Annotated in this window: 40 protein-coding genes; 22 read left to right on the forward strand and 18 right to left on the reverse strand. The window is 74.8% G+C overall.

What is annotated here, in order from left to right:
* Positions 1 to 135: 135 nt before the first annotated feature.
* Positions 136 to 798: an NTP transferase domain-containing protein gene (locus tag ACFC0B_RS00005; RefSeq protein WP_376079875.1), complete on the reverse strand. Its 663-nt coding sequence runs from the start codon at positions 796 to 798 to the stop codon at positions 136 to 138.
* Between the two features lie 95 nt (positions 799 to 893).
* The gene (locus tag ACFC0B_RS00010; RefSeq protein WP_376079877.1) at positions 894 to 1,883 is read right to left on the reverse strand and encodes an acyltransferase domain-containing protein; all 990 of its coding nucleotides are present in this window, start codon (positions 1,881 to 1,883) and stop codon (positions 894 to 896) included.
* A gap of 125 nt (positions 1,884 to 2,008) precedes the next feature.
* Between ACFC0B_RS00010 and ACFC0B_RS00015 the strand changes: the two genes are divergently transcribed.
* The 3 genes from ACFC0B_RS00015 (at position 2,009) to ACFC0B_RS00025 (ending at position 5,036) form a co-directional block, all read left to right on the forward strand.
* Positions 2,009 to 2,953 (forward strand): DUF6081 family protein, encoded by a 945-nt coding sequence (locus ACFC0B_RS00015; protein WP_376079879.1) that lies wholly within the window; start codon positions 2,009 to 2,011, stop codon positions 2,951 to 2,953.
* Between the two features lie 80 nt (positions 2,954 to 3,033).
* Positions 3,034 to 3,921 (forward strand): nitroreductase/quinone reductase family protein, encoded by an 888-nt coding sequence (locus ACFC0B_RS00020; protein WP_376079881.1) that lies wholly within the window; start codon positions 3,034 to 3,036, stop codon positions 3,919 to 3,921.
* A gap of 47 nt (positions 3,922 to 3,968) precedes the next feature.
* Positions 3,969 to 5,036 carry an aldo/keto reductase gene (locus tag ACFC0B_RS00025; RefSeq protein WP_376079884.1) on the forward strand — a complete coding sequence of 356 codons (1,068 nt, stop codon included), beginning with the start codon at positions 3,969 to 3,971 and terminating at the stop codon, positions 5,034 to 5,036.
* A gap of 168 nt (positions 5,037 to 5,204) precedes the next feature.
* Here ACFC0B_RS00025 and ACFC0B_RS00030 read toward each other — a convergent pair whose 3' ends face one another.
* A complete protein-coding gene (locus ACFC0B_RS00030) occupies positions 5,205 to 6,284 on the reverse strand; it encodes a DUF6081 family protein (protein WP_376079887.1) in 1,080 nt (359 codons plus the stop codon).
* A gap of 196 nt (positions 6,285 to 6,480) precedes the next feature.
* Here ACFC0B_RS00030 and ACFC0B_RS00035 point away from each other — a divergent pair, with 196 nt between their 5' ends.
* From ACFC0B_RS00035 to ACFC0B_RS00045, 3 genes are read left to right on the forward strand one after another with little or no spacing between them, the layout of a single operon-like run.
* Positions 6,481 to 7,434 carry a pseudouridine-5'-phosphate glycosidase gene (locus ACFC0B_RS00035; protein ID WP_376079889.1) on the forward strand — a complete coding sequence of 318 codons (954 nt, stop codon included), beginning with the start codon at positions 6,481 to 6,483 and terminating at the stop codon, positions 7,432 to 7,434.
* Positions 7,431 to 8,132, forward strand: coding sequence for an HAD family hydrolase (locus ACFC0B_RS00040; RefSeq protein ID WP_376079891.1), 702 nt, complete (start codon positions 7,431 to 7,433; stop codon positions 8,130 to 8,132). The genes ACFC0B_RS00035 and ACFC0B_RS00040 overlap by 4 nt, the downstream gene beginning before the upstream one ends.
* Positions 8,129 to 9,133: a DUF6081 family protein gene (locus tag ACFC0B_RS00045; RefSeq protein ID WP_376079894.1), complete on the forward strand. Its 1,005-nt coding sequence runs from the start codon at positions 8,129 to 8,131 to the stop codon at positions 9,131 to 9,133. The genes ACFC0B_RS00040 and ACFC0B_RS00045 overlap by 4 nt, the downstream gene beginning before the upstream one ends.
* Positions 9,134 to 9,205: 72 nt before the next feature.
* Here ACFC0B_RS00045 and ACFC0B_RS00050 read toward each other — a convergent pair whose 3' ends face one another.
* On the reverse strand, positions 9,206 to 10,309 hold the full coding sequence (locus ACFC0B_RS00050; RefSeq protein WP_376079897.1) for a hydrolase: 1,104 nt from the start codon (positions 10,307 to 10,309) through the stop codon (positions 9,206 to 9,208).
* Positions 10,310 to 10,564: 255 nt separating this feature from the next.
* On the reverse strand, positions 10,565 to 12,046 hold the full coding sequence (locus ACFC0B_RS00055; protein ID WP_376079900.1) for an MFS transporter: 1,482 nt from the start codon (positions 12,044 to 12,046) through the stop codon (positions 10,565 to 10,567).
* Positions 12,047 to 12,124: 78 nt separating this feature from the next.
* On the opposite strand from ACFC0B_RS00055, the gene ACFC0B_RS00060 reads away from it, so the two are divergent.
* From ACFC0B_RS00060 to ACFC0B_RS00070, 3 genes are all read left to right on the forward strand, one after another.
* The gene (locus ACFC0B_RS00060) at positions 12,125 to 12,616 is read left to right on the forward strand and encodes a MarR family winged helix-turn-helix transcriptional regulator (RefSeq protein ID WP_376079901.1); all 492 of its coding nucleotides are present in this window, start codon (positions 12,125 to 12,127) and stop codon (positions 12,614 to 12,616) included.
* A gap of 109 nt (positions 12,617 to 12,725) precedes the next feature.
* The gene (locus tag ACFC0B_RS00065) at positions 12,726 to 13,610 is read left to right on the forward strand and encodes an SDR family NAD(P)-dependent oxidoreductase (RefSeq protein ID WP_376079904.1); all 885 of its coding nucleotides are present in this window, start codon (positions 12,726 to 12,728) and stop codon (positions 13,608 to 13,610) included.
* Positions 13,611 to 13,671: 61 nt separating this feature from the next.
* Positions 13,672 to 14,157: a nuclear transport factor 2 family protein gene (locus ACFC0B_RS00070; protein WP_376079906.1), complete on the forward strand. Its 486-nt coding sequence runs from the start codon at positions 13,672 to 13,674 to the stop codon at positions 14,155 to 14,157.
* A 79-nt stretch (positions 14,158 to 14,236) separates the two neighbouring features.
* Here ACFC0B_RS00070 and ACFC0B_RS00075 read toward each other — a convergent pair whose 3' ends face one another.
* The 3 genes from ACFC0B_RS00075 to ACFC0B_RS00085 form a co-directional block, all read right to left on the reverse strand.
* A complete protein-coding gene (locus ACFC0B_RS00075; protein WP_376079909.1) occupies positions 14,237 to 15,181 on the reverse strand; it encodes a 3-hydroxyacyl-CoA dehydrogenase NAD-binding domain-containing protein in 945 nt (314 codons plus the stop codon).
* Positions 15,178 to 15,999 carry a BTAD domain-containing putative transcriptional regulator gene (locus tag ACFC0B_RS00080; RefSeq protein ID WP_376079910.1) on the reverse strand — a complete coding sequence of 274 codons (822 nt, stop codon included), beginning with the start codon at positions 15,997 to 15,999 and terminating at the stop codon, positions 15,178 to 15,180. The genes ACFC0B_RS00075 and ACFC0B_RS00080 overlap by 4 nt, the downstream gene beginning before the upstream one ends.
* 118 nt (positions 16,000 to 16,117) lie before the next feature.
* Positions 16,118 to 16,723 (reverse strand): DNA-binding response regulator, encoded by a 606-nt coding sequence (locus ACFC0B_RS00085; protein ID WP_376079913.1) that lies wholly within the window; start codon positions 16,721 to 16,723, stop codon positions 16,118 to 16,120.
* Positions 16,724 to 16,874: 151 nt separating this feature from the next.
* On the opposite strand from ACFC0B_RS00085, the gene ACFC0B_RS00090 reads away from it, so the two are divergent.
* Complete coding sequence (locus tag ACFC0B_RS00090) at positions 16,875 to 17,867, forward strand: beta-ketoacyl-ACP synthase 3 (protein ID WP_376082290.1); 993 nt, start codon at positions 16,875 to 16,877, stop codon at positions 17,865 to 17,867.
* Positions 17,864 to 18,352, forward strand: a complete 489-nt coding sequence (locus tag ACFC0B_RS00095; RefSeq protein WP_376079916.1) for a flavin reductase family protein — start codon at positions 17,864 to 17,866, stop codon at positions 18,350 to 18,352. Before ACFC0B_RS00090 ends, ACFC0B_RS00095 begins: the two co-directional genes overlap by 4 nt.
* Here the strand turns inward: ACFC0B_RS00095 and carB are convergent.
* The 6 genes from carB to ACFC0B_RS00125 form a co-directional block, all read right to left on the reverse strand.
* On the reverse strand, positions 18,316 to 21,636 hold the full coding sequence (carB, locus tag ACFC0B_RS00100; protein WP_376079918.1) for a carbamoyl-phosphate synthase large subunit: 3,321 nt from the start codon (positions 21,634 to 21,636) through the stop codon (positions 18,316 to 18,318). The genes ACFC0B_RS00095 and carB overlap by 37 nt on opposite strands.
* Positions 21,637 to 21,648: 12 nt before the next feature.
* Positions 21,649 to 21,846, reverse strand: a complete 198-nt coding sequence (locus ACFC0B_RS00105) for a hypothetical protein (protein ID WP_376079921.1) — start codon at positions 21,844 to 21,846, stop codon at positions 21,649 to 21,651.
* 52 nt (positions 21,847 to 21,898) lie between these two features.
* Complete coding sequence (locus ACFC0B_RS00110; protein ID WP_376079924.1) at positions 21,899 to 23,719, reverse strand: carbamoyltransferase; 1,821 nt, start codon at positions 23,717 to 23,719, stop codon at positions 21,899 to 21,901.
* Between the two features lie 11 nt (positions 23,720 to 23,730).
* Positions 23,731 to 25,911: an iron-containing redox enzyme family protein gene (locus ACFC0B_RS00115; protein ID WP_376079927.1), complete on the reverse strand. Its 2,181-nt coding sequence runs from the start codon at positions 25,909 to 25,911 to the stop codon at positions 23,731 to 23,733.
* Positions 25,912 to 26,092: 181 nt separating this feature from the next.
* Positions 26,093 to 27,130, reverse strand: coding sequence for an IopA (locus tag ACFC0B_RS00120; RefSeq protein WP_376079929.1), 1,038 nt, complete (start codon positions 27,128 to 27,130; stop codon positions 26,093 to 26,095).
* Between the two features lie 144 nt (positions 27,131 to 27,274).
* Positions 27,275 to 28,426 (reverse strand): sensor histidine kinase, encoded by a 1,152-nt coding sequence (locus ACFC0B_RS00125; RefSeq protein WP_376079930.1) that lies wholly within the window; start codon positions 28,424 to 28,426, stop codon positions 27,275 to 27,277.
* A gap of 261 nt (positions 28,427 to 28,687) precedes the next feature.
* Between ACFC0B_RS00125 and ACFC0B_RS00130 the strand changes: the two genes are divergently transcribed.
* From ACFC0B_RS00130 to ACFC0B_RS00160, 7 genes are all read left to right on the forward strand, one after another.
* Positions 28,688 to 30,325: a PucR family transcriptional regulator gene (locus ACFC0B_RS00130; protein WP_376079932.1), complete on the forward strand. Its 1,638-nt coding sequence runs from the start codon at positions 28,688 to 28,690 to the stop codon at positions 30,323 to 30,325.
* A 250-nt stretch (positions 30,326 to 30,575) separates the two neighbouring features.
* Complete coding sequence (locus tag ACFC0B_RS00135; RefSeq protein ID WP_376079935.1) at positions 30,576 to 31,880, forward strand: diaminopimelate decarboxylase; 1,305 nt, start codon at positions 30,576 to 30,578, stop codon at positions 31,878 to 31,880.
* A 154-nt stretch (positions 31,881 to 32,034) separates the two neighbouring features.
* Positions 32,035 to 32,742 (forward strand): DUF998 domain-containing protein, encoded by a 708-nt coding sequence (locus ACFC0B_RS00140; RefSeq protein ID WP_376079938.1) that lies wholly within the window; start codon positions 32,035 to 32,037, stop codon positions 32,740 to 32,742.
* A gap of 115 nt (positions 32,743 to 32,857) precedes the next feature.
* Positions 32,858 to 33,817: a GlxA family transcriptional regulator gene (locus tag ACFC0B_RS00145; protein ID WP_376079941.1), complete on the forward strand. Its 960-nt coding sequence runs from the start codon at positions 32,858 to 32,860 to the stop codon at positions 33,815 to 33,817.
* A 210-nt stretch (positions 33,818 to 34,027) separates the two neighbouring features.
* Positions 34,028 to 35,353 carry a DUF6271 family protein gene (locus tag ACFC0B_RS00150; RefSeq protein WP_376079942.1) on the forward strand — a complete coding sequence of 442 codons (1,326 nt, stop codon included), beginning with the start codon at positions 34,028 to 34,030 and terminating at the stop codon, positions 35,351 to 35,353.
* Between the two features lie 256 nt (positions 35,354 to 35,609).
* Positions 35,610 to 36,608 (forward strand): type I glyceraldehyde-3-phosphate dehydrogenase, encoded by a 999-nt coding sequence (gap, locus tag ACFC0B_RS00155; protein WP_376079945.1) that lies wholly within the window; start codon positions 35,610 to 35,612, stop codon positions 36,606 to 36,608.
* Between the two features lie 168 nt (positions 36,609 to 36,776).
* On the forward strand, positions 36,777 to 37,802 hold the full coding sequence (locus ACFC0B_RS00160) for an LLM class flavin-dependent oxidoreductase (RefSeq protein ID WP_376079948.1): 1,026 nt from the start codon (positions 36,777 to 36,779) through the stop codon (positions 37,800 to 37,802).
* Positions 37,803 to 37,806: 4 nt separating this feature from the next.
* On the opposite strand, the gene ACFC0B_RS00165 is transcribed toward ACFC0B_RS00160, so the two are convergent.
* Together ACFC0B_RS00165 and ACFC0B_RS00170 are read right to left on the reverse strand one after the other, a co-directional pair.
* Positions 37,807 to 39,186, reverse strand: coding sequence for an MFS transporter (locus ACFC0B_RS00165; RefSeq protein WP_376079951.1), 1,380 nt, complete (start codon positions 39,184 to 39,186; stop codon positions 37,807 to 37,809).
* Positions 39,183 to 39,986, reverse strand: a complete 804-nt coding sequence (locus tag ACFC0B_RS00170; protein ID WP_376079954.1) for a glycerophosphodiester phosphodiesterase — start codon at positions 39,984 to 39,986, stop codon at positions 39,183 to 39,185. Before ACFC0B_RS00170 ends, ACFC0B_RS00165 begins: the two co-directional genes overlap by 4 nt.
* A 167-nt stretch (positions 39,987 to 40,153) precedes the next feature.
* Between ACFC0B_RS00170 and htpG the strand changes: the two genes are divergently transcribed.
* The gene (gene htpG / locus ACFC0B_RS00175) at positions 40,154 to 42,070 is read left to right on the forward strand and encodes a molecular chaperone HtpG (RefSeq protein ID WP_376079956.1); all 1,917 of its coding nucleotides are present in this window, start codon (positions 40,154 to 40,156) and stop codon (positions 42,068 to 42,070) included.
* Between the two features lie 116 nt (positions 42,071 to 42,186).
* Here the strand turns inward: htpG and ACFC0B_RS00180 are convergent, their stop codons facing one another.
* Entirely contained in the window at positions 42,187 to 42,981 is a 795-nt protein-coding gene (locus ACFC0B_RS00180; RefSeq protein WP_376079958.1) for a shikimate dehydrogenase family protein, read from the reverse strand.
* 60 nt (positions 42,982 to 43,041) lie between these two features.
* Positions 43,042 to 44,523: a DHA2 family efflux MFS transporter permease subunit gene (locus ACFC0B_RS00185; protein ID WP_376079961.1), complete on the reverse strand. Its 1,482-nt coding sequence runs from the start codon at positions 44,521 to 44,523 to the stop codon at positions 43,042 to 43,044.
* Positions 44,524 to 44,646: 123 nt separating this feature from the next.
* Here ACFC0B_RS00185 and ACFC0B_RS00190 point away from each other — a divergent pair, with 123 nt between their 5' ends.
* The 3 genes from ACFC0B_RS00190 (at position 44,647) to ACFC0B_RS00200 (ending at position 48,035) form a co-directional block, all read left to right on the forward strand.
* Positions 44,647 to 45,063: a winged helix-turn-helix transcriptional regulator gene (locus ACFC0B_RS00190; RefSeq protein WP_376079963.1), complete on the forward strand. Its 417-nt coding sequence runs from the start codon at positions 44,647 to 44,649 to the stop codon at positions 45,061 to 45,063.
* A 104-nt stretch (positions 45,064 to 45,167) separates the two neighbouring features.
* Positions 45,168 to 46,847, forward strand: coding sequence for an enoyl-CoA hydratase-related protein (locus ACFC0B_RS00195; RefSeq protein WP_376082292.1), 1,680 nt, complete (start codon positions 45,168 to 45,170; stop codon positions 46,845 to 46,847).
* A gap of 132 nt (positions 46,848 to 46,979) precedes the next feature.
* Complete coding sequence (locus tag ACFC0B_RS00200) at positions 46,980 to 48,035, forward strand: hydrogenase expression protein HypE (RefSeq protein WP_376079964.1); 1,056 nt, start codon at positions 46,980 to 46,982, stop codon at positions 48,033 to 48,035.
* Positions 48,036 to 48,136 lie beyond the last annotated feature (101 nt).

Genomic DNA, 48,136 nt, shown 5'->3' on the forward strand with positions numbered 1-48,136 from the left:
GCCCGCACCCGCACCACCCACTTCGCAGCACTTCGCCCCGCCGAGCACTAGCTCGGCGGGGCAAAATGATCACGACCCCGAATTCGCCAACAGCGGCCTTCCCCGGCCGGGGCCGTTCCGGTGTGCGGCGGCGCGTCAGACGGGAACGCCCGTGCGGCGGGCACGGGCGGCCGGCGGACGGACCCAGGTGTCGAGGACGGCGGCGGAGAACAGCCCCAGCCCCCGGGCGCGGGCCCGGGCCAGGTCGGCCGGGGTGTCCACGTCCAGCCGCAGACCGGACCCGGCGGCCAGCACCGGCTCCCCGGCCCCGGACGCCCGCCCGAACGACGGGACCAGCTCGGCGGCCCGCAGCGCCGTCACCACCGTGGTGCCGGCGCCGGTGTGGTCGGCGACCCGGGCCCGGCGGTGGCGCCGCGCCCGTTCCAGCAGCTCCGCCAGCTCCTCCGGCCGCAGGGTGGGCAGATCGGAGGCGAGCACGGCCACCGGGCTGCCCGGGGCGAGCGCCGCGGCCCCCGCCAGGGCGGCCGCGTCCGGTCCGGCCCGCCGCCCCTCGGGCACGGCCGCCGCACCCAGCGTGTGCGCCTGCCGGGCGGCCAGCGGGTCGTCGGTCACCACCAGCACCAGCCCGACTCCGGGCGCGGCCCGCGCCGCCCGCAGGGTGTCCAGATAGAACGCGTGCGCCAGCTCGGCATGGTGACGCCCGCTGTGCCGGGCCAGCCGCTGCTTGGCCGCCCCGAAGGGCCGCACCGGCAGCACCACCGACCAGAGCACGCTCTCCCGAAACGGCTCAGCTGTCATACCCCCCACCCTGCGCCCCCGCCCTGGAGTGCCCCTGCACCCCCACTGGAGCACCGTCCCGGGCGGCCGTCGCGTTCGGGGCGCGCGGCTCCGGTTCAGGTGCGGTGGGGCAGACGGGCGAGGGCGGCGTGGAAGGCGGTGAGGTCGGCGGGGGTGCCGGCGTGGGCCGGGGCGGCGAGGAGGGGGGCGACGACGGTGGCGCCGGAGCGGACGGCGGGGTGGTGGCGGGCGGGGGTGGAGAGGCTGCGGTCGGGGCTCGCGTCCAGGAGGACCAGGCCGGGGCTGGTGCCGGAGCGGTCGAGCAGGGCCGACAGGGCCGGCCACCAGCGGACCGGGCGGGCGAGTTGGCCGGCCCAGAAGCCCGGGTCGCGGGCCTCCTCGGGGCGGACCTCGGCGGTGGTGCACGCGGAGAGCACGGGGGTGCGCGGCGGCCGTGGGCCGAGTCCGGCGAGCGCGGCGCCGAAGCGGTGGGCGGCGGGTGCCAGGGCGGGGGAGTGGAAGGCGTGGCCGGAGCGCAGGGCGCGGACCGTGTGGCCGGCGGCGCGCAGCCGTTCCGCGGTGGCGCCGAGGGCGGCGGACGGGCCGGCGAGGACGGTCTGCCGGGGGCCGTTGAGGGCCGCGAGGGCGACGCCGGGGCCGAGCCGGGGCGGCAGGTCGGCGGGGGCGGCGGCGACGGCGAGCATGCCGCCGCGGGTGCCCGGGTCGAGGTCGCCGCTGCGGGCGTCGACGAGCACGGCCAGCCGGTCGGCCGGGAAGACGTCGGCGAGCGCCGCGGCGGCCAGCTCGCCGACGCTGTGGCCGAGCAGCAGCGCGGGCGGGCCGGCGGCGGCCTCGACGGCCCGCCCGAGCGCGTGGCCGACGGCCAGCAGCAGCGGCTGGGAGGTCGCGGCGTCGTCCATGGCCGGCTCGGGGGCGGGCCGCAGCCAGGCCTCGCGCAGCTGCTCGCCGCGGGCGCCGAGGGCGGCGAACGACCGGTCCAGCTCCGCGGTGAAGACCGGTTCGCCGCCGTACAGGCCGGCGGCCATGCGTTCGCGCTGGGCGCCCTGGCCGGGCAGCAGCAGGACGGTCCGGCGGTGCTCGGTCATCGTCGTCTCCGGTGGGTCGTGGGCCGTCGGCCGCTGGTCGTCGTCGGGAGCGTGCGGGGAGGGCCTTGACCCGGGGTGGACCGGGGCTCAAGTCAGAATCCTGGCCGCGCCGCGAGGGTGACGGCGTGACGGACGCGCTCTTCCACGACGACTTCCGCGCCGGGTTCGACACCGCGGCGCGCTGGCAGGCGGGCGGCGACGGGATCGCCGCCGCCTCGGCCGACGGCCTGGCGGTGCGCTCCGCGGGCACCGACCCGGCCACCGACGAGCCGGTCTTCACGGCGACCCGCGCCCCGGACGCGCCCGGCGGCGGCCGCGGCGACCACCTGAAGTGGACGGCCGTGGTGCGGCACACCGCCCGCTCCGGGCTGCCGGGGTTCGACGTGCCGGCCGGCGGCGCGCTGACGGTGGACGCGGTGCTGGCCGCGCGCTTCCCGGGCACCGGGCGGCACCCGTTCGGCGCGGCGGTGGCCGATCCGGCGGGCGACCCGCGGCTGGCGGCGGCGGGCCTGGTGCTGCTCGACCCGGTGAGCCGGACGGTCTTCGACTTCCTGCTCACCGACACCCGGGTGTTCGCGCTGTACGAGTGCCTGCCGCCGCCGCCCGGCACCGCCCCGGCCGCCCCGCGCCGGGCCGCGTTCAGCCACGCGGTGCCGGTGGCCGACCGGACGCCCGGCGACTGGCACCGCTGCGCCGTCCGGGTGGACCGCTCCGGCACCCGGGTGACCTGGCTGCTGGACGGTGCCGAGGTGCTGGCGGTGGACCGGATCGGCCACCGGCTGCCGGGGCGCCGGCACCTGCTGCTGGACCACGGCGGCGAGCCGGGGGAGCCGGTGCGGCTGGGTCAACTGGCCGCAGGGCTGGCGGTGCTGACGCTGCTGGACGGCGCGGGCCCGGACGGGCGCGCCCTGGTGCGGCTGGACGCCGAGCCCGGTTTCTACGCCGACGTGCGGGCGGGTGCCCCGGCGCCGCAGGCGTTCGTCGACGAGCGCAGCCGTCCGGAGAGCCGACTGTTCGGCGCGGGGGCGGAGTTGAGGGTGCGTGAGCTGACGGTGCGCGGGGACGCGTGACGGCGCGGCCGGGTGTTGACAGGCATCGGCGGCCCCGTTAGCTTACCTTTGCTTTCAAAGCAAACGATAGGAGTGCCCTCATGAGCTGGAACGAACGGATCATCAAGGAGTTCCGGGAGAACAACGGGAAGGTGGGGGGCATGTTCGAAGGCGCCCCGATGGTGGTGATCACCACCGCCGGCCGCCGTACGGGCAAGCCGCACACCAACCCCGCGATCTACCTGCGCGACGGCGGCCGCTACCTGGTGTTCGCCTCCAACCTCGGCAGCCCGGAACACCCCGACTGGTACCACAACCTGGTGGCCGCGCCCCAGGTCACCATGGAGATCGGCACCGACGAGGGGCACGTGAAGCCCTTCGCCACCCGCGCCGTCGTCCTGGAGGGCGAGGAGCGCGACCGGCTGTACGAGCTGCAGAGCACCATCAGCCCGGCCTTCCGGGAGTACCAGGAGAAGACCACCCGGGTCATCCCCGTGGTCGCCCTGCACCCGCTGGACCTCTCCACCGACAACGAGCGCAACAAGATGATCGGCCGTCAGCTGATCATCCACCACAACGAGCTGCGCACCGAGCTCGCCGAGGTCCGCGCCGCCGTCGAGGCCGCGCTCGACGGCGGGGGCGCCGCCCGTCCGACCGCCGACCTGACCCGGCAGCTGCACCGCCGCTGCCTGACCTTCTGCTACGGACTGCAGATGCACCACACCCGCGAGGACGGCTCCTTCACCGCCTTCGAGCAGCAGTTCCCGCACCTCGTGCCCGCCATCACCCGGCTGCGGGAGGAGCACAAGGTGGTCGAGGAGGCGCTCGCCCGCCTGGAGGAGGTGCTGGAGCGCGGCCTCGCGGCCGAGGGCGGCGACGTCGCCGAGCTCCGGGCGGAGCTCGACCGCGCGATCAACGGCCTGGAGGAGCACTTCGCCTACGAGGAGGAGCACCTGCTCCCGGCGCTGGACGTGCCCCGTCCATCCTGACCGGGCCCCGGGCTGGCCGGGGCCCCCGAACCACGGAGCGTGCTGACATGCGCTACACGCTGCTCGGCAAGTCGGGCCTGAGGGTCTCCGAACTCGCCCTCGGCACCATGACCTTCGGCACCGACTGGAAACTGCCCCCCGAGGTCCCCGGCCGCCTGCTCGACCTGTACGCCGACGCCGGCGGCAACCTGATCGACACCGCCAACGAGTACGGCAACGGCACCGCCGAGTCGCGGCTCGGCGAACTCCTCGCCGGCCGCCGCGACCGGTTCGTGCTGACCACCAAGTACACGATGCAGACCCGGCCGGGGGACCTCAACTCGGCCGGGAACCACCGCAAGAACCTCGTCACCTCCCTGGAGGCGAGCCTGCGCCGGCTGCGCACCGACCACCTGGACCTGCTCTGGGTGCACGCCCGGGACACCCTGACCCCGGTGCCCGAGGTGATGCGCGCCCTGGAGGACGTCGTCCGGGCCGGAAAGGTGCTCCACATCGGCGTCTCCGACTGGCCCGCCTGGGAGGTCGCCCAGGCCAACACCCTCGCCGAGCTGCGCGGCTGGTCCGCCTTCGTCGGCCTCCAGCTGCACTACAACCTCCTCGACCGCACCGCCGAGCGCGAACTCCTGCCGATGGCCCACGCCTTCGACCTCCCGGTGCTCGCCTGGGGGCCGCTGGCCGACGGCCGGCTCACCGGCAAGTACCTGACCGGCGGCACCGGGCGGCTGGACACCGTCGCCTGGGGCCGGGCCCGCGGGGAGGGCGACGACGTCGTCCGCGAGGTCCTCGCCGTCGCCGAGGCGGTCGGCCGCCCGCCCGCGCAGGTCGCGCTGGCCTGGCTGCGCTCGCGGCCCGGCACGGTGGTCCCGCTGGTCGGCGCCACCTCCGAGGAACAGCTGCGGCAGAACCTCGCCTCCGCCGAACTGACCCTGGACGACGATCAGTTGTCCGCGCTGGAGCGGGTCAGCGCGGTGCCGGCCGGGTTCCCGCACGCCTTCCTGCGCTTCCCGGCGATGGTCCGGCTGATCTACGGCGACCAGTGGGAACTCGTCGACGACCGGCGCACCACCGTCCGCCGCGCCGTCGCCGACGACCTCTACGGCAGCGCCGCGCGCTGACGCCGCACACCGGCCGACGGCCGGGACCCGCCGGTACCTCCCCGGCGGGTCCCGGCCGTTCCGCTGCCGCCCTCCGCCGGGGGCACGCGGACGGGGCACGCGGACGGGGCACGCGGACGGGGCCGCGGACCAGGAGGTCCGCGGCCCCGTCCGGCCTTCCGCCGGCGCCTACTTCACGTACCGCATGTCGAACGAGCGCACGTTCAGCGTCACACCCTGGCCCCAGAGCCGGTTCCGCTCCAGGCTGCTGTCGTCCAGGAAGGCCTGCTGGGCCGGCGCGCCCTGCGACGGCTTGTAGTAGAAGTTCTCCTCCTTGCCGAGGCGGACCAGACCGCGCTTGTCCCGGTCCTTCACCCCGCCGCCGCCGTCCAGCAGGTTGCCGGTGCCCAGACCGCACTGCACCGAGCTCGCCCGGACCTGCTCCGGCGTACCGCCGTGGTCCAGCCGCAGGTACTTGCGGTCGAAGGCCAGCGTGCCGATCCGGTCGGTGGACAGCACGTCCTTGCCGTTCACCAGCCAGGTGACGCGCTGCCCGCCCTGGTCGAACTTGATCTCCAGGTTGTCCGCCCGGCCCGGGGTGCGCTTGGCGACCGGGACGGAGAAGTGGTACGCGGCGTAGGTGCTGCCGGGGATCGGCAGCCGCTCGTAGACCGCGTGGATCTCGCCGTTGGTGACCGTCAGGTTGGCCACCGTGTGGGTGGTGTGGTCGACCGAGATCAGCGTCGCGCTCGCCAGCCGCGGGTCGGTCTGCGGGTCGGCGACCGCGCCGCCGAACGGGTGCTGGTCGACGTAGTCCGCCCGGACGGCCAGCTTGCTGGAGCAGACCAGCGCGCCGGTGTCCGGGATCGGCACGCCGTTGGCGGAGGAACGCCGCGGCTGCGCCACCCACTTGAGGTGGTCACCGGTGCCGCCGCCGAAGCCGGTCGCGTTCTGGTCGGTCGTCGCGGCGAAGGCCGGCCGGCCGGTGACCGGGTTGGTGCCGGTCGGCACCACGGTGATGCCGCGGCGCCCGGCGGTGATCACCCCGTCGCCCTGCGGCAGCGTCTGTCCGGTCGCGGTCTTCGCCGAACCCAGCTGCCAGGCCTGGGCGGTGTCGAAGCCGCCGCGGAACTCGTCGTGGAAGAGGACCTGGCCGGACCGCCGGTCGGCGGTGTCCGCACCGGTGTCCGCGACGGCGGTCCCGCCGGCCCCGGCCACGCTGGCCACGGTCATCGCGACGCCGATCGCCGCCTTCACTTTCCCGTTCATCGCGTCTCCCTGCGCATCGGATCACTGAGCACCGAGGAGCGGCCGGGAGGGCCGCGGACGGTGCGCCGCACACTCTGTCCACGCCCCCTCGAATTCCGGTCGAACCGCTCCCTCCACGCCCGCTCGACCACTGCTCCAGCCGCCGCGGCCAGGCTGCGGACACCCACGACGACCAGCCCTGTCCGGAAAGGAGGCGATGGCCGTGGACCAGCTCCTCGCCATCACCGAGGAAGTCGGCACCGCACTGGCCGAGCGGCGGCCGGTGGTCGCCCTCGAATCCTCGCTCATCACCAACGCGCCGTCCGTCGACGCCGCCCTCGCCATCGAGAAGGCCGTCCGGGACGGCGGCGCCGTGCCCGCCACCATCGGCATCCTCGACGGCCGGCTGCTCGTCGGCATCGACGCCGACCAGATCGAGCGGCTGCGCACCACCCCCGGCGTGCCCAAGGTCAGCGCCCGCGACATCGGCCCGGTGCTGGCCGGCGGCGGCGCCGGCGCCACCACCGTGGCCGGCACCATCGTGATCGCCGAGCGGGCCGGCATCCCGGTCTTCGCCACCGCGGGCATCGGCGGCGTGCACCGCCGCGCGCAGCAGACCTTCGACATCTCGCCGGACCTGCTCCAGTTCACCCGCACCCGGATCACCGTCGTCTCCGGCGGCGCCAAGAGCATCCTGGACGCCCGGCTCACCGCCGAGTACCTGGAGACCGCCGGCGTGCCGGTGCTCGGCTTCGGCACCGACCGGCTGCCCGCCTTCTACGCGCGCGCCACCGACGTCCCGGTCCACCGGGTGGACGACGTCCGCCAGGCCGCGCGCACCGTCCGGGCGCACTGGGAGGTCAACGGCGGCGGCACGGTCCTGCTCACCACGCCGGTGGCGGAGGAGGACGCGCTGGACGCGGCCGTGGTGGAGACCGCGATCGAGCGGGCGCTCGCCGAGGCGGACGCCGCCGGGGTCACCGGCAACGCCGTCAGCCCGTTCCTGATGAAGGCCGTCTCCCGGGCCACCGAGGGCCGCACCGCCAAGGCCGGCCGCTCCCTGCTGCTGAGCACCGCCACGCTGGCCGGCGAGCTGTCGGTCGCGCTCTCCGCCCTCGCCGAGGCCGAGGCAGGGGCCGGGGCCGGGCGGCCGGCGGGGGAGCGGGCATGACCGGCGGCGCACCGGCCGGCGTCCTGTTCGACCTCGACGGCACCCTCGCCGACACCCCGGGGGCGATCACCACCCTGCTCACCGCCGTGCTCGCCGAACGCGGGGTGCGCCCCGACCCGGACGCGCTGCGCGCGACCGTCGGCCTGCCGCTGGAGCCCAGCCTCGCCCGGCTGCTCGGCCGGCCGGCCGACGGCCCCGAGGTGGCCGCCGCCGCCGCCGACTACCAGGCCCGCTTCCGCGCCCACCTGACGGCCGCCGGCGCCGCCCTCTGCTACCCGGGCGTGCCCGAGGGCCTGCGCCGGCTGACCGCGGCCGGGCTGCGGCTCGCGGTCGCCACCTCCAAGCCGCGCGGGGCCGCCGAGAAGATCCTCGCCCTGATGGGCGTCGCCGACGCCTTCACCGCGGTCGCCGGCCACGACAGCGTCGAGCACGGCAAACCGCACCCGGCGATGGCCCGGTACGCCGCCGGGCGGCTCGGCCTGCCGGCCGGCTCCTGCGTGGTGGTCGGCGACGGCGTCGCCGACGTCGGCATGGGCCGCGCCGCCGGCATGCGCGTCCTCGGCGTCTCGTACGGCGCGGCGACCGCCGCCGAACTCACCGCCGCCGGAGCGGACCCGGTCGTCGGGTCCTTCGCCGAGGTCGTCGACCTCCTGCTCGCCCCGGCCGCACCCACCGCCCGACCCGAGGAGCCGCGATGAACCCGCCCGCCCGCACCACCCCCGACACCGCCGTGCTCTTCCGGGACGACTTCCGGGACGGCCTGTCCGCCGCCGGGCCGGACGCCCGCTGGCGCCACGTCCAGGCCACGGCCGAGCTGATCGCCGACGACGCCGACCTCACCGTCACCGAGGAGGGCCTGCGCCTGGCCTCCCGGGGCCGCCACCCGGAGACCGGCGAGCCCGCCTACACCCGGACGGTGCCCAGCGAGCGCGGACAGGCCGGAGTGGTGCCCGGCTTCGCCGACCACGCCAAGTGGATCGCCTACGTCAACCGCACCGCCGCCTCCGGCTTCCAGGGCTTCGACGCCGTCCCCGGCCGGGTGCTCTCCGTCTCCGCCACCGTCTCCGGCCGCACCTACGGCACCGCCGGCCACCCGTTCGGCGACGCCGTCCGCGACCCCGAGGACGACCTGCGGCTCGCCGGCGCCATGCTGAACACCATCGACCCGGAGACCTCGGTCGCCTTCGACTTCATCCTGACCAACCGGCGGCTGTACGCCTTCTACGGGCGGACCAACTTCGCCCGCCGCCTGCTCGGCCGGTACGGCTCCTTCGCCTGCACCGTGCCGCTGCTCGACCGCACCCCGGGCGACCGCCACCGGGTGCGGATCTCCTACGACCGGGGCGCCGGCGTGGTCCGCTGGCTGCTGGAGGACGAGGAGGTGCTGCGGGTGGACCGGATCGGCCTGCCGCTCGCCCGCGAGACGCTCACCCTCGACGAGGGCGGCGAGCTGACCGTGGTCGAGCCGCGCCAGCTCAGCTTCGGGATGGGCATGCTGAGCCTGCTGGACGGCTCCTGGCCGACCGGGCGCGGCCTGGTCCGGCTCTCCCGGGCCACCACCTACTTCCGCCCCGACGCCGGCGAGCCGCACGAGCAGTCCTTCGCCGACGAGGAGAGCCTGGAGAGCAGCCGGCTCTTCGGCCAGGGCGCCGAGCTGACCATCGGCGACTACACCGTCACCGACGAAGCGGCCGGCTGACCGGCCGCCGCACGGCAGCGGAAGGGGGCTGCGGGCTTCGGCCCGCAGCCCCCTTCCCGCGTGAGCGGAACGTCAGTCCGCCCGGCGGCCGGCGAGTTCGGCGGTCGCGAAGCGGTGCGCGGCCGGCTCCCACTGCAGGACGGCGTGGGTGGCGCCGGTGGTGGCGTCCCGCCAGAACCGCTGGAAGGGCGCCTCCTCCTGCAGCGCGCCGGTCCCGGCCGTCCCGGCCAGCCCGTTCACCGCGGCCAGCAGCAGCTCCGCGGCCGCCGCCTGGTCGCGCTGCGCCCGGGCGCCGTGCCACTCGCCCCGGACGCCCCGGTCGGCGTCCTCGGCGGCCCGGGCCAGCAGCAGCGCGGCGGCGTCGGCGGTGGCGGAGGCCCGGGCGAGCGCGGACCCGGCCGCCGCCGAGGGCTTGCGGCGGGCCGCGGCGGCGCCGTACGCGTCCAGCGCGCCCCGGACCGCGCCCAGCACCGGCGCGGCGAAGGTCAGCCCGCTGACGTCGCGCAGCGCGACGGCGAGCGGCGCGGGCGCCCCGTCGGCCGACCGGCCGGCCAGCAGCTCGCCGGTGGTGAAGGTGTGTCCGACGGGGACGTGCACCGGGTCCAGCACCAGGGTGTGGCTGCCGGTCCCGCGCATGCCGACGGTGCGCCAGGTCTCCTCGACCCGGTAGGCGGAGCGGGGGACCAGCAGGAACCGCGCCTCCCGCTCGTCCGGCCCGCCGCCGGGCACCGGAACGAGGCAGGCGAGCAGCGCGGCGTCCGAGGAGTCGATGCCGCTGACGTAGGACCAGCGGCCTTCGAGCCGCCAGCCGCCGTCCTCGGCGACGGCGGTACCGGCGGGCACCAGCGCCCCCGCCACCAGCGCGTCCGGGCCGTCCGCCCAGAGGGTGCGGCGGCCCTCCTCGGGCAGGAACCCGGCCATCCGGCCGAGGGTCGCGGCGATCGACGCGCACCAGGCGGCGGACGGGTCGTGCCGGGCGAGTTCGGCGACGGCGTCGAGACAGGTGCCGAAGCCGCCTTCGTCGCCGCCCCACGCGGCGGGGACGAAGTGCCGGGCGAACCCGGCCTCCCGGACGGCCTCGGCGACCTCGGGGACGAGCCGGTACTCGCGCTCGGCCCGCTGCGCGTGCGCCGAGGCCAGCCGGCACACCTCGGTCAGGTCGGAATGCTCCTTCACGGCGGCACTTCCCTCCGGGGGACGGTGGTGAACGGTGGAGGAGCGCAGTCTTCCGCCGCCCGGTGGAGACCCACTGGACCTCCGGTCGCGTCCGCCCGCCCCGGAGAACGGTCCGGCGGGCCGGTCCGGGACGCGCCGGTGCGGCGGACCGGGAGCTCCCACCGTCGGCCCGGCGGCGCGGTGCCCGGCACGGCTGCCGGTGGAGGGGCCGGCCGTCCCGCCCCCTCCACCGGCAGCCGTGCCCGTGGGCCGCCGTCAGGCCTGGGCGGCCCCGGCGTCGGCGGGCTCCTGGGGGGTCTGCTGCTGCGGGGGGCGGGCCGCCATGAACACCAGCCGGCCGCCGGGGAGGATCATCGCGGCCGGGGCGGCCAGCAGGTAGAGGCCGACGACGACCAGCAGGCCGGTCGTGGCGGAGCGGATCGGCGGGTGGCCGCCGTCCAGCAGGCCGAAGTAGACGGTGCCGAGCAGCGCCACGCCGGAGGCGGTGCCGATCTGGATGGCCGTGTTGACCAGCCCGGCCGCGGCGCCCACGTGGTGGCCCGGGGTCTTCGCCAGGACGGTGGCGATCAGCACGCCCGAGGCCATCGACATGCCGACGCCGCCGACGAGCAGACCCGGGATCAGCTGCCAGGAGTGCAGCCCGGTGCCGTAGCGGGCGACCGTGAGGGTGGTGAGGCCCATGCCCAGGGCGAGCACCAGGCAGCCGACCACCGCCAGCGGCCGGCCGAGCTGGCGCAGCTTGGTGGCGAACGGCGAGAAGAGGCCGACGCCGACGGCGGCGGGCACCATGGTGAGCGCGGTGTGCAGCGGGGAGAAGCCGACGGTGCTCTGCAGGTGGACGGTCAGGATCACCGGGTACGCGGCGCCGGCGAAGAACAGCACGGCGACCGAGAGCCCGCCGAGGGCGGCCCGCTGGCGCAGCAGCGCCGGGTCGAGCAGCGCGGTGTGGCCGCGGGCGACGACCGTGCGCTCGTAGCGGCCGAAGACCCAGAGCAGGACCGGGCAGGCGGCCATGACGGCGAAGGTCCACCACGGCCAGTCCAGGGTGCGGCCCTCGACCAGCGGGTAGAGCAGGGCGAGCACGGCGGCGGTGGCGAGGACGAGGCCGCGCACGTCGGTGGTGGAGGCGTACTCGGAGCGGGAGTCGCGGCAGAGCAGCACGGTGCCGATCAGCGCGGCGATGCCGACCGGCACGTTGACGAAGAAGATCGGCCGCCAGCTGAGGCCGAACAGGTCGGCGTCGAGCAGCAGGCCGCCGAGCAGCGGGGCGCCGACGCCGCCGATCGAGAAGGTCAGGCCGTAGACGGTGGCGGCGCGCTGCTGCTCGACGGGCGGGAACTCCACCCGGAGCATGGCGAGCACCTGCGGCACCATCAGGGCGGCGCAGGCGCCCTGGAGGATCCGGACGGCGACCAGCATCTCCGGGTTGACCGAGAGGCCGGTGACCAGCGAGGTGAGGGTGAAGGCGATCAGTCCGGCCTGGAACACCTTGAGCCGGCCGTAGCGGTCGCCGAGCCGGGAGGCGGTGATCATGCCGGAGGCGAAGGCCAGGGTGTAGCCCGCCATGGCCCATTCGAGCTGGGTCGAGGAGGCGTGCAACTCGCGGCGGAGCGTGGGTAAGGCGACCTGGAGGACCGTTCCGTCGATCAGATCCATCACGGTGGCCGCCATGGTGACCACCAGGGCGGCCCAGCGGCGGGGGTTGTACTGCTCGGATGCGGGCCGGGGCACGGGCATGGGACGCCCCTTCCGGTACTCTGGGGGAGCGGACAGAGACTTTGCTTTGAAAGCAAAGTTATGAGGAGGGGTGGAGGGATGTCAACGGAACACGCGTCCGACGCCGGGCCCGGGCACGGCCTGAGCACCGACGAGGCGATCTGCGCGATGCTGCTCCTCATGCCGAGGGTGGCGGCGCGGCTCAAGCGCACGCCGGTGCCCGAGCGGCTGCGCTCGGCGAACCTGGCGCCCCGTCACCTGTCGATGCTGTCCTACCTGCTGTTCGACGGGCCGATGCCGGTCAACCAGCTGGCGGCGCGGCTGGAGGTGGCCCCGACCACGGTGAGCCTGATGGTCAGCGACCTCAGCCGGCAGGGCGTGGTCGAGCGTCAGGAGGATCCGGCGGACCGCCGGCGCACCATCGTCACCATCACCGAGGAACCGGAGACCAGGGCGGCCATCGAGGGCTGGCTGGCCAACGGCGCGGCCGCCTGGCGTAGCGCCTTCGCGCCGCTCGCGCCCGAGGAACGCGCCCTGTTCGTCCGCACCATCGAGGCCTACGAGAACGGCGCCTCCCGCCCCCGCGACTGACCCGTGTCCACCGCCCGGCCGAGCCGCGCTGGAGCGGTCTTCGAGCCGCCCGCGCTTCGCTGGTCGGCGGGCGGCACCGCGCCGCCCGTACGGACCCGCGGGAGGCGGCATGCCGACGAGAGTGCTGGTCACCGGAGCCACCGGGGCGGTCGGGAGCCATCTGGCCCGCCGACTGCTCAAGGACGGCGCGGAGGTGCGGGCGCTGGTCCGCGACCCGGCCCGGGCCGCCGCCCTGCTGCCCGCCGGGATCCACCTCGCCCCGGGCGACCTGACCGACCCGGCGGCCGTGCGCGCCGCGTTCGACGGCGTCGATCGGGCCTTCGTCCTGCTGGCCGAGGACGCCGGCGCCGCCGTCGCCGAGGCGCTGCACGGGGCGGCCGGCCGCGGCCCGGAGCACCTGGTGCTGCTCTCCGCCGCCGCGCCCGCCGCGCCCGCCGACCCGGCCGGGGACAACCCGCTGTTCCGCAAGCACCGGCAGGGCGAGGCCGTCCTGAAGGCCGCCGGCCGGCCGGTCACGGTGCTGCGGCCGGGACCGTTCGCCTCGCTCGCCCGGCAGTGGATCCCCGCCGTGCGCGGGGCGGGCGTGATCGGCGCCGTCCACCCGGACCTCGCCCTGCCGGTGATCGATCCCCGGGACATCGCCGACGTGGCCGCCGCCGTCCTGCTCGGCGCCGACGCCGGACCGGGGCCGCTGGTGCTCTCCGGGCCGCAGGCGCTGGACACCCCGGAACGGGTGCGGATCCTCGCCGAGGTGACCGGCCGTCCGCTGACCGTCCGCCGGCTGAGCGCCGAGGCCTGGGTGCGGCTGGTCGGCGAGCGGCTGCCGGAGGCCTACGCCCGGGCGCTGCTCGGCGTCGAGGAGTACCTGCGCCGGGTGCCGCCGCCGCTGGTCGCCACCGTCGAGGAGATCACCGGCCGGCCGGCCCGGACGTTCCGGGGCTGGGTCGAGGACCACGCGGCGGAGTTCCTCCAGACCGGCTCCAGGGCGGGTTGAGCCCGCCCGGCGAGGGTGGCCGGGACCGTCCGCGAGGCCGTTCCGACCGAGGAGGAAGCCGGTGCCGAGCACCACGACCACCCCCACCCCCACCCCCACCCCCGCCGCCCCCGTGGCCAACCCGGCCCTGTCCGGGCTCTACGCGGAGGTGCAGCTGTTCTACGCCCGCCAGATGCAGCACCTGGACGCCGTGCGCGCCGAGCCGTTCGCGGCGACCTTCGCGGCGGACGGCGTGTTCGACCACTCGCCGGACGCGCCGGCCGTCCGCGGCCGGGAGGCGATCGCCGCCGAGGTCCGCTCCTACAATGAGCGGCGGTTCGCCCAGGACCCGGTGCAGCGCCGGCACTGGTTCAACATGCTCGACGTGCGCGAGCAGCCCGACGGCAGCGTGCACACCGAGTTCTACGCCCTGGTGCTGACCACCCGGCCCGGGCAGTTCCAGCCGGTCGTCGCACCGGCCTGCGTCGTGCGCGACGTCCTGGTCCGGGAGGACGGCGAACTGCGCACCCTGGAGCGCCGGGTGACCCAGGACCACGCGTCCTTCTGAGCAGGCGGCCACCCCGGACGGGGGGGGGGCCCGGCCACCGCGGCCGGGCCCCCTCCCCGTCGTGGGCCGCCGGGCGGCGTCACGGCGTCCGGGCCCGCGCCGCCGCCGCGATCACCGCGTTCTGCCCCCGGTCGCGCCGGGCGGCCAGCTCCTCGTACGGCACCGCCCCGAACGAGGCGTCGGCCTGGGCGAGGAGGGTGTCGATCGTCTCCCGGTCCACCGGCGGCGAGCCCAGCAGCGCCCAGCTGCGTTCGAGGCCGCTGCCCAGGTGCTCCAGCCAGTGCCGCAGCCCGCCCGGCCCGCCGCCCAGGTGGAAGGCGTGGAAGGGGCCCACCACCGCCCACCGGGAGCCGATCGAGGCGGTCACCACCTCGTCCAGCTCGTCCACCGTGACCACGCCCTCGCGCACCAGGTGGATGCTCTCCCGCAGCAGCGCCGACTGCAGCCGGTTCGCGACGAAGCCGGGCACCGCGCGGCGCAGCACCACCGGCGTCTTGCCCAGCCACCGGTAGAAGTCCACCGCCGCCTCGACGGTCTCCGGCGCGGCGTCCCGGCCGGCCACCACCTCGACCAGCGGCACGATGTGCGGCGGGTTGAACGGATGGCCGACCACCACCCGGCCGGGGGTGTCGAGCCCGGCCCCCAGGTCGTCCGGCAGCAGGGTCGAGGTGGAGGAGAGCAGCAGGGCCTCCGGCGCGGCCGCGGCCGCCTCGGCGAACAGCCGCTGCTTGAGCGGCAGGTCCTCCAGGGCGTTCTCCTGCACCACGTCGACTCCCGCGACCGCGCTCGCCAGGTCGGGGGCGAACACCAGCCGGGCCGCCAGCTCGGCCGGATCGGCCGGCCCGTCGGGCAGCGAGGCCGCGTACAGCGGCAGCGCCGCCGTCACGTGCTCCCGGGCGTCGGCGCGGGTGCTGCTGATCCGCACCTCCAGCCCCCGGGCGGCGAACAGGGCGATCCAACCGAGCGCGATGGTGCCGGTGCCGATCACGGCCGCGCTGCGGTAGGTCCTCGGACGGGTGGTCACCGCGACACCTCCAGGGCGAATTCGGGCAGTTCGGGAAGGTCGGCCCGGAGCGGGCCGGGCGAGCCGCCGAGGACCAGCTGGTGCAGCCGCTGCACCCGGCGGGAGGGCTCCACCCCCAGCTCGCCGACCAGCGCGCCGCGCAGCCGCTGGTACGTCTCCAGGGCGCGCCAGGTGTGGCCGGAGCGGTAGTAGGCGATCATCAACTGGGCGGAGAAGTTCTCGTGCAGAGGATGCCGGGCCGTCAGCATCCGCAGTTCGCCGAGGATTTCGGCGTGCCGGCCGAGTTGCAGGTCCGCCTCCACCCGCAGCTCGACGGTCCGGGTGCGGGCCTCGTCCATGCCCAGCACCTCGGTCTCCAGCACCGGTCCCACCGGGACGTCGGCCAGCGCCGGTCCGCGCCACAGCCGCAGCGCGCGGCCGAGGGCGTCGGAGGCCCGGCGGGCGTCCCCGGCGTCCAGGGCCGCGCTGCCCTCGGCGGTCAGCCGCTGGAAGGTCCGCAGGTCGGAGTCGTGCACCGCGCCGGTCAGCTGGTAGCCGCCGAGCCGGGTGGCCAGCACCTCCTTGGCCGTCTGCGGGGCGCCGGCCGGCAGCGCGGCCGCGATCCGGCGGCGCAGTTGCAGGACGTAGGTCTGCAGCGTCGTCTGGGCGCTGCGCGGTATCCGCGCCCCCCACGCCTCCTCCATCAGCGTGGGTACCTGGACTATTCGGCCCGCCCGCAGTGCGAGCAGTGCGAGCAATTGTCGCGGTTTTCCGGCACTCGGAACGATGAAGTTTCCGTCGATTCGTATTTCCAGCGGCCCCAGAACACTGATGTCCATACGTGTGCCTCCATGGAAATGTCTGTTTCCTGGAGTATTGCATGAGGAGTTCCGGAGGGCCTAGTGATGATCTCACGCGCGGACCGTGAATTTCTCATGCCCGGGCCGTCCGCGGCCGTCAGATCATGCCCGCCTCCCGGGCGATGCGGACGGCGTCGATCCGGTTCCTGGCGTCGAGCTTCTGCACGACCGCCGTCAGGTAGTTGCGCACCGTCCCCACCGACAGGTGCAGCTGCTGGGCGATCTGCCGCACGTCGTCGCCCTCGGCGGCCAGCCGCAGCACCTCGACCTCGCGCGGGGTGAGCAGGCCGTCCGTCGGCAGCGAGAAGCTCAGCGCGAGCTGCGGGTCGACCACCCGCTCACCGGCCATCACCCGGCGCACCGCGGACACCAGTTCGCTCGGCGGGGCGTCCTTCAGCAGCACCCCGGCGATCGGCAGCGACAGCGCCCGCCGCAGCACGGTGGGGTGGCTCAGGCTGGTGAGCAGCAGGACCCGGCAGCCGGGCACCCGGGCCCAGAGCCGCTCGGCGGCGTCCAGGCCGTCCAGGCCCGGCAGGTTGATGTCCAGGACCGCCAGGTCGGGTCGGGACTCCAGGGCCGCCGGCACCACCTCCTCGCCGCTGCCGACCTCCGCGACCACCGTGACGTCCGACTCCAGTTCGAGCAGCGCCACCAGTGCGCCGCGCACCATCCGTACATCTTCGGCGATGAGCAGTCGTATCACCGAGTCCCCCTTCCCCGTTCGCGTCCGCCCGTCCGCCGGACCCCGCGTCCTTGAATTGTACGGCTGCCCAGCGAGGCTCAAGGGCTTTTCCAGCGCCGATTGTGAGGATCGCCTCGCCCGGTAGTGGACGGCGAAATGGAGAAGCGAAGTGGTGTACGCGCGGAAACGGCCAATACGCGTCGCCGGCACCGGACACAGCGAAATACTCGGAGTCGGCGGTTACCGGCCCCGCCGACGCGTCGACAATGCGGAGCTGTGCCGGAGCATCGACTCCACCCCGGAGTGGATCGAGACCCGCAGCGGGATCCGCCGGCGCGGCTTCGCCGGGCCCGACGAGACCCTGCCGATGATGGCCGCCGAGGCCGCCGGGCGGGCCCTGGATCGGGCCGGGGCGCGCGCCGCCGACGTCGACCTCGTCGTGGTGGCCAGCATGTCCCACCTGGTCCAGACGCCGGCGCTGGCCGCCGTGGTGGCGCACCGGCTGGGCGCCGACCGCGCCGCCGCCTTCGACCTGTCGGCCGCCTGCGCGGGCTTCTGCCACGCCCTCGCGGTCGCCTCCGACACCGTCCGCACCGGGGGAGCCCGCCGGGCGCTGGTGATCGGGGCCGAGCGGATGACCGACATCGTCGAGCCGACCGACCGCACCAGCGCCCTGCTCTTCGCGGACGGCGCCGGTGCCGTGCTGGTCGGCCCCGCCGACCGGCCCGGGATCGGTCCGGTGGTCCGCCGTTCCGACGGCGCCTACGCCGAGGCCCTGCGCATGACGGCGCCGTGGGCCGGCGAGGAGCGGCCCTGGATGCGGATGGACGGCCGCCGGGTGTTCCGCTGGGCGATGGAGGAGGTGGCCCCCGCCGCGCTGGCGGCCCTGGAGGCCGCCGGCCAGTCCGTGGCGGACCTCGGCGCCTTCGTCCCGCACCAGGCCAACCTCCGGATGACCGAGCTGATGGTGGAGCGCCTCGGCCTGACACCCGCCACCGCCGTCGCCCGCGACGTCGTCGAGACCGGCAACACCTCCGCCGCCTCGATCCCGCTCGCCCTGGAGACCCTGCTCACCGGGGGCGCGGCGGCGAGCGGGGACACCGCGCTGCTGGTCGGCTTCGGCGCCGGCCTCAACTACGCGGCCCAGACGGTGGTGCTGCCGTGAACGGGCGCGCGGTGACCCGCGACGACCTGCGCTCGGCGATGGCCCGCACCGCCGCGGGCGTGGTGGTGGTGACCGCCCGGGGGAGCGACGGCACCCCGCAGGGACTCACCGCGACCTCGTTCTGCTCGGTGTCGCTGGAACCGGCCCTGGTGCTGGTCTGCGTGGCCGAGACGGCCGGGGCCTACAAGGCGCTCGCCGGCTGCGAGGAGTTCGCGGTGAGCGTGCTGCGCCGCGAGCAGTCCGCCGTGGCCACCCGGTTCGCCACCGGCGGGGCCGAGAAGTTCCACCCGGCGGACACCGAGCTGACGCCCCGGGACCTGCCCGCCGTCGCGGGCGCCCTCTGCCAGCTCGACTGCGTGGTCGACGCCCGCCACCCGGCGGGCGACCACCTGATCCTGGTCGGCGAGGTCACCGCCGTCCGGCTCGCGGACGGCGGTGACCCGCTGGTCTACGCCGGCCGGTCGTACCGGGCCCTCAGCTCCTGAAGCGGCGTCACCGTCGGACCGGTGGACGACTGGAGGGCGTCGATGCCCTGGACCGCGGCGCCCATGGCCTGGACGGTGGTCAGGCAGGGCACGGCGCGGGCGACGGCGGCGGTGCGGATCAGGTAGCCGTCCCCGCTCCGCCCCGCCGGGCCGGCCGCACTCCGGCCGGTGATGACGACCAGGTCGACCTCACCGTCGTGGATCAGCCGGTCGACGGTCCGCTCGCCGTTCGGGCCCTCGCCCTCGCTGGGCCGGCGCACCACGGTGACCGGCGCGCCGGCCCGCCGCAGCACCTCGGCGGTGCCGGCGGTGGCCAGCAGCTCGAACCCGAGCCCGGCGAGCGCGAGCGCGGGCAGGACGGCGTCCCGCTTGTCGCGGTCGGCCACGGACAGCAGGGCCCGGCCCTTGGCGGGCAGCGGCAGCTGGGCCGCCGCCTGGGTCTTGGCGTAGGCGGTGCCGAAGACGCGGTCCAGGCCCATGACCTCGCCGGTGGAGCGCATCTCCGGGCCCAGGACGGTGTCCACACCGCGGCCGTGGACGTCGCGGAAGCGGCTCCACGGCATCACGGCCTCCTTCACCGCGATCGGCGCGTCCGCCGGCAGTGTGCCGCCGTCGCCCTCGGCCGGCAGCAGACCCTCCGCCCGCAGCTCCGCGATCGTCGCCCCCAGTGACACCCGCGCCGCCGCCTTCGCCAACGGCACCGCGGTCGCCTTGGAGGTGAACGGCACCGTCCGCGACGCCCGCGGGTTCGCCTCCAGGACGTACAGGATGTCGCCGGAGAGGGCGAACTGGATGTTGATCAGACCGCGCACGCCGACGCCGCGGGCGATCGCCTCCGTCGAGGCCCGCAACCGCTTGATGTCGTACCCGCCCAACGTGATCGGCGGCAGCGCACACGCCGAGTCCCCGGAATGGATACCCGCCTCCTCGATGTGCTCCATCACACCACCGAGATACAGCTCCGTACCGTCGAACAGCGCGTCGACGTCGATCTCCACCGCATCGTCGAGGAAGCGGTCGATCAGCACCGGATGCTCGGAGATCAGGCCGGCGTGGCGCTCCAGATAGGACGCCAGCGACGCCTCGTCGTACACGATCTCCATACCGCGGCCGCCCAGCACGTACGACGGGCGGGCCAGCACGGGGTAGCCGATCTCGTCCGCGATCGCCTTCGCCTCCTCGAACGAGAACGCCGTGCCGTGCTTCGGCGCCGGCAGGCCCGCATCACGCAGCACCCGGCCGAACGCGCCGCGCTCCTCCGCCAGATCGATCGCCTCCGGCTGAGTGCCCACGATCGGCACCCCGTTGTCCTTCAGCGCCTGCGCCAGCCCCAGCGGCGTCTGCCCGCCCAACTGCACGATCACCCCCGCCAGCGGCCCGGCCTGCCGCTCGGCGTGCACGATCTCCAGCACGTCCTCCAACGTCAACGGCTCGAAGTACAGCCGGTCGGAGGTGTCGTAGTCCGTCGAGACCGTCTCCGGATTGCAGTTGACCATCACCGTCTCGTACCCGGCATCGGCCAACGCGAACGAGGCGTGCACACACGAGTAGTCGAACTCGATACCCTGCCCGATCCGGTTCGGACCCGACCCCAGGATGATCACCGCCGGCTTGCTGCGCGGCGCCACCTCACTCTCCTCGTCGTACGACGAGTAGAAGTACGGCGTACGCGCCGCGAACTCCGCCGCACACGTGTCCACGGTCTTGAACACCGGCCGGATCCCCAGCGCGTGCCGCACCTCCCGCACCACATCCGCCCTCAGCCCCCGGATCTCCCCGACCTGCAGGTCCGAGAAACCGTGCCGCTTGGCGTGCCGCAGCAGCTCCGGGGTCAGCTTGTCCGCCTCCGCGAGCTCGCCCGCGATCTCGTCCAGCAGGAACAGCTGGTCGACGAACCACGGATCGATCTTCGTCGCCTCGAACACCTCCTCCGGGGTGGCGCCGGCGCGGATGGCCTGCATGACGGTGTTGATCCGCCCGTCCGTCGGCACCCCGGCCCTGGCCAGCAGCTCCGCCTTGTCACCCACCGCACCGGCCCACGAGAACTGCGAGCCCTTCTTCTCCAGCGAGCGCAGCGCCTTCTGCAGCGCCTCGGGGAAGTTGCGGCCCAGCGCCATCGCCTCACCGACCGACTTCATGGTGGTGGTCAGCGTGGCGTCCGCGGACGGGAACTTCTCGAACGCGAACCGCGGGACCTTCACCACGACGTAGTCGAGGGTCGGCTCGAAGGAGGCCGGGGTCTCCTCGGTGATGTCGTTGGGGATCTCGTCCAGGGTGTAGCCGACGGCCAGCTTCGCCGCGATCTTCGCGATCGGGAAGCCGGTGGCCTTGGACGCCAGCGCCGAGGAGCGGGACACCCGCGGGTTCATCTCGATGACGATGACCCGGCCGTCCTCGGGGTTCACCGCGAACTGGATGTTGCAGCCGCCGGTGTCGACGCCGACCTCGCGGATCACGGCGATGCCGATGTCGCGCAGGATCTGGTACTCGCGGTCGGTGAGCGTCATCGCCGGCGCGACGGTGATCGAGTCACCGGTGTGCACGCCCATCGGGTCGAAGTTCTCGATGGAGCAGACGACCACGACGTTGTCGCTCTTGTCGCGCATCAGCTCCAGCTCGTACTCCTTCCAGCCGAGGATGGACTCCTCCAGGAGCACCTCGGTGGTCGGGGAGAGCGTCAGCCCCTGCCCCGCGATACGGCGCAGGTCCTCCTCGTTGTGCGCGAAACCGGAGCCCGCGCCGCCCATCGTGAACGAGGGCCGCACGACGACCGGGTAGCCGCCCAGGGTGTCGACCCCGGCCAGGACGTCGTCCATGGTGTGGCAGATCACCGAACGCGCGGACTCGCCGTGCCCGATCTTGGCGTTGACGGCCTCGACGACGCCCTTGAACAGCTCGCGGTCCTCGCCCTTGTTGATCGCCTCGACGTCCGCGCCGATCAGCTCGACCCCGTACTTCTCCAGCGTCCCGGCCGCGTGCAGCGAGATCGCGGTGTTCAGCGCCGTCTGCCCGCCCAGCGTCGGCAGCAGCGCGTCCGGCCGCTCCTTCGCGATGATCTTCTCCACGAACTCCGGGGTGATCGGCTCCACATACGTGGCGTCCGCGATCTCCGGATCCGTCATGATCGTCGCCGGGTTGGAGTTCACCAGCACGACCCGCAGGCCCTCGGCCTTCAGGACCCGACACGCCTGCGTGCCCGAGTAGTCGAACTCGGCGGCCTGGCCGATCACGATCGGGCCGGACCCGATCACCAGGACGGACTTGATGTCAGTGCGCTTAGGCATGCCGGCCCTCCGTCAGGACGTGATCCAGTAGCTGGTGGCCGTGCGGTCCACCGCGCGGTCGAGCGGGTCGCGGAAGCGTCGGGCGACGAGCCCGACCGGGGTGAACACCAGCAGGTAGGCGAGCAGGAGCAGGAGTTGCAGGCCGGTGCGGCGGGCGGTGCTCAGCGGGGTGATGGTGGGCGGGGTGGTGCCGGGCGGGGTGGTACTCATCGCGGTCGTCCTTCCGGGAGGGGCCCGAGCGGGCGGTCGTGGTGGTGGGCGGTCAGTCGAGCGGGATCTCGTCGCGCCAGTCGCCCTCCTCGGTCCAGGCCGGCTGGTCGGCCTTGGCGAGCAGGAAGTCGCCGATGGCGAGGGTGTCGATGTCGGTGCGCATGAAGCAGCGGTAGGCGTCCTCGGGGCTCGTCACGATCGGCTCGCCGCGCACGTTGAAGGAGGTGTTGACCAGCACGGGGCAGCCGGTCCGCTCCTTGAAGTCGCCGAGCAGCCGGTGCAGCCGGGGGTCGGCCTCCGCGGTGACGGTCTGGATCCGCGCGGAGTGGTCGACGTGGGTCACCGCGGGGATCGTGGAGCGGGCGGTCCTGAGCCGGTCCAGGCCCCGGGCGCTGCCGTCCGACTCCAGCCGCTGCTGTTCGGCGACCTGGGCCACGATGAGCATGTAGGGGCTGGGCTGGGAGATCTTGAAGTACTCCTCGGCGTCCTCGGCCAGCACGATCGGCGCGAAGGGGCGGAAGGACTCGCGGAACTTGATCTTCTGGTTCATCACCGACTGCATCGCCGGGTTGCGCGGGTCGCCCAGGATCGAACGGCCGCCGAGGGCGCGCGGACCGAACTCCATCCGGCCCTGGAACCAGCCCACCACCTTGCCGTCGGCGAGCTGCTCGGCGACCCGCCCGGACAGCTCCTCCGGGGTCAGCCGGGTGTACGGGACGGCGTTGGCGTCGAAGTAGGCCGCGATCCGGTCGTTGTCGTAGCCCGGGCCGAGCCGGGAGGAACGCATCGCGTCGCGGCCGGTGCGGGTGTGCGGGCGGGTCGCGCGCTGGGCCAGCAGGGCGGCCCCGAGGGCACCGCCGGCGTCCCCGGCGGCCGGCTGGATCCAGACCTCGTCGAAGATCCCCTCCTCGACGATCCGGCCGTTCGCCACGCAGTTGAGCGCCACGCCGCCGGCCAGGCAGAGCCGGCGCTCGCCGGTCCGCTCGCGGGCGGTGCGGGCCAGCCGGAGCATCACCTCCTCGGTGACCTCCTGGACGGACGCGGCCAGGTCGAACTCCCGTTCGGTGAGCGGTGCCTCGGGCTGCCGGCGGGGGCCGCCGAACAGCTCCTCGAACCGCCGGCCGGTCATCACGTGGCCGTGCAGGTATTCGAACCGGTCGGTGTCGAGGTGGAACGAGCCGTCCGGCTTCAGGTCGATCAGCTCCTCCCGGATCAGCCGGGCGTACACCGGCTTCCCGTACGGGGCGAGGCCCATCAGCTTGTACTCGCCGGAGTCCACCTTGAAGCCGCAGAAGTAGGTGAAGGCCGAGTACAGCAGGCCGAGCGAGTGCGGGAAGCGCAGCTCGGCGACCGGGTCGACGCGCTGCCCGGTGCCGTGCCAGAGCGAGGTGGTGGTCCATTCGCCGACGCCGTCGACGCAGAGCACCGCGGCGGACTCGTACGGGCTCGGCAGGAAGGCCGAGGCGGCGTGCGACTGGTGGTGGCCGAAGCGCTTCAGCGGCGGCACCGCGCCCAGGCCCAGTCCGCGCAGCTCCTCGCGCACGGTGTCCAGGGTGCGCGCCTTCCAGCCGAGCCAGGCCGGCATCACCTCCCGGAAGGAGCTCCAGGTGTGCGGCGCGGTCGCCGCGTAGGTGGCGAGCACCCGGCGGAACTTGCGCGCCGGGTCCTCGTAGTAGGCGATCGCGTCGACGTCGCCCAGCGTCAGCCCGGCCTCGTCGAGGCAGTACCGCACGGCCTGCGCGGGGAAGGCGGAGTCGTGCCGCCGGCGGCTGAACCGCTCCTCCTGGGCGGCCGCCGCGATGCCGTCCGCGCCGACCAGCGCGGCGGCGCTGTCGTGGTAGTAGGCCGAGATGCCAAGCACTGTGGTGGCCACCGGTCAGCTCCTCAATTCGGGTTCTTCAACGTGACGTTCAGTGCGGCGTACAGGTCGGCCACGGTGCCCTCGGGCGGGTTCAGGGACCGGTAGCCGGCCCGGACGCGCTCCCAGACGGCGGCCTCCTGCTGGGGGCCGACCATCCCGGGCAGGTCGGCCAGGTAGCTGTCGATCGCGTCCGCCGCCCAGGCGGAGTGGCCGGTGGCGACGTTGTCGATGGTGTTGTGCAGGTCGACGAACTGGGTGCTGAAGCCGTGGTGCTTCAGGCCCGCCCGGGCGCTGCGGTAGCTGCCGCCCACGCCGGAGAGCTCCATGGCGAGGTTGAGGCCGAGGATCTCGGGCTGGAAGCGCTGCGGGAACCGGGAGATGCTCAGCCAGTAGACCGGCAGCGCGAAGGACTCCTCGCGGAAGCCGGGCCACTCGGCGAACGCGGCGGACCCGGTGGGCGGAAGGTCGAAGCCCATCGTGGCGATCAGGTCCCGGTAGATCTTCGGGTGGTTCAACTCCCACTCGCCGTTGCCGAGTTCGTCCCAGTAAGTGCGGAAGAGGAACTGGCCGCAGGGCGACGAGGCCAGCCGGTAGTCGGTGAACCCCTGCAGCCAGCCGCCGTCGATCATGATCAGCGGGGCCAGCTGCAGCGTGGAGTCGACGAGGTCGGCCCGGTCGGGCAGCGGCACGTTCCGCTCGGCGAACTCGCTGCCGTGCCGGTCGTGCGCCTGGTCCAGCCACTCCCGCAGGCCGTTGGCGCCCTGCCAGACGGCGGGCAGCTGCTGCGGGGCGCGGTCCAGGCCGTAGCGCGAACGGGCCAGCCAGCGCCGGGCGTAGTCGTACGCGTAGCGGCGCAGCCCCGGGGTGTCGGTGCGGGAGAGCAGCGCGCGGTAGGCGGCCCGGACGCCGATCCGGGGGAGCGGGGCCGCGTCGGGCGCGGCGGGGAGCGGGACCGGGCGCTCCTGGTGCAGGTACCACGAGCGCTGGGCCCGGTGGAGCGCCCGACGGTCGTCCGGCGTCCGCTCGCCGCCGTCGGCCGCGACGGCGCCGTCGGCGGGCAGCGCGGCGATCCAGCGGCGCAGGACGGCGATCTCGGCCGGGGTGAAGATCCGGAACATCGGGCCCTTGGGGCCGATCAGGCCGCGCAGCAGCGGGCTGGCGTCGGGGCGGCCCGGGCGGACCAGCGGGCTGGCCGCCAGGGCGTCGAGGAACGGGCCGGGCCCGGCGCCGGGGTCCGCGAACCAGGCGCCGAGCGGGCGGCCCGCCAGCTTGTACCGGGCGTGGTAGACGGCGGCCTGGCGGGCCCGGGTGCAGATCAGCCGCCACACCTCGTAGTCGGGGTGCCGGGAGAGCCCGGTCTCCTCGGCCAGCGCCTCGCACCAGCGGCGCAGTTCGCCGAGCGCCCAGTGGAAGCCGCGGCGCAGCCGCTCCGCGCCGGCCGGGCCGTTCTCCGCCAGGTACTGGCGGGCGGCGGCGGTGGACAGCTCCAGCGCGGTGGCCGCCGGCTCGCCGCGTGCGGAGCCGAGGTCCAGGGCCAGGGCCTCGTCCCGGTCCAGCACCTCCGGCCCGAGCGCGGCCAGCGGGGGCAGCAGGCCGACCGAGCGCAGGCAGAGGTCGGCGCCGAGCAGTTCGGGCAGGAACGCGCCGGGCAGCCGGCTGAGCGCGAGCAGCATCGCGGGCAGCCGGAAGCTGAAGCTCTCGACCCGCTCGTTGGCGGCCAGCCGGATCCGGGCGAGCGGTTCCTCGACGCGGTGGCGGTGCAGCAGACGGCTGTAGTCGGAGCCGCGGTCCGCCTCGGCGTAGCCGACGCCGACGTCGGCGGCGTACAGGGTGAGCACCCGCAGGGCGAGCGGGGTCTCGGCGTTGCCGGAGCCGGAGAGCCACTGGAGCCAGGCGCCGGCGGACAGGGCCAGCGGTGCGCAGTTCAGCAGCACGCACCGGACGGCCGGGCCGTTGTCGGGCCCGGCCAGGGCCCGGGCGAAGGGCTCGCGCGCCGCGGCCGCCCAGGCGCGGGTGGCCGCGGTCAGCTCCTCGGGGTCCGCCGCCCGACCGGGGACGGCGTCCCCGGTGCGGCCGGCGGCGGCCAGGGCCGCCCGGACCGGTTCCAGGTCCGCGGGCCGCAGCGGCAGGTCCCCCTCGGGGTCGAGCGCGCGCAGGTACAGGATGCGGTGGTCGGGCTCGGGCTGGGCGGCTGCGTTGGTCATGGCGTACCGCGCCCCTCCGTTCTCGGCGTCGGTCGGGTCAGAACATCGGGTAGATGGAGTTGTCGTTGCGGCGCTTGCGGCGGCGCCGGCGGAACAGCGCGACGATCTTCCGGAACACGGTTCGGCTCCCTGCTGGTGCGGTGTCGGCGGACGGGACGGTGGTGCGGGGCGCGGCCCGGGCTCAGAGGTCGAGCGCGGCGCGCAGCAGCTCCGCGGTCACCTGGTGGCCGCGGTCGGTGAGGTGGGCCTGGTCGACGAAGAGCCACTCCTCGGCGGCGGGCGAGGCCGCGACGGCCGCGTTGGCGTCCAGGAACGCGACGCCCAGCTCCTTGCAGACGGCCTCCAGCCGCTCGGCGTAGACCTCGTGCACGGCCGGGTCGAGGACGGGGGCGAAGAGGTTCCACATGCCCGCGCGCTCGGCGCCGGCCTCCTCGATGAGGGCGCGCTCCTCGGCGGTGAAGGACTTGCGGGTCCAGGCGGCGGTGGGCTGCAGCACGTAGTGCAGCCGCGCCCCGAGCGGGGCCACCAGGTCGGCGAGGGTGCGCAGGTCGCGGGCGGCGTGCCGGACGGCGGTCTCGACGCGCTCCGCGGGGTCGGGAGCGGCGCGGCCCGCGGTGTCCGGGCCCTCCTCCGGCCGGCCCAGCCGCTTGGCGACCCGGCCGAGCCGGCCCCGGGCCCAGCCCGGCTGGCCCATCCGCTGCCCGAGGTCGGGCGCGCCGAGCTGGCCGAAGAACTCGCCGGAGAAGAAGAACTGCGGGTAGTCGCCGTCGGCCTGCGGCAGCCCGGCCACCACGAGGTTGTTGAGCCCCGAGAAGACCACCACGTCGCGCACCGCGGGCAGCCGGTGCCGGTGCAGCTGGAAGAGCGCGGCCTCCTGGGTGGAGTTGAAGGCCGGCGCCGCCAGGTTGAGCCAGGGCCGGGCCTCCGGGCCGCGGGCGAGCAGCGAGGGGATCGTCCAGGCGTCCCCGCTCGCCCCGAAGCCGAACGCGGGGGAGGCGCCCAGCACGACCCCCACGGGCTCCTCGGGCACCGTCCCGAGCAGCGAGACCGGCCCGGCGGTGCCGTGCGAGATCCGGAACCCTCCGGCGTCGGTGTTCACCACCGGGGAGCGGTAGCCGGGCCGGTTGAAGAACATCACGTACGGCAGCCAGCGCACCTCGCCGGTCGCGAACTCCTCGTACTGCTTGATCTGCGGCGTCAGCCGGTGCTGCGCTTCCACTGCGGCGCCTCCGATGTCCCCGGTGGGTCTCTTCGACCACCGAGTCTTCGAGGTGTGCCTAGATTGCGGCTCGAACCGTGTCGGAGCGGGCCGGCGGGCGGCGCGCGGTCCGGGCCCGGGCGGGGGGAGCCGCCCGGGCCCGGCTCAGGCGGCCGCCCTGCAGGGGTTCTCGGCGGGACTGCGCGGCCCCTGGTCCGACCCGGGGCGCATCGGACACTCGACGTGCAGCCAGTACCACTCGCCGCGGACCGTCGCGGTGACGGTGCCTCCGCTCAGCGCGAGCCGCGCGGCCAGGTTGCGCAGCCCGATGCCGCGCCGCTCCGGGGCGTCCGGGGGCGGTGTCCGGGCGCCGTTGTTGGCCACCCACAGGTGGACCCGGCCGGCCCGCTCGCCGAAGATGACGGTGCACCGGGTGGCCTTGCTGTGGCGCAGCAGGTTGGTGACCGCCTCGCGCAGCACGATGGACAGGCTGGTGCCCACCTGCTCGTCGAGCGTCTGCGGCGGGTGCCCCTCGATCTCGACGTGGAGCCCGGCGGTCTCCAGCGTCCCGCGCACCACCTGGAGTTCGCGTTCCAGCGACATCGCCTGCGGCCCGGTGGCCACCGCCCGGACGTCGGCCAGCGCCTGGCGGGCGAGGGCGAGGGTGTCCCGCAGTTCGGCGTGGGCCCGGCCGTCGTCGGTGCCGACCAGGCGCTGGATCACCTCGATCTTCAGCGTGATGGCCGAGAGGCTGTAGCCCAGCAGGTCGTGCAGGTCCCGGGTGAACCGGAGCCGTTCGCTGGAGACGGCGATCTGGGTCGCCCGCCGCCGGGCCTCGTGCTGGCGGTGCACCAGGTCGCACAGGGCGCTCAGGCCGTAGGTGAGCACGCCGACGGCCAGCGAGGAGAGCTCCAGGTACAGCGGCGCGAGCCCCTGGTGCTGGTGCGGGGAGAGCGCCAGCACCGTCACGTTCACGAGCGCGTACAGCGCCCAGGCGAGCGGTGCGCCGCGCAGCGCGATCAGGATCGCGCCACCGAGGAAGCCGCTCAGGTTGCCGGAGAGGACCCCGGTGAGGGGCAGGGTCAGGAAGGTCAGCACGGCCTGGAAGCCGAGCAGCCAGGCGGTGTTCCGGCGCGGCGCGCGCCGCGCCCTGGGATGGCAGTTGTACAGCTGGATGGCGAAACAGCAGAGCACGATCAGCAGGGCGGCTGTCAGCCCCGCCCGGTCGTGGGTGCGTGTCGCGAGGTTGACGGCTCCGATGACGGTGAGCCCGACGGTGACCGCCGCGACGAGCGCGTAGGCGAACCGCGGTGGCATGGTTTCTCCATGGGCGTCCTCGGCGACCGGTGCGGAGACGGAACGGTGGGGGTCTGTGGGGATTCTCATGTCCTCGCCCTTGATCGGTGTACGGGCAGTTCATGCACGGACCACCTGACTGTCATGCACAGGGCCGACAAGTTGGCCGAAACGCTGGGGGTACGGGGCTCCGCCGCCGGGTACCGGGACCGCCCGCGGACGCCGTGACGGGCCGGCGGGCCGGGGGCCATACTGGGCGCCGGACGCGGGGAGGAGCGGGGCGTGGAGCGGACCTTGCGCGGGGTGGTGGCACTCGCCGAGGCGGTCGTGGAGGTCGGCGTCGCCCCGGTGGGACTGGACGTGCCGGTGACGGGGCTGGACGTGTTCGACCGGGCCGAGCCCGGGGCCGATCCGGGCGCCCTGGTGGTGGCCGTCGGGGTCGACCCGCGCTCGGAGCGGGCCGTGGCGCTGGTCCGGGCGGCGGGGCGGGACCGGGCGGCGGCGGTGGTGTTCCGCGAGGAGGGCGCCGGGCCGCCGAACCGGGCGCTGCGGGAGGCCGCGGGAGAGGCCGGCGCCGCGGTGCTGTTCCGCCGGACCTGGGCCGACTGGGCGCAGCTGATCGGCACCCTGCGGGCCGGGCTGGCGGTGGCCGAGGAGGCCGGGGCGGCCAATGTGCCGCTCGGCGACCTGGACGCGCTGGCCGAGGCGCTCGCCGCGCTGGTGGGCGGCGCGGTGACGATCGAGAGCCCGGACTCCCGGGTGCTCGCCTACTCCTCCAACAACCGCGACGTCGACGACATCCGCCGCTCCACCATCCTGGGCCGCCGGGTGCCGGCCGAACGCCGGGCGGCGATGCGCGAGGACGGCTTCCTCGCGCTGCTGCGCCGCAGTCCGGGCGCGCTGCACCGCCGGGCCGACGGCACCGCCCCCGAGCGCGCGGCCGTCGCGGTGCGGGCCGGCGAGGAGGTGCTCGGCTCGCTGTGGGTTGCGCCGACGGGGTGCCCGCTGCCGCCGACCGTCGCCGAGGCGCTGCGGGCGGCGGCCCGGATCGCGGCGCCGCACCTGCTGCACGACCAGGCCCGCCGCTCCGGGCGGCACGAGTTGGTGCTGGAGGCGGCGCGCGCCCTGCTGGCGGGGCGCGGCTCGGCGGACCTGCTGGCTGCCCGCACCGGACTGCCGCCGGCCGAGCCGTGCGCGGTGCTGGCGATCGCCCCCGCCCCGGCCGCCCCCGGCTCGGCCACCCCCGGTGCGGGCACCCCGCTCACCGGCGGGCGGCTGGCCCGCTCGGCGCGCGCCGCCTGCGCCCGGCGCGGCCACCCCGTGGTGGCGGTGGCCGTCGACGACGGTGCCCGGGTGCTGCTCGGCGGTCTGGAGCGCGACCCGCGGCACGCCGCCGCCCGGCTGTCCCGGCTGGCCGACGCGCTGGCCGGGGAGCTGTCGGAGGAGTCCGGTCGGCCGGTGCGGATCGGCGTGGGCGAGGTCCGGGCCGCCCTGGACCGCGCGGCGGAGTCCGCCCGCACGGCCGAGCAGGCGCTGCGCGCCCTGCGCCTGGGCCGCTCACCGAACCCGCCCCGGGCCGCCCGGGCCGGCGAACTCGCCGACACCGTCGCCCTGCTGACCGTCCTGGACGCCCTGCGGGAGCAGTCGGCGCCGACCTCGGACAGCTCGGTGGCGCGACTGGTGGCGCACGCGGCGAAGCCCGGGGAGGAGGTGCTGCTCGACACGCTGCGCGCCTACCTGGAGCACGCCGGCGACAGTGCGCGGGCCGCCGCCGCCCTGAACGTGCCCGCCAGCACCTTCCGCTACCGCAAGCAGAAGGCCGAGCGGCTCTGCGGCGTCGACCTCGACGACCCCGACGCCCGGCTGCTCGCCCACCTGCAGCTGCGCCTGCTCGCCCTGACCGCCGCCGAGCGGGAGTGACCCGGCCGTCCGGGAATCGTCGCGCACGGCGGTGATCCCGCCCCGGGTTCGCCGCCGGGCACCGATCAGGCCGCTCCGCCGCCGCCGTCCGGTCGGGTGACGCGGCGCCGCCCCCGGACATCCGCGCCGTGGGACGGAGACGCGGCCGCCGCGCGCCCGGCAGCCTGGTGGCACGCCCGGGGCCACCCCGTTCCCGGCCTCGGGCGTCCGATCGGTCCGCCCGCCCGACGAGCCCGAGGAGCGCGACACCATGCCCCTTTCCCGATCCGCCGCCGCCCGCCGCGAACTGGTCCTGCGCGAGGCCGTCCGCCACCGGCTGCTCGACCCGGAGGACGCCCTGCTCGCCGTCTTCGTCGACCTCGACGGCGTGGCCGCGAGCGTCGCCGACCTGCACGCCGCCTTCCCGGCCGGGGTCGAGGTGCTGCACGCCTTCGCGGCCAAGGCGAACTGCCTGGTCCCGCTGCTCGCCCGGCTGCGCGGGCTGGGCATGGGCTGCGAGGTGGCCAGCCCCGGCGAGTTCGCCCAGGCTCTCGCGGCCGGCTTCGACCCCGCGCGGATCGTCTTCGACTCGCCCGCCAAGACCCGCCGGGAGCTGGTCCGGGCCCTGGAACTCGGCGCCGCCGTCAACATCGACAACTGGCAGGAACTCGACCGGGTCGACGACCTCCTGCGGGCCGGGGCCTCCGCCTCCCGGATCGGCGTGCGGGTCAACCCGCAGGTCGGCGCCGGGGCGATCGGCGCGATGAGCACCGCCACCGCGACCTCCAAGTTCGGCATCGCCCTGGCGGACGAGGGGAACGCCGAGCGGCTGGTGGAGGCGTTCCGCGCGCGCCCCTGGCTCACCTGGATCCATGCGCACGTCGGCTCGCAGGGCTGCCCGCTGGACCTGATGGCCGAGGGTGTCGCCCAGGCCGTCGCCTTCGCCGAGCGGGTCAACGCCGAACTGGGCCGCCGCCAGGTGGTGGGCATCGACCTCGGCGGCGGACTGCCCGTCAACTTCGCCGACGACACCACCACCCCCGGCTACGCCGACTACGTCGGGCGGCTGCGCGCGCACGCGCCGGAGCTGTTCGACGGCCGCTACCGGCTGGTCACCGAGTTCGGCCGCTCGCTGCTCGCCAAGAACGGCTTCACCGCCGCGTACGTCGAGTACACCAAGGCCTCCGGGGGCCGGCGGATCGCCGTCACCCACGCCGGCGCCCAGGTCGCCACCCGGACGGTGTTCATGCCGGACGCCTGGCCGCTGCGGATCACCGCGCACCACCCCTCGGGCGCCGCCAAGGAGGGCGAGGAGCCGGTGCCGCAGGACGTCGCCGGGCCCTGCTGCTTCGCCGGCGACCTGCTCGCCAGGAACCGCCCGCTGCCGCCGCTGGAGCCGGGCGACCTGGTCGCGCTGCTCGACACCGGCGCGTACTACGCGACGACCCACTTCCAGTACAACAGCCTGCCCGAGCCGGCCGTGCACGGCTTCACGGTGGACGCCGGGGGCGCGGTGCGCTTCGAGCCGCTGCGCCGGGCCCAGCCGGTCGAGGAGCTGCTCCGGCCGGTCGGCTGACCCGGTGCCCGTGGTCACGATTCGGTGACGGAGAGTCAGAACATCGGGCGGGACGGGGTTCCCGGGCGGCGCGGCGCGGGTATCACCCTGCCGCGACCGCCCCCCCCCCGGGGCCGCGGTGCGACAGCCTCAGCTCGTCGAAGGAGGCCTCGTCATGTCCGCCCGAACCCCCGCCGAGACCCGACCCCCCGTCGATCCCCGGGCCCAGGACGTGCGCACGGTGCGCCGCCTGCGGCTCGGGGTCGGTGTCCTCGGCTTCCTGCTGCCGATCGCGCTGCCCGTCGGCAACAGCCTCACCTCCGCCCGGATCGCCCTGCTCGACTCGATGAGCGCCTCCTACTACAGCCCCATGCGCAACGTCTTCGTCGGCGGCCTGTGCGCCATCGGCGTCTTCCTCATCTGCTACCGCCACGACCGCCGGGAGGATCGGCTCAGTTCGGTGGCCGGGGTGCTGGCGATCGGGGTGGCGCTCTTCCCCACCGAGCCGCCGGACGCCGTCACCGCGCACCCCAGCGGCGCCCAGACCGCCGTCGGAGCGGTCCATCTCGCCTGCGCCGCCGGGCTGTTCGGCGTGCTGGCGTACTTCTGCCTGCGGCTGTTCGCGGACTCGCCGGCCACCGGCGGCCGCCGCCCGGCGCGGGACTGGGTCTACCTGGTCTGCGGCTGGGTGATCGTGGCGGGCATCGCGGCGGTCGCGCTGGCCGGGGTGCTCCACCTGGCCCGGGACTGGCCGCTGACCGTCACCTACCTGGGCGAGGCGGTCTCCGTGCTCGCCTTCGGGGTGGCCTGGCTGGTGAAGGGCGAGGCCCTCGCCGGCCTCGCCCCGCGCCGCGCCCCGGCCGCCGCCACGGCCGGCCCCTGACGGCCGCCCGGCCCGGCCGCGGGCTCCCCGGTGGCAGGATGCTTGCGGCCGGTGTCGGACCGGCCGGGGCGTACCGCGGCGCCCGACGGCACCGCGGGGGAGTGGAGAAGGTCCGATGGGCCGCAGGAAGCACCAGGTGGCCGTGCTGATCCTGGAAGGGGCGAAGCCGCTGGACGTGGGCATCCCCGCCCAGGTGTTCTCCAGCCGGCCGAGCATGCCCTACACGGTGCGGGTCTGCGGCCCGGCGCCCGGGCTGGTCGCCGGGGGCGACGGCCTCTCCTACCACGTCGCCGAGGGCCTCGAAGCGGTCGAGCACGCCGACACCGTCTTCGTGCCCGGCTACCGCGACCCGGCCACCACCGAACCCCCGGCGGCCGTCGTCGAGGCGCTGCTGACCGCGCACGCGCGCGGCGCCCGGCTGGCCGCGATCTCCACCGGCGCGTTCGCCCTGGCCGCCACCGGGCTGCTCGACGGCAGGCGGGCGACCACCCACTGGCACTACGCCAAGGTCCTGGCGGAGCGCCATCCGCGGATCCGGGTCGACGAGAACGTGCTGTTCGTCGACGAGGGCGCCGTGCTCACCTCGGCCGGCGCCGCCTCCGGCATCGACCTCTGCCTGCACCTGGTCCGGCGCGACCACGGCGTGGGCCTGTCCAACCACGTGGCGCGGCGGCTGGTGGCCGCGCCCTACCGCAGCGGCGGCCAGGCCCAGTACGTGCCGCGCAGCGTGCCCGAGCCGCTGGGCGACCTCTTCGCCGACACCCGCGCATGGGCCCTGGAGCACCTCGCCGAGCAGCTGACCCTGGAGGGGCTCGCCCGGCACGCCCGGGTCTCCGCCCGCACCTTCTCGCGGCGGTTCGTGGAGGACACCGGCTACACGCCCATGCAGTGGGTGCTGCGGGCCCGGGTGGACCTGGCGCGCGAGCTGCTGGAGCGCACCGACCTGGGCGTGGAGCAGATCGCCGACCGGGTCGGGCTCGGCACGGGGGCGAACCTGCGGCTGCACTTCCACCGCGTCCTCGGCACCTCGCCCACCGAGTACCGCCACACCTTCGCGGCCCGCTCGGAGGCCTGAGCGTGCGAGGCCCGGGCGCGCGGAGGGCCCGTGCCGTTCGGCCCGGGCGCCCGGGCGGGCGTGCCCGATCGTGCAGAAGGGGGGCGCATTCCACCCCCTCCGGGGCCGCGCTGACTATCGTTGGCACCACAAGTGGTCTAGTCCACCAGACGTGAGCTCAACTGGACGCCACCGCACCGGATCTGACGATCAGACGGAGAAGCCCGCACCATGCAAAGAGTCTGCCTCGCGCTGCCCACCATGCGTAGCTGTCCCGACACCATCGTGGACCTCGCCGAGGAGGCGGCCTACGCCGTCGCGCACTTCGGGGTCGAGGTGCACCTCCTCGTCCTCGACACCACCGACGCCACCGACGCCGACGGATTCGCGAAGAACGCGGACGCCGTCGCCTCGCTGGCCCCCACCCCGGGCGTGTTCGTCCACCACCTGGGCGAGGCGCGGCAGCGGGAGTTCTTCCGCCGGGTGACCGAGCGCTCCGGCGCCGCCGACCCCGAAGTGCTGCTCGACATGATGGTCCCGCAGGCCGTCGCGTACGGCTCCTGCGTCAACCGGATCTTCCTGGGCGCGGCCGCCCTGGGCTGCACCTCGGCGCACCTGCGCAACGACGACGCCGACTTCCAGGTCCTCGACGGGCAGAAGGTCTTCCCGATCCACCACGAGCTGCTCGCGATCGGCCGCCCGGCCGGCGAGGTGGTGGGCAGCGTGACCCGCTCCGAGCTCGACCCGGCCGACGCGGACAAGCCGGTGATGCTGGTCAGCGGCTCCTTCATGGGCGAACTCAACGTGGACATCGGCGAGATCCGCGAGCTGGACCCGGAGGTCTACCGCGAGGTCGTGCGCCTGTGGACCCCGCCGGTGTGGCCGGACGAGGACCGGGACGCGATGGTGGAGGTCTCCTTCAAGGGCACCGGCACCGAGCCGTTCACCGCCGACCACTCCGTCCTCGGCGTGCCCGACATCTGGGACGTCTTCATGTGCAACGTCGCCCTGGACCACCGGGGGTACGAGGTGCTGCCGCTGCTGCCCTCGGTCCGGACCCTCGGCTGCGACTACGCCCTGCTGCACTCCCTCGTCCACGCCCGGCTGCCCGGCGTCGTCCACAACCGCCACATCGTGAACTACTACACGCCCGAGCGCCGCACCGGCGCCGGCTTCGTCCCCTACCAGATGGGGTTCGTCAAGCTCCTGCTCTCGATGCTGTACCTGTACCCGGTCTACGGCGGGATGATCGACCTCGGCCGCGGGCTGCTGGACGAGCGGCACGGGCTGAAGGTCGAGCCGATCCTCGAACTGGTGCGGGGCAGCGTCGACTGGGACCGGGCCGGGAACGAGCACTGCCTGGACGTCCTGGACCGCTCCTACCGCAAGCTGGGCGGCAAGTACGCCGAGCTCGCGGACGTGGTGGCCGAGCGGCGCGAGCAGCTCCTGGACGAGGCGCAGGAGGACGCCAGGCGCTGGGCGGTGCTGATCGAGTCCTGGGCGGCCCTGGTGGCCGCCTCCCGCGCGGAGGGGCTCGGCGGCGTTCCGCAGGCGTGAGGCCGACGGCGGCTGCGCCCCGGGTGCAGCCGCCGACCGGACCCCCGCGGGCCGGACCCGCCGGTCCCTGAGGGGGCCCGCAGACGGGGTGGCGGGATCCTTGCGGTCATTGGCGGGGAGTCTGGCGGGATCCTTGCGTACCATGTCGATCCGGCCCCTGTCCGGCCCGCTCCGATCGTCCGATGATTGAACCGTCATCAAACGAACGGAACGCCCGGCAGGCCCGGAAGCGCCCGGCACGACCCAGGGAGCCCTCATGACCCGCATCGCCATCAACGGCTTCGGCCGCATCGGCCGCAACAGCCTGCGCGCCCTGGTGGAGCGCGGCAGCGAGCTGGAGGTGGTCGCGATCAACGACCTCACCTCCGTGGACGCGCTCGCCCACCTGCTGCGCTTCGACAGCTCGCTCGGCCGCTTCCGCCGCCCGGTCGCGGTCGAGGGGAACGAGCTGGTCGTCGACGGCCGCCGGATCAAGGTGCTCGCCGAGCGCGACCCCGCCGCCCTGCCGTGGGCCGAGCTGGAGGTCGACCTCGTACTGGAGGCCACCGGCCGGTTCACCTCGGCGGAGGCCGCCCGCGCCCACCTGAAGGCCGGCGCGAAGCGCGTCCTGGTCAGCGCCCCGTCCGACGGCGCGGACGTCACCCTGGCCTACGGCGTGAACACCGACGCCTACGACCCGGCCGAGCACGTGATCGTCTCGAACGCCTCCTGCACCACCAACGCGCTCGCCCCGCTCGCCTCCGTGCTGGACGACCTGGCCGGCATCGAGCACGGCTTCATGACCACCGTGCACGCCTACACCCAGGAGCAGAACCTCCAGGACGGCCCGCACCGCGACCCGCGCCGCGCCCGCGCCGCCGGCGTCAACATCGTGCCGACCACCACCGGTGCCGCCAAGGCCATCGGCCTGGTCCTGCCGGGCCTCGACGGCAAGCTCTCCGGCGACTCGATCCGGGTGCCGGTCCCGGTCGGCTCGATCGTCGAGCTGAACACCACGGTCGAGCGCGAGGTCACCCGCGACGAGGTGCTCGCCGCCTACCGCGCCGCCGCCGACGGCCGGCTGAAGGGCGTCCTCGACTACGCCGACGAGCCGCTGGTCTCCAGCGACATCACCGGCGAGCCCGCCTCCTCGATCTTCGACGCCGCCCTGACCCGGGTCGAGGGCAAGCACGTCAAGGTGGTCGCCTGGTACGACAACGAGTGGGGCTTCTCCAACCGGGTCATCGACACCCTGGAGCTGCTCGCCCGGGGCTGACCCGCCCCGGGTGCCGCCGGCGGGACCGCTGCGGGAACGTGACGCACGTGTTGCGCCCCGTGGCGATCCTCCGGCGGACCTTGAGCGGCCCCGGCCGGTGTGTGACGGTGGACGGCACGCCCGGCCGATCGTCCGCCGGGCGGGCAGAACCGAGGAAAGAGGACACCGGTGCCGACCCACGATCAGCCCCTGCGGAAACTGGGATTCCTGACCATCGGGCTGTTCGACCCGGCCGACCCGGCCCAGGGCCACGAGTCCACGCTGCGGATCATCGAGCTCGGCGAGCGGCTGGGCTTCGACAGCGCCTTCGTGCGCCACCGCCACCTGCAGTACGGCATCTCCTCCCCGGTCGCCGTGCTCGCGGCGGCCACCCAGCGCACCAGCCGCATCCAGCTGGGCACCGCGGTCGTTCCGGTCGGCTGGGAGAACCCGCTGCGGCTGGCCGAGGACCTCGCGACCGTCGACCTGCTCTCCGGCGGCCGGCTCAACCCGGGGGTGAGCGTCGGGCGCCCGAGCCACTGGGAGCGGGTGGCCGGCGCGCTCTACCCGGACACCGCCGAGTCGGAGGACTTCGGCTACGAGCGGGTGCGCCGGCTGCTGGGCTTCCTGCGCGGCGAGCCGGCCACCGACTTCAGCGGGGTCGAGGGCATCGAGGTGTACTCGGACAAGGTCCAGCCGGTCTCGCCCGGCCTGGCGGACCGCGTCTGGTACGGCGGCGGGAGCCTGCGCTCCGCCCGCTGGGCCGGTGAGCAGGGGCTCGGCCTGCTCACCAGCAACGTGGTGCGGGCGGAGGAGTCCGAGGACTTCGCCGAGATCCAGCGCTCGCAGATCGCCGCCTTCCGCGCCCACCACCCGCTGGGCGCGCGGGCCCGGGTCTCGCAGGGGCTGGTGGTGATCCCCACCGACAGCGCCACCGCCGACCAGCGGGCGCGCTACCAGGAGTACGTCCGGAGCCGCACGCCCCGCACCGCCGCCCCGCAGGGCCCGGCGCGGGTGATGTTCGCCCGGGACCTCGTCGGCAGCTCCGCCGAGATCGCCGAGCAGCTGTACGCCCACGCCGGGTTCCGCGAGGTGGACGAGGTGGTCTTCGCGCTGCCGTTCACCTTCGGCCACGAGGACTACGTGCAGATCCTCACCGACATCGCCACCGTCCTCGCCCCGCTGCTCGGCTGGAAGCCGCCCACCGGCGCCTGAGCGGTCAGAGGCGCTCGGGCACCGGGTTGCCGACGGCCTCGATCGCCCGCCGCACGGGGACCTTCAGCAGCACGGCGAAGCCGATGACGAAGAACACCAGCAGCGAGATGATCGCCGAGCGGTAGCTGCCGGTGACCTGGTACGCGAGGCCGAAGACCAGCGGCCCCATCCAACTGGTGCCGCGGTCGCTGACCTTGTACACGCTGAAGTACTCGGCCTCCTTGCCGGCCGGGATCAGGTGGGAGAACAGCGACCGCGACAGCGCCTGGCTGCCGCCGAGCACCAGGCCGATCATGCAGGCCAGGACGTAGAACCAGACGGGCTGGTGGGCCGGCATGACGTACCCGAGCGCGAGGGTGGCCACCCAGCCGACCAGCGAGCCCAGGATGGTCCGCTTGGCGCCGTACCGCCGGGCGATCCGGCCCAGCAGCAGCGCGCCGCCGATCGCCACGACCTGCACCAGCAGCACGGCGGTGACGAGGGCGGTCTGATCCAGGCCCAGCTCCTCGCTGCCGTAGAGGGCGGCCTGCGAGACGACGGTCTGGATGCCGTCGTTGTAGCAGAGGAAGGCGGCCAGGTAGAGCAGGGTGAGCGGGTGGCGGCGCATGCCGCGCAGGGTCCGGCCCAGCTCCCGCAGACTGCCGGCGGCGGGCTCGTCCTTGACGACGGCCTGCCCGGGGAGCGCCCCGGCGCGGGAGGGCAGCCGGAGCATCGGCACGATGGTGAACAGCGCCCACCACAGGCCCGCCGAGGCCAGGCAGATCCGCACCGCGGTGCCCTCGGAGAGCCCGAACGCGTCGTGCCCCTGGAACAGCACCAGATTGGCGATCAGCAGCAGCCCGCCGCCCGCGTACCCGTACGCCCAGCCCTTGGAGGACACCGCGTCGCGCTCGTCGGGCGAGGCCAGGCCCGGCAGGTAGGCGTAGGAGAGCGCGACCGAGACCGCGTACGCGAGGTTGGCGACGACCAGCAGGGCGCCGCCGAGCAGGTAGCGGTCACCGCCGAGGAAGAACATGCCCATCGTCGCGATCGCGCCGAGGTAGGCGAAGCCGCACATCAGCTCCTTGTGCCGCCCGGTGCGGTCCGCGACGGTCCCGGCCAGCAGCATCGCCCCGACCGAGAGCAGCACCGAGAAGGAGACCGTGTAGGGGTAGAACGAACCCGCGCGGATCGACAGCCCCAGGGGGTGGACGTCGCCCTGCGCGTCGGCGGCCTCCTTGGCGATCGAGGTCAGGTACGGCCCGAGGAACACCGTCAGGACGGTGGAGGAGAAGGCCGCTGAGGCCCAGTCGTTGACGTACCAGCCGACCTGTATCCGGCGCAGCGCGCGCCCGTCGTCGGTGGCGGTCGCCGGATGCCCCGGGTGGTCGGTCGTGGTGCTCATGCTGTTCCAATCCCCGTGCTGGAGCCGTTGCCGCCGTGGGTCCAGCAGCCGCGCTCGCGGAGGACGTCGCGCAGGACGTCGATGCGATCGGCCATGATGCCATCCACCCCCAGGTCGAGCAGAGCGCGGATGCGTGCGGCGTCGTCCACGGTCCAGACGTGAACCTGCAGGCCGAGGCGGTGCGCGGCGCGGACGAAGGCCCGGTCGACCACCGGCACGCCCCGGTGCCGCTCGGGTACCTGGGCGCAGAGGCCGGCCCACGGCGCTCCGCCGCCCCGCAGCAGCGGCCCGGCCAGTGAGCGCAGCCGCAGCCGGGCGACCTCGCGGGGCCCGAGCGAGGTGGCCAGCCGGGGCCCGGCGGCGGCGCGGACGGCGGCGAGCCGGCTGTCGGAGAAGCCGCCGACGCAGACCCGGTCCCAGGCACCGGTCCGGCGCACCGCCTCGACCAGCGGACCGACCGCCGGCGCCGCCTTGACGTCGATGTTGAACCGGGCGTCGGGGAAGGCGCCGAGCAGGTCCTCCAGCAGCGGGACCGGCTCGGTGCCGCCGATCCGGGCCTGCCGGACGGTCTGCCAGGGCAGCTCGGCCACCGCTCCGGCGCGGTCGGTGACCCGGTCGAGCCGGTGGTCGTGGAAGGCCACCAGGACGCCGTCGGCGGTGGCGTGCACGTCCGTCTCCAGGTAGCGGTACCCGAGGGCGACGGCGGCCTCGAAGGCGGCGAGCGAGTTCTCCGGACGGCCGAGGTCGCCGCCCCGGTGGGCGAAGGCGAGAGGCCCCGGGTGGTCGAGGAAGGGGTGCATGGGTGCTCCGTGCTCTGTGCTCCGTCGTGCGTGACATTGTTACACCTGGTGTCAAGCTGTAACGCCCACGGAGGGTGCCGGGCCGCCTATCATGCCGATGCGGTGGGGGCCGCCCGGCTCCCGCCCCGCCCGTCGGTCATGTACCGCCCGAGAGAGGAGCCCCCCGAGTGGGTAGCACTGTCGAGACGCTGGAGTTCCAGGCCGAGACGCGTCAGTTGCTCCGGCTGGTGATTCACTCGATCTACTCGAACAAGGACATCTTCCTGCGCGAGTTGATCTCCAACGCCTCCGACGCCCTGGACAAGCTGCGGCTGGAATCGCTGATCGACTCCGGCCTCGACGCCGACACCTCCGACCTCCACATCGCGCTGGAGGCGGACCCGGACGCCCGGACGCTGACGGTCCGCGACAACGGGATCGGCATGAGCCGCGACGACATCGTGGAGCTGATCGGCACCATCGCGAAGTCCGGCACGGCCGGCCTGCTGGAGAAGATCAAGGAGACCGAGGACGCCGCCGCGGCGCAGAGCCTGATCGGGCAGTTCGGCGTCGGCTTCTACTCGGCGTTCATGGTCGCCGACCGGGTCGTCCTGCGGACCCGCCGGGCCGGCACCGAGGCCGGCACGCAGTGGGAGTCCGACGGCGAGGGCACCTACGCGATCCAGGCCGTCGACGGCCTGCCGGTGGGCACCTCCGTCACCCTGCACCTCAAGCCGGTCGACGGCGAGGACGGGGTGGCCGACTACCTGGCGGAGTGGAAGATCCGCCAGATCGTCAAGCAGTACTCGGACTTCATCCGCTGGCCGATCCGGATGGCGAGCGAGAAGACCGACGCCGAGGGCGCCACCACCCGGCAGGTCGACACCCTCAACTCGATGAAGGCGCTGTGGGCCCGGCCGCGCAGCGAGGTCACCGAGGCCGAGTACACCGAGTTCTACCAGCAGATCAGCCACGACTGGCTCGCCCCGGCCGAGACGATCCACATGCGCGCCGAGGGCACCTTCGAGTACGAGGCGCTGCTGTTCATCCCCGCGCAGGCGCCGTTCGACCTGTTCTCCCGCGACGCCAAGCGCGGCGTGCAGCTGTACGTCAAGCGGGTGTTCATCATGGACGACTGCGAAGCGCTGATGCCGGACTACCTGCGCTTCGTCAAGGGCGTGGTGGACGCGCACGACCTGTCGCTGAACATCTCCCGGGAGATCCTCCAGCACGACCGCCAGATCCGCGGCGTGCGCCGGCGCCTGGTGAAGAAGGTCCTCGGCGCGCTGAAGGACGTCCAGGCCAAGGACGCCGAGCGCTACGCCAAGCTCTGGGATCAGTTCGGCCGGGTGCTGAAGGAGGGGCTGATCGAGGACACCGACAGCACCGAGGCCCTGCTGGAGCTGGTGTCCGCCGCCTCCACCCACGACGCGGAGCGGACCACCACCCTGCGCGAGTACGCCGGGCGGATGAAGGAGGGCCAGGAGGCGATCTACTACCTGACCGGCGAGGACCGGGCCACGGTGGAGAACTCGCCGCACATGGAGGCCTTCGCCGCCAAGGGCTACGAGGTGCTGATCCTCACCGACCCGGTCGACGAGGTCTGGGTCGAGCGGGTGCCCGCCTTCGACGGCCACCGCCTGCAGTCCATCGCCAAGGGCCAGGTCGACCTCGACGGCCCGGCCGACGGCGACGAGGAGGCCGGGGCCGAGAAGGCCAGGCGCGAGCAGGAGTTCGCGGCCCTGCTGCCGTGGCTGACCGAGGCGCTGTCCGCGCAGGTGAAGGAGGTCCGGCTCTCCTCGCGGCTGACCACCTCGGCGGCCTGCGTCGTCGGCGACGCCCAGGACATGACGCCGACGCTGGAGAAGATGTACCGCGCGATGGGGCAGCAGGTGCCGCCGGTCAAGCGGGTCCTGGAGCTCAACCCCGCGCACCCGCTGATCACCGCGCTGCGCACGGCGCACGAGGCGAACCCGGGCGACCCGGCCCTGGCGGAGATCGCCGAGCTGGTCCACGGCGGCGCGCTGCTCGCCGAGGGCGGCGACCTGCCCGACCCGGCCCGCTTCACCCGGCTGCTCACCGACCGGCTGGCCCGCGGCCTCTGACCGCACCCGCCCGCCCCGGGCGGTACGCCGGCGCCACGACCCGGCCGCACCCGCGCGGCCGGGTCGTGGCGCGTCCGCCCTCGCCGGCCCGGCCCGGCGGCTCCGGCGGCCCGGGGTCAGCCGGGAAGGCGGAAGAACTCCCGGTAGAGCGGGATCTGCTCGGTCAGCATGTGGATGCCCGGGTGGGTGGGCCGGCCGAGGGCGGCGGCGGTGCGCAGCAGCGGGGTCTCGGCGGGCGTCATGATGATGTCGGCGACCAGCGCGTCCGGCGGGAGCAGGGCCGGGTCGAAGGGCAGCGGGTCGGCCGGGTCCAGACCGAGCGGGGTCGCGTTGACGGCGAGTCCGCTGTCCGGCGGGGGCCCCGGGGCGGCGGCGACGCGGCCGGGCCGGTCGGTGCCGAGCCGCGCCAGCAGCGCGTCCAGCCGGCCCCGGTCCGGGTCGCTGACGGTGAGCCGGGCGACGCCCGCGGCGAGCAGGGCCGCCGCGATGGCGAGCCCCGCGCCGCCGGCGCCGGCCAGCGCGACCCGCCGCCCGGCCGGGTCGTGCCCCTGCGCGGCGAGGCCCCGGACGAACCCGGTGCCGTCGAAGTTGTCGCCGTACCAGCGGCCGTCCGGCTCCCGGCGCAGCGCGTTGGTGGAGCCCAACAGGGCGGCGGTCGGGCTGAGTTCGTCGGCGTGGGCGCACATCGCCAGCTTGTGCGGGACGGTCACCAGCAGCCCGTCGAGGTTGGCGGTGGCCTTCAGTCCGCGCACGACCTCGTCCAGCCGTCCCGCCGGCGCGTGCACGGGGACGAGCACGGCGTCCACGCCGGTCGCGGCGAACAGCGGATTGACCAGCGCGGGCGCCCTGACCTGGCTGACCGGGTCGCCGAGGACGGCGAACAGTCGGGTGCGGCCGGAGATCGGCGGCATGTCAGGCCTCCTTCGCGGTGGCGGCGCGGCACGGCGTCCAGGGTACGGGTCGCGGGCGCTTCAGGCACCGCCCCCGACGGCCGCGGGCTCCGATCCGCGGGCCTGCGCGGCACCGCCCGCGGCGGCGGGGCCGCGCAGGACGACGGCGGCGACCAGGACGCCGACCAGGACGAACGCGGCGCTGAGTCCGTAGGCGAGGTGGAACCCGCCGGTCAGCGCCTCCGCCCGGCCGCGCCCCTCGCCGAGCAGCGTCGCCGTCCGGGAGGCGGCCACCGTGGCGAGCACGGCGGTGCCGAGCGAGGCGCCGACCTGCTGGGTGGTGTTCACCAGGCCCGAGGCGGTGCCGGCGTCGCCCGGCGAACCGACCGCCATCGCCTGGCCGATCAGCGCGGGCATCGCCGCGCCGAAGCCGAGTCCGAGCAGCAGGAGCGGCGGGACGAGGTCGGAGAGGTACGCGCCGTCGCTCGGCACCCGGGCCAGCATCCCCAGCGCCGCCGCCACCAGCAGCAGGCCGGCGACCAGCACCCGGCGGGGCCCGAAGCGCCGGTTCAGCCGTACGGCGAGGCCCAGCGAGACGACGGCGATGGTGATCGGCGCGGGCAGGAAGGCGAGGCCGGTCCGCAGCGCGTCGTAGCCCAGCACGTTCCGGAAGTACAGCGCGGTGCAGAACTGGAAGCCGAACAGGCCGGCGACCATCAGCACCATGACGCCGTTGGCGCCGGAGACCGACCGCGAGCGGAAGACATGCAGCGGCAGCAGCGGCCTGGCCGCGGAGGCCTGGCGGACCACGAAGCCGGCGAGCAGGGCCAGCGAACCGGCCAGCAGGCCGAGCGTGCGGCCGTCGCCCCAGGTGTACTCCTCGGCCTTGATGATCGTGTAGACCAGCAGCATCAGGCCGCCGGTGGCGAGCGCCGAGCCGGCCAGGTCGGCCCCCTCACGCAGCCCGGGCCCCCGGCCGCCGGGCACGACGCGCCGCGTCAGCGCGACCGCCGCCAGTCCGATCGGCACATTGACGTAGAACACCCACGGCCAGCTGAGGGCTTCGGTGAGCACACCGCCGAGGATGAGGCCCAGCGAGGAGCCGGCGGCGGACACGAAGGCGTAGACGGCCAGCGCCCGGGCGCGCTCGCCGGCGTCGGGGAACAGGGTGACGATCATGCCGAGGACGACGGCGGAGGCGAGCGCGCCGCCGATGCCCTGGACGAAGCGGAACACCACCAGCGCCGTGGCCGAGGAGGCCAGTCCGCAGGCCAGCGAGGCGGCGGTGAACAGGCCCAGGCCCGCGCCGAAGACCCGCTTGCCGCCCAGCAGGTCGCCCAGCCGGCCGGAGAGCAGCAGCAGGCCGGCGAAGGCGATCAGATAGGCGTTCACCACCCAGGCCAGGCCGGACTGGCTGAGCCCCAGGTCGGTCTGGACGGTGGGCAGGGCGACGGTGACGATGGAACCGTCGAGGATGATCATCAGATTGCCGGTGCAGAGGACCCCCAGGGCCAGCCAGCGTGACCTGGTGGGCGGCGGGGGCGGCGGGGCGTGCGTGGTCATCGGAGGTCCTCCGGGGGAACGGCCCGGGAGGGGCGTCCGGTGACGCCCGCACTCCCTGAGGGCACTTCTTGTGACAGCGACCATCATGTGTGACCATCAAGTCCGCCGTAAGGAGGCACTTTCATGTTCCTGGGGAACAGCGATGTGATCGGGGAGGACGGCGCCCAGCCCGCCGACCGCGAGGCGTGCACCGTCCTGGAGGCGCTCCACCGGATCAGCGGCAAGTGGGCGATCGGCATCCTGCTCAACGTCAGCCACGGCCCGGTCCGCTTCACCGAACTCGAACGGGCGATCCCCGGCATCAGCCGCCGCATGCTCACCCTGACACTGCGCAACCTCGAACGCGACGGCCTGCTGGAGCGCACCGTGCACGCGACCGTGCCGCCCAAGGTCGAGTACCGCGGCACCGCGATGGCCGACGAGCTGTACGCCTCCCTCAAGGGCCTCGCCGGCTGGGCGGAGCGCCACCGCGAGGCCATCTCCCGCTCCCGCGCGGCCTACGACGGCGAGCAGGGCGCCGCCTCCGGCACGGGCCGCTGAGCCGCCCGCCGCCCGGGTGACCCGGCGGAGCGGCGCGGCGCCCCCGGCGCGGGCGGGGGAGATGATCGCGGCGTCCACGGGTGCCCACACCGCCGGAGGCGCAGATGCGGATCCTGCTCGTCGCGAGCGCGTACAACAGCCTCACCCAGCGGGTCGAGGCCGAACTGCGGGACCGGCGGCACGCGGTGGAGGTCCACCTGGCCGCCGAGGACGGCGCGCTGCGGACGGCGGTGCGCCGCTTCGCGCCGGACCTGGTGATCGCGCCGATGCTCACCACGGCGCTGCCGCGCGAGGTCTGGTCCACCGTCACCTGTCTGATCGTGCACCCCGGCCCGCCCGGCGACCGCGGCCCCTCGGCCCTCGACTGGGCGATCCACGAGGAGGCCGGGGCCTGGGGCGTGACGGTGCTCCAGGCCGACGAGGTGATGGACGCCGGCCCCGTCTGGGCCTCGGCGTCCTGCCCGCTGCCGCCCGCCGCCAAGAGCGACCTGTACCGGGGCGAGGTCTCCGACGCGGCCGTCGAGGCGGTGCTGCGGGCCGTGCGGCGGTTCGCCTCCGGCACCCACACCCCGCGCCCGCAGGGCGGCCCCGGCTGGCGGGCGCCCGACCACACCCGGCCCTACCTGCGCCAGGAGGTGCGGCGGATCGACTGGGAGCACGACGGCACCGACACCGTGGTGCGCAGGCTCCGGGCCGCCGACTCCCGGCCCGGTGTGCTGGACGAGCTGCTCGGCGAGGAGTGGTACCTGCACGGCGGCCACCCCGAGCGGACGCTGCGGGGGCGCCCCGGCGAACCGCTGGCCACCCGGGCGGGGGCGCTCTGCCGGGCGACCGCCGACGGCGCGGTGTGGATCCCGGAGCTGCGCCGGCGGCGCCGCCCGGGCGGCCCCGCCGGCGTCAAGCTGCCGGCCGTCACCGCCCTCGGCGACGCGCTGCCCCGCCTGCCGGAGGTCCCCGCGCCGCTGATGCCCGCCGAGGACGACCCGGTCTGGTCGGACATCCGCTACACCGAGCGGGGGCCGGTCGGCCTGCTGCGGTTCTCCTTCCCCGGCGGCGCGATGAGCACCGCCCACTGCCGCCGCCTGCTCGACGCCTACCGCTTCGCGCTGACCCGGCCGACCGCGGTGCTGGTGCTCGGCGGCGGCCGCGACTTCTTCTCCAACGGCATCCACCTGAACGTGATCGAGGCGGCCGCCGACCCGGCGGCGGAGTCCTGGGCGAACATCAACGCCATCGACGACCTGGTCGAGGCGGTCCTCACCACCACCGACCGCCTGGTGGTCGCCGCGCTCGGCGGCAACGCGGCGGCCGGCGGGATGATGCTCGCCCTGGCCGCCGACGAGGTCTGGTGCCGCCGGGGCGCCGTGCTCAACCCGCACTACCGGCGGATGGGCCTGCACGGCTCGGAGTACTGGACCTACACCCTGCCGCGCCGGGTGGGCGCGGAGCAGGCCCGCCGGCTCACCGAGCGCGCGGTGCCGGTGAGCGCCGCCTCCGCCCTGGGGATCGGGCTGGTCGACCGCGTGCTGCCCTGCACCCCGCAGGACTTCGGCCCGCAGGCCGCCCACCTGGCCCGGCTGACCGCGGCCTCGCCCACCGTGCACGGCCGGATCGCCGCCAAGAAGGCCGCCCGCGAGGCCGACGAGCGCGCCAGGCCGCTCGCCGACCACCGCGCGGCGGAACTGGCCGTGATGCACCGCCAGTTCTTCGACCCGTCCGCGCCGTACCACGCGCTGCGCTCGGCCTTCGTGCGGAAGCTGCCCGCTCCCGCCGCGACGGCGTGACCCGGACGGCCCACCCGGCTTGCGGCTGTTCGGACGCTCCGTCCGGCTGCGTGGACCGGCGGGACGGGCCGGGGGCTGTTATGACGGTTCTGAGCCATTCCGTCCGGCTCCCAGTTCCGAGGAGGCATCCTCATGGGTGCTGCAGCAACGAGCGCCACCGACACCGACGTGGTGCACATTCTCTGGATCAACGCGGGCCTGAGCTGCGACGGCGACTCGGTCGCCCTGACCGCCGCCATGCAGCCGAGCATCGAGGAGATCGTCACCGGCGCCCTGCCGGGCCTGCCGAAGATCGCCGTGCACTGGCCGCTGATCGACTTCGAGTGCGGCCCGGTGCAGGGCGCCGACACCTTCGTCGAGTGGTTCTTCAAGGCGGACCGCGGTGAACTCGACCCGTTCGTCCTGGTCGTCGAGGGGTCCATCCCCAACGAGCAGATCAAGGAGGAGGGCTACTGGTGCGGCTTCGGCGACGATCCGGCCACCGGCCAGCCGATCACCACCAGTGAGTGGCTGGACCGGCTCGCCCCCAAGGCCACCGCGGTCGTCGCGATCGGCACCTGCGCCACGTACGGCGGCATCCACGCCATGGAGGGCAACCCGACCGGCGCCATGGGCGTACCGGACTACCTCGGATGGACGTGGACGTCCAAGGCCGGCCTGCCGATCGTCTGCGTGCCCGGCTGCCCCATCCAGCCCGACAACTTCGCCGAGACCCTGACCTACCTGCTCTACCAGCTGGCCGGCTCCGCGCCGATGATCCCGCTGGACGACAAGCTGCGGCCCACCTGGCTGTTCGGCGCCACCGTGCACGAGGGCTGCGACCGCGGCGGCTACTACGAGCAGGGGCAGTTCGCCACCGAGTACGGCGCGCCGGAGTGCCTGGTGCGGCTCGGCTGCTGGGGCCCGGTCGTCAAGTGCAACGTCCCCAAGCGCGGCTGGATCAACGGCGTCGGCGGCTGCCCGAACGTCGGCGGCATCTGCATCGCCTGCACGATGCCCGGCTTCCCCGACAAGTTCATGCCGTTCATGGACCCGCCGCCCGGCTCGACGGTCTCGACCAGGGCCAGCCGGACGTACGGCACGGTGATCCGGCGGCTGCGCGGGATCACCCTCAAGACGCTCGACAAGGAACCGAGGTGGCGCCGGAAGGGGCGCACCCTGACCACCGGCTACCACCCGCCGCGGTGACCGGACGGGGCGCCGCGCCCGGGGGGGGGGGGCCCCCCCCGCCCACCCCCCCCCCCCCCACAACGGCACGCCCCACCACAAAAAGACCAACCGCACGGCGG

This window comes from Kitasatospora sp. NPDC056184, from assembly GCF_042268405.1.
Lineage (GTDB): Bacteria > Actinomycetota > Actinomycetes > Streptomycetales > Streptomycetaceae > Kitasatospora.

What these genes read in the sequence shown, in the direction of transcription:
- ACFC0B_RS00005 (WP_376079875.1), bottom strand. Translation starts at nt 798, where the DNA reads ATGACAGCTGAGCCGTTTCGGGAGAGCGTGCTCTGGTCGGTGGTGCTG.
- ACFC0B_RS00010 (WP_376079877.1), bottom strand. Translation starts at nt 1,883, where the DNA reads ATGACCGAGCACCGCCGGACCGTCCTGCTGCTGCCCGGCCAGGGCGCC.
- ACFC0B_RS00020 (WP_376079881.1), top strand. Translation starts at nt 3,034, where the DNA reads ATGAGCTGGAACGAACGGATCATCAAGGAGTTCCGGGAGAACAACGGG.
- ACFC0B_RS00025 (WP_376079884.1), top strand. Translation starts at nt 3,969, where the DNA reads ATGCGCTACACGCTGCTCGGCAAGTCGGGCCTGAGGGTCTCCGAACTC.
- ACFC0B_RS00030 (WP_376079887.1), bottom strand. Translation starts at nt 6,284, where the DNA reads ATGAACGGGAAAGTGAAGGCGGCGATCGGCGTCGCGATGACCGTGGCC.
- ACFC0B_RS00035 (WP_376079889.1), top strand. Translation starts at nt 6,481, where the DNA reads ATGGCCGTGGACCAGCTCCTCGCCATCACCGAGGAAGTCGGCACCGCA.
- ACFC0B_RS00040 (WP_376079891.1), top strand. Translation starts at nt 7,431, where the DNA reads ATGACCGGCGGCGCACCGGCCGGCGTCCTGTTCGACCTCGACGGCACC.
- ACFC0B_RS00045 (WP_376079894.1), top strand. Translation starts at nt 8,129, where the DNA reads ATGAACCCGCCCGCCCGCACCACCCCCGACACCGCCGTGCTCTTCCGG.
- ACFC0B_RS00055 (WP_376079900.1), bottom strand. Translation starts at nt 12,046, where the DNA reads ATGCCCGTGCCCCGGCCCGCATCCGAGCAGTACAACCCCCGCCGCTGG.
- ACFC0B_RS00060 (WP_376079901.1), top strand. Translation starts at nt 12,125, where the DNA reads ATGTCAACGGAACACGCGTCCGACGCCGGGCCCGGGCACGGCCTGAGC.
- ACFC0B_RS00065 (WP_376079904.1), top strand. Translation starts at nt 12,726, where the DNA reads ATGCCGACGAGAGTGCTGGTCACCGGAGCCACCGGGGCGGTCGGGAGC.
- ACFC0B_RS00080 (WP_376079910.1), bottom strand. Translation starts at nt 15,999, where the DNA reads ATGGACATCAGTGTTCTGGGGCCGCTGGAAATACGAATCGACGGAAAC.
- carB (WP_376079918.1), bottom strand. Translation starts at nt 21,636, where the DNA reads ATGCCTAAGCGCACTGACATCAAGTCCGTCCTGGTGATCGGGTCCGGC.
- ACFC0B_RS00105 (WP_376079921.1), bottom strand. Translation starts at nt 21,846, where the DNA reads ATGAGTACCACCCCGCCCGGCACCACCCCGCCCACCATCACCCCGCTG.
- ACFC0B_RS00115 (WP_376079927.1), bottom strand. Translation starts at nt 25,911, where the DNA reads ATGACCAACGCAGCCGCCCAGCCCGAGCCCGACCACCGCATCCTGTAC.
- ACFC0B_RS00125 (WP_376079930.1), bottom strand. Translation starts at nt 28,426, where the DNA reads ATGCCACCGCGGTTCGCCTACGCGCTCGTCGCGGCGGTCACCGTCGGG.
- ACFC0B_RS00135 (WP_376079935.1), top strand. Translation starts at nt 30,576, where the DNA reads ATGCCCCTTTCCCGATCCGCCGCCGCCCGCCGCGAACTGGTCCTGCGC.
- ACFC0B_RS00140 (WP_376079938.1), top strand. Translation starts at nt 32,035, where the DNA reads ATGTCCGCCCGAACCCCCGCCGAGACCCGACCCCCCGTCGATCCCCGG.
- ACFC0B_RS00145 (WP_376079941.1), top strand. Translation starts at nt 32,858, where the DNA reads ATGGGCCGCAGGAAGCACCAGGTGGCCGTGCTGATCCTGGAAGGGGCG.
- ACFC0B_RS00150 (WP_376079942.1), top strand. Translation starts at nt 34,028, where the DNA reads ATGCAAAGAGTCTGCCTCGCGCTGCCCACCATGCGTAGCTGTCCCGAC.
- gap (WP_376079945.1), top strand. Translation starts at nt 35,610, where the DNA reads ATGACCCGCATCGCCATCAACGGCTTCGGCCGCATCGGCCGCAACAGC.
- ACFC0B_RS00165 (WP_376079951.1), bottom strand. Translation starts at nt 39,186, where the DNA reads ATGAGCACCACGACCGACCACCCGGGGCATCCGGCGACCGCCACCGAC.
- ACFC0B_RS00170 (WP_376079954.1), bottom strand. Translation starts at nt 39,986, where the DNA reads ATGCACCCCTTCCTCGACCACCCGGGGCCTCTCGCCTTCGCCCACCGG.
- ACFC0B_RS00180 (WP_376079958.1), bottom strand. Translation starts at nt 42,981, where the DNA reads ATGCCGCCGATCTCCGGCCGCACCCGACTGTTCGCCGTCCTCGGCGAC.
- ACFC0B_RS00185 (WP_376079961.1), bottom strand. Translation starts at nt 44,523, where the DNA reads ATGACCACGCACGCCCCGCCGCCCCCGCCGCCCACCAGGTCACGCTGG.
- ACFC0B_RS00190 (WP_376079963.1), top strand. Translation starts at nt 44,647, where the DNA reads ATGTTCCTGGGGAACAGCGATGTGATCGGGGAGGACGGCGCCCAGCCC.
- ACFC0B_RS00195 (WP_376082292.1), top strand. Translation starts at nt 45,168, where the DNA reads ATGCGGATCCTGCTCGTCGCGAGCGCGTACAACAGCCTCACCCAGCGG.
- ACFC0B_RS00200 (WP_376079964.1), top strand. Translation starts at nt 46,980, where the DNA reads ATGGGTGCTGCAGCAACGAGCGCCACCGACACCGACGTGGTGCACATT.